The sequence below is a fragment of the ANME-2 cluster archaeon genome (assembly GCA_014237145.1).
GTDB lineage: Archaea > Halobacteriota > Methanosarcinia > Methanosarcinales > Methanocomedenaceae > Methanocomedens_A.
This window is the reverse complement of the sequence record JAAXOC010000052.1, coordinates 1-57,671: the sequence shown is the minus strand read 5'-3', so window position 1 is coordinate 57,671 and position 57,671 is coordinate 1. Positions and strand designations below refer to the sequence as shown.

The 57,671-nt window shown below is 44.5% G+C and carries 59 protein-coding genes, 2 tRNA genes and 1 pseudogene; 28 read left to right on the top strand and 34 right to left on the bottom strand.

Annotated elements, in window-relative coordinates:
* Window positions 1-443 precede the first annotated feature (443 nt).
* The 6 genes from HF974_07250 to purD all read right to left on the bottom strand — a co-directional run bounded on the left by HF974_07250 (window position 444) and on the right by purD (window position 5,695).
* Entirely contained in the window at window positions 444-569 is a 126-nt protein-coding gene (locus HF974_07250; protein MBC2698123.1) for a DUF1056 family protein, read from the bottom strand.
* Between the two features lie 359 nt (window positions 570-928).
* Window positions 929-1,462 (bottom strand): molybdenum-dependent transcriptional regulator, encoded by a 534-nt coding sequence (locus tag HF974_07245; GenBank protein MBC2698122.1) that lies wholly within the window; start codon window positions 1,460-1,462, stop codon window positions 929-931.
* 352 nt (window positions 1,463-1,814) lie between these two features.
* Window positions 1,815-2,687, bottom strand: a complete 873-nt coding sequence (locus HF974_07240) for a hypothetical protein (protein ID MBC2698121.1) — start codon at window positions 2,685-2,687, stop codon at window positions 1,815-1,817.
* Window positions 2,688-3,145: 458 nt separating this feature from the next.
* Window positions 3,146-3,230: transfer RNA gene (locus tag HF974_07235), tRNA-Leu, on the bottom strand.
* Between the two features lie 183 nt (window positions 3,231-3,413).
* Window positions 3,414-4,325, bottom strand: a complete 912-nt coding sequence (gene argF, locus HF974_07230; GenBank protein ID MBC2698120.1) for an ornithine carbamoyltransferase — start codon at window positions 4,323-4,325, stop codon at window positions 3,414-3,416.
* 50 nt (window positions 4,326-4,375) lie between these two features.
* On the bottom strand, window positions 4,376-5,695 hold the full coding sequence (purD, locus tag HF974_07225) for a phosphoribosylamine--glycine ligase (GenBank protein ID MBC2698119.1): 1,320 nt from the start codon (window positions 5,693-5,695) through the stop codon (window positions 4,376-4,378).
* A gap of 383 nt (window positions 5,696-6,078) precedes the next feature.
* On the opposite strand from purD, the gene HF974_07220 reads away from it, so the two are divergent.
* A complete protein-coding gene (locus HF974_07220; GenBank protein MBC2698118.1) occupies window positions 6,079-6,408 on the top strand; it encodes a hypothetical protein in 330 nt (109 codons plus the stop codon).
* A 2-nt stretch (window positions 6,409-6,410) separates the two neighbouring features.
* Here HF974_07220 and HF974_07215 read toward each other — a convergent pair whose 3' ends face one another.
* Window positions 6,411-6,716, bottom strand: coding sequence for a hypothetical protein (locus HF974_07215; GenBank protein ID MBC2698117.1), 306 nt, complete (start codon window positions 6,714-6,716; stop codon window positions 6,411-6,413).
* 260 nt (window positions 6,717-6,976) lie between these two features.
* On the opposite strand from HF974_07215, the gene HF974_07210 reads away from it, so the two are divergent.
* Window positions 6,977-8,593 carry a DUF87 domain-containing protein gene (locus tag HF974_07210; protein ID MBC2698116.1) on the top strand — a complete coding sequence of 539 codons (1,617 nt, stop codon included), beginning with the start codon at window positions 6,977-6,979 and terminating at the stop codon, window positions 8,591-8,593.
* Between the two features lie 326 nt (window positions 8,594-8,919).
* Window positions 8,920-9,051: pseudogene (locus HF974_07205) on the top strand (esterase).
* Window positions 9,052-10,031: 980 nt separating this feature from the next.
* Here HF974_07205 and tnpB read toward each other — a convergent pair.
* The 4 genes from tnpB to HF974_07185 all read right to left on the bottom strand — a co-directional run bounded on the left by tnpB (window position 10,032) and on the right by HF974_07185 (window position 13,045).
* Window positions 10,032-10,805, bottom strand: coding sequence for an IS200/IS605 family element transposase accessory protein TnpB (tnpB, locus tag HF974_07200; GenBank protein ID MBC2698115.1), 774 nt, complete (start codon window positions 10,803-10,805; stop codon window positions 10,032-10,034).
* Between the two features lie 283 nt (window positions 10,806-11,088).
* Window positions 11,089-11,613 carry a mechanosensitive ion channel gene (locus HF974_07195; protein ID MBC2698114.1) on the bottom strand — a complete coding sequence of 175 codons (525 nt, stop codon included), beginning with the start codon at window positions 11,611-11,613 and terminating at the stop codon, window positions 11,089-11,091.
* Between the two features lie 215 nt (window positions 11,614-11,828).
* Entirely contained in the window at window positions 11,829-12,524 is a 696-nt protein-coding gene (locus HF974_07190) for a cytochrome c biogenesis protein CcdA (GenBank protein MBC2698113.1), read from the bottom strand.
* A gap of 50 nt (window positions 12,525-12,574) precedes the next feature.
* On the bottom strand, window positions 12,575-13,045 hold the full coding sequence (locus HF974_07185) for a thioredoxin family protein (protein MBC2698112.1): 471 nt from the start codon (window positions 13,043-13,045) through the stop codon (window positions 12,575-12,577).
* A 206-nt stretch (window positions 13,046-13,251) separates the two neighbouring features.
* Here HF974_07185 and HF974_07180 point away from each other — a divergent pair, with 206 nt between their 5' ends.
* From HF974_07180 to tgtA, 5 genes are all read left to right on the top strand, one after another.
* Window positions 13,252-13,404, top strand: coding sequence for a zinc ribbon domain-containing protein (locus HF974_07180; GenBank protein ID MBC2698111.1), 153 nt, complete (start codon window positions 13,252-13,254; stop codon window positions 13,402-13,404).
* A gap of 36 nt (window positions 13,405-13,440) precedes the next feature.
* Window positions 13,441-13,902: a hypothetical protein gene (locus HF974_07175; protein ID MBC2698110.1), complete on the top strand. Its 462-nt coding sequence runs from the start codon at window positions 13,441-13,443 to the stop codon at window positions 13,900-13,902.
* A gap of 46 nt (window positions 13,903-13,948) precedes the next feature.
* A complete protein-coding gene (locus HF974_07170; GenBank protein ID MBC2698109.1) occupies window positions 13,949-14,530 on the top strand; it encodes a CDP-2,3-bis-(O-geranylgeranyl)-sn-glycerol synthase in 582 nt (193 codons plus the stop codon).
* A gap of 8 nt (window positions 14,531-14,538) precedes the next feature.
* Window positions 14,539-15,066: an orotate phosphoribosyltransferase gene (locus HF974_07165; protein ID MBC2698108.1), complete on the top strand. Its 528-nt coding sequence runs from the start codon at window positions 14,539-14,541 to the stop codon at window positions 15,064-15,066.
* Between the two features lie 229 nt (window positions 15,067-15,295).
* On the top strand, window positions 15,296-16,759 hold the full coding sequence (tgtA, locus tag HF974_07160) for a tRNA guanosine(15) transglycosylase TgtA (protein ID MBC2698107.1): 1,464 nt from the start codon (window positions 15,296-15,298) through the stop codon (window positions 16,757-16,759).
* A 2-nt stretch (window positions 16,760-16,761) separates the two neighbouring features.
* On the opposite strand, the gene HF974_07155 is transcribed toward tgtA, so the two are convergent.
* Window positions 16,762-17,478 carry a glycosyltransferase gene (locus HF974_07155; protein MBC2698106.1) on the bottom strand — a complete coding sequence of 239 codons (717 nt, stop codon included), beginning with the start codon at window positions 17,476-17,478 and terminating at the stop codon, window positions 16,762-16,764.
* 23 nt (window positions 17,479-17,501) lie between these two features.
* Window positions 17,502-17,577 (bottom strand) — tRNA-Gln (locus tag HF974_07150).
* A gap of 600 nt (window positions 17,578-18,177) precedes the next feature.
* On the opposite strand from HF974_07150, the gene moeB reads away from it, so the two are divergent.
* From moeB to HF974_07125, 5 genes are all read left to right on the top strand, one after another.
* Window positions 18,178-18,984, top strand: a complete 807-nt coding sequence (moeB, locus tag HF974_07145; protein MBC2698105.1) for a molybdopterin-synthase adenylyltransferase MoeB — start codon at window positions 18,178-18,180, stop codon at window positions 18,982-18,984.
* Between the two features lie 139 nt (window positions 18,985-19,123).
* Entirely contained in the window at window positions 19,124-21,061 is a 1,938-nt protein-coding gene (locus HF974_07140) for a hypothetical protein (GenBank protein MBC2698104.1), read from the top strand.
* Window positions 21,062-21,154: 93 nt separating this feature from the next.
* Window positions 21,155-21,424, top strand: a complete 270-nt coding sequence (locus HF974_07135) for a hypothetical protein (GenBank protein MBC2698103.1) — start codon at window positions 21,155-21,157, stop codon at window positions 21,422-21,424.
* A gap of 41 nt (window positions 21,425-21,465) precedes the next feature.
* Window positions 21,466-21,633, top strand: a complete 168-nt coding sequence (locus HF974_07130; protein MBC2698102.1) for a hypothetical protein — start codon at window positions 21,466-21,468, stop codon at window positions 21,631-21,633.
* 23 nt (window positions 21,634-21,656) lie between these two features.
* Entirely contained in the window at window positions 21,657-21,836 is a 180-nt protein-coding gene (locus tag HF974_07125) for a type II toxin-antitoxin system RelE/ParE family toxin (GenBank protein ID MBC2698101.1), read from the top strand.
* A 99-nt stretch (window positions 21,837-21,935) separates the two neighbouring features.
* On the opposite strand, the gene HF974_07120 is transcribed toward HF974_07125, so the two are convergent.
* From HF974_07120 to HF974_07105, 4 genes are all read right to left on the bottom strand, one after another.
* Window positions 21,936-26,126, bottom strand: a complete 4,191-nt coding sequence (locus HF974_07120) for an alpha-2-macroglobulin (GenBank protein MBC2698100.1) — start codon at window positions 26,124-26,126, stop codon at window positions 21,936-21,938.
* 208 nt (window positions 26,127-26,334) lie between these two features.
* Window positions 26,335-26,712: a type II toxin-antitoxin system VapC family toxin gene (locus HF974_07115; GenBank protein MBC2698099.1), complete on the bottom strand. Its 378-nt coding sequence runs from the start codon at window positions 26,710-26,712 to the stop codon at window positions 26,335-26,337.
* Window positions 26,709-26,924: a hypothetical protein gene (locus HF974_07110; GenBank protein ID MBC2698098.1), complete on the bottom strand. Its 216-nt coding sequence runs from the start codon at window positions 26,922-26,924 to the stop codon at window positions 26,709-26,711. Before HF974_07110 ends, HF974_07115 begins: the two co-directional genes overlap by 4 nt.
* Window positions 26,925-27,038: 114 nt before the next feature.
* Entirely contained in the window at window positions 27,039-28,301 is a 1,263-nt protein-coding gene (locus HF974_07105) for a hypothetical protein (protein ID MBC2698097.1), read from the bottom strand.
* Window positions 28,302-28,376: 75 nt separating this feature from the next.
* Between HF974_07105 and HF974_07100 the strand changes: the two genes are divergently transcribed.
* Entirely contained in the window at window positions 28,377-29,072 is a 696-nt protein-coding gene (locus HF974_07100) for a hypothetical protein (GenBank protein MBC2698096.1), read from the top strand.
* Window positions 29,073-29,080: 8 nt separating this feature from the next.
* Here HF974_07100 and HF974_07095 read toward each other — a convergent pair whose 3' ends face one another.
* On the bottom strand, window positions 29,081-29,515 hold the full coding sequence (locus HF974_07095; GenBank protein ID MBC2698095.1) for a hypothetical protein: 435 nt from the start codon (window positions 29,513-29,515) through the stop codon (window positions 29,081-29,083).
* Window positions 29,516-29,517: 2 nt separating this feature from the next.
* A complete protein-coding gene (locus HF974_07090; protein ID MBC2698094.1) occupies window positions 29,518-29,964 on the bottom strand; it encodes a carboxypeptidase regulatory-like domain-containing protein in 447 nt (148 codons plus the stop codon).
* 295 nt (window positions 29,965-30,259) lie between these two features.
* Here HF974_07090 and HF974_07085 point away from each other — a divergent pair, with 295 nt between their 5' ends.
* Together HF974_07085 and HF974_07080 are read left to right on the top strand one after the other, a co-directional pair.
* Window positions 30,260-32,134, top strand: a complete 1,875-nt coding sequence (locus tag HF974_07085) for a hypothetical protein (GenBank protein MBC2698093.1) — start codon at window positions 30,260-30,262, stop codon at window positions 32,132-32,134.
* A gap of 100 nt (window positions 32,135-32,234) precedes the next feature.
* Window positions 32,235-33,560, top strand: coding sequence for an ATP-binding protein (locus HF974_07080; GenBank protein MBC2698092.1), 1,326 nt, complete (start codon window positions 32,235-32,237; stop codon window positions 33,558-33,560).
* A 70-nt stretch (window positions 33,561-33,630) separates the two neighbouring features.
* Here the strand turns inward: HF974_07080 and HF974_07075 are convergent, their stop codons facing one another.
* The 6 genes from HF974_07075 to HF974_07050 all read right to left on the bottom strand — a co-directional run bounded on the left by HF974_07075 (window position 33,631) and on the right by HF974_07050 (window position 39,777).
* Window positions 33,631-35,061 carry an ATP-binding protein gene (locus HF974_07075; protein MBC2698091.1) on the bottom strand — a complete coding sequence of 477 codons (1,431 nt, stop codon included), beginning with the start codon at window positions 35,059-35,061 and terminating at the stop codon, window positions 33,631-33,633.
* Between the two features lie 225 nt (window positions 35,062-35,286).
* The gene (locus HF974_07070; GenBank protein MBC2698090.1) at window positions 35,287-36,300 is read right to left on the bottom strand and encodes a DUF1016 domain-containing protein; all 1,014 of its coding nucleotides are present in this window, start codon (window positions 36,298-36,300) and stop codon (window positions 35,287-35,289) included.
* A 54-nt stretch (window positions 36,301-36,354) separates the two neighbouring features.
* Entirely contained in the window at window positions 36,355-36,489 is a 135-nt protein-coding gene (locus tag HF974_07065; protein MBC2698089.1) for a type II toxin-antitoxin system RelE/ParE family toxin, read from the bottom strand.
* 190 nt (window positions 36,490-36,679) lie between these two features.
* Window positions 36,680-36,919, bottom strand: coding sequence for a hypothetical protein (locus tag HF974_07060; protein ID MBC2698088.1), 240 nt, complete (start codon window positions 36,917-36,919; stop codon window positions 36,680-36,682).
* 452 nt (window positions 36,920-37,371) lie between these two features.
* Window positions 37,372-38,814, bottom strand: a complete 1,443-nt coding sequence (locus HF974_07055; protein ID MBC2698087.1) for a hypothetical protein — start codon at window positions 38,812-38,814, stop codon at window positions 37,372-37,374.
* A 252-nt stretch (window positions 38,815-39,066) separates the two neighbouring features.
* Window positions 39,067-39,777: a nucleotidyltransferase gene (locus HF974_07050; GenBank protein MBC2698086.1), complete on the bottom strand. Its 711-nt coding sequence runs from the start codon at window positions 39,775-39,777 to the stop codon at window positions 39,067-39,069.
* 71 nt (window positions 39,778-39,848) lie between these two features.
* On the opposite strand from HF974_07050, the gene HF974_07045 reads away from it, so the two are divergent.
* The 6 genes from HF974_07045 (at window position 39,849) to HF974_07020 (ending at window position 44,865) form a co-directional block, all read left to right on the top strand.
* The gene (locus HF974_07045; GenBank protein ID MBC2698085.1) at window positions 39,849-40,676 is read left to right on the top strand and encodes a molybdopterin synthase; all 828 of its coding nucleotides are present in this window, start codon (window positions 39,849-39,851) and stop codon (window positions 40,674-40,676) included.
* A 44-nt stretch (window positions 40,677-40,720) separates the two neighbouring features.
* Window positions 40,721-42,112, top strand: a complete 1,392-nt coding sequence (gene glmM / locus HF974_07040; protein MBC2698084.1) for a phosphoglucosamine mutase — start codon at window positions 40,721-40,723, stop codon at window positions 42,110-42,112.
* 166 nt (window positions 42,113-42,278) lie between these two features.
* On the top strand, window positions 42,279-43,454 hold the full coding sequence (locus HF974_07035) for a ribulose 1,5-bisphosphate carboxylase (protein ID MBC2698083.1): 1,176 nt from the start codon (window positions 42,279-42,281) through the stop codon (window positions 43,452-43,454).
* An 85-nt stretch (window positions 43,455-43,539) separates the two neighbouring features.
* Window positions 43,540-43,701, top strand: a complete 162-nt coding sequence (locus HF974_07030) for a hypothetical protein (protein MBC2698082.1) — start codon at window positions 43,540-43,542, stop codon at window positions 43,699-43,701.
* A gap of 16 nt (window positions 43,702-43,717) precedes the next feature.
* A complete protein-coding gene (locus HF974_07025; GenBank protein MBC2698081.1) occupies window positions 43,718-44,569 on the top strand; it encodes a shikimate kinase in 852 nt (283 codons plus the stop codon).
* Window positions 44,570-44,577: 8 nt separating this feature from the next.
* Window positions 44,578-44,865 carry a chorismate mutase gene (locus tag HF974_07020; protein ID MBC2698080.1) on the top strand — a complete coding sequence of 96 codons (288 nt, stop codon included), beginning with the start codon at window positions 44,578-44,580 and terminating at the stop codon, window positions 44,863-44,865.
* 26 nt (window positions 44,866-44,891) lie between these two features.
* Here the strand turns inward: HF974_07020 and HF974_07015 are convergent, their stop codons facing one another.
* From HF974_07015 to HF974_07005, 3 genes are all read right to left on the bottom strand, one after another.
* Complete coding sequence (locus HF974_07015) at window positions 44,892-45,284, bottom strand: DUF1699 family protein (GenBank protein ID MBC2698079.1); 393 nt, start codon at window positions 45,282-45,284, stop codon at window positions 44,892-44,894.
* Window positions 45,285-45,400: 116 nt separating this feature from the next.
* The gene (locus HF974_07010) at window positions 45,401-46,051 is read right to left on the bottom strand and encodes a YkgJ family cysteine cluster protein (protein MBC2698078.1); all 651 of its coding nucleotides are present in this window, start codon (window positions 46,049-46,051) and stop codon (window positions 45,401-45,403) included.
* A gap of 88 nt (window positions 46,052-46,139) precedes the next feature.
* Entirely contained in the window at window positions 46,140-46,661 is a 522-nt protein-coding gene (locus tag HF974_07005) for a transcriptional regulator (protein ID MBC2698077.1), read from the bottom strand.
* 175 nt (window positions 46,662-46,836) lie between these two features.
* Between HF974_07005 and HF974_07000 the strand changes: the two genes are divergently transcribed.
* The 4 genes from HF974_07000 (at window position 46,837) to HF974_06985 (ending at window position 51,034) form a co-directional block, all read left to right on the top strand.
* Entirely contained in the window at window positions 46,837-47,856 is a 1,020-nt protein-coding gene (locus HF974_07000; GenBank protein MBC2698076.1) for an ABC transporter substrate-binding protein, read from the top strand.
* Window positions 47,857-47,889: 33 nt separating this feature from the next.
* Window positions 47,890-48,669 carry an ABC transporter permease gene (locus HF974_06995; GenBank protein ID MBC2698075.1) on the top strand — a complete coding sequence of 260 codons (780 nt, stop codon included), beginning with the start codon at window positions 47,890-47,892 and terminating at the stop codon, window positions 48,667-48,669.
* 12 nt (window positions 48,670-48,681) lie between these two features.
* Complete coding sequence (locus tag HF974_06990) at window positions 48,682-49,443, top strand: ABC transporter ATP-binding protein (protein MBC2698074.1); 762 nt, start codon at window positions 48,682-48,684, stop codon at window positions 49,441-49,443.
* 76 nt (window positions 49,444-49,519) lie between these two features.
* On the top strand, window positions 49,520-51,034 hold the full coding sequence (locus HF974_06985) for an AMP phosphorylase (protein MBC2698073.1): 1,515 nt from the start codon (window positions 49,520-49,522) through the stop codon (window positions 51,032-51,034).
* A 44-nt stretch (window positions 51,035-51,078) separates the two neighbouring features.
* On the opposite strand, the gene HF974_06980 is transcribed toward HF974_06985, so the two are convergent.
* Complete coding sequence (locus HF974_06980) at window positions 51,079-51,438, bottom strand: hypothetical protein (GenBank protein MBC2698072.1); 360 nt, start codon at window positions 51,436-51,438, stop codon at window positions 51,079-51,081.
* Window positions 51,439-51,856: 418 nt separating this feature from the next.
* On the opposite strand from HF974_06980, the gene HF974_06975 reads away from it, so the two are divergent.
* Window positions 51,857-52,063, top strand: a complete 207-nt coding sequence (locus tag HF974_06975) for a hypothetical protein (GenBank protein MBC2698071.1) — start codon at window positions 51,857-51,859, stop codon at window positions 52,061-52,063.
* 633 nt (window positions 52,064-52,696) lie between these two features.
* A complete protein-coding gene (locus tag HF974_06970) occupies window positions 52,697-52,903 on the top strand; it encodes a hypothetical protein (protein ID MBC2698070.1) in 207 nt (68 codons plus the stop codon).
* A 327-nt stretch (window positions 52,904-53,230) separates the two neighbouring features.
* Here the strand turns inward: HF974_06970 and HF974_06965 are convergent, their stop codons facing one another.
* The 5 genes from HF974_06965 to HF974_06945 form a co-directional block, all read right to left on the bottom strand.
* Window positions 53,231-53,413, bottom strand: coding sequence for a hypothetical protein (locus HF974_06965; GenBank protein MBC2698069.1), 183 nt, complete (start codon window positions 53,411-53,413; stop codon window positions 53,231-53,233).
* Between the two features lie 107 nt (window positions 53,414-53,520).
* Window positions 53,521-54,114 carry a sarcinarray family MAST domain-containing protein gene (locus HF974_06960; GenBank protein ID MBC2698068.1) on the bottom strand — a complete coding sequence of 198 codons (594 nt, stop codon included), beginning with the start codon at window positions 54,112-54,114 and terminating at the stop codon, window positions 53,521-53,523.
* Between the two features lie 12 nt (window positions 54,115-54,126).
* Window positions 54,127-55,029, bottom strand: coding sequence for a hypothetical protein (locus HF974_06955; protein MBC2698067.1), 903 nt, complete (start codon window positions 55,027-55,029; stop codon window positions 54,127-54,129).
* Between the two features lie 89 nt (window positions 55,030-55,118).
* Complete coding sequence (locus HF974_06950) at window positions 55,119-55,727, bottom strand: sarcinarray family MAST domain-containing protein (GenBank protein MBC2698066.1); 609 nt, start codon at window positions 55,725-55,727, stop codon at window positions 55,119-55,121.
* The coding region (locus tag HF974_06945) for a hypothetical protein (protein ID MBC2698065.1) at window positions 55,724-57,671 on the bottom strand (1,948 nt) is incomplete at its 5' end. The genes HF974_06945 and HF974_06950, both read right to left, overlap by 4 nt.

Sequence of the window (57,671 nt, the reverse complement as noted above, 5' to 3'; positions counted from 1 at the left end):
AAGAAATTGAAATTACACGTACTACCAGAAACATACATGACACCGAAAATACACATAACACCGAATATACACCAGAACCACAATATTCACCGGAAATGCAACAACTAATTGATTTCTTAAAAGTGGATAAAGTAAATGACGGGATTTTTAACAATGACGATCACAGGAGTCTTGATTACTATACAAGCAGCGGCTTTTCAAGAGATCTGGCTAAAAACGCAAAAGAATACGACATCGATATGGGGGCAATATCAATTAGAGATACGATGGCAGTAGGAATAGGAACGCGATACAATTACGCCATGAACTATTGTATCAAAGATGAAAAATTTATCCTGGTAGAACCCCAGACAGATGAAATATTCACATTAGAAGATATAAAACAATCCCCTGATTTTGAAGATTACAAATATATTTCAATATATCAAGATGCTCAAATGCTGTCAAACTTTGGCAAAGGAAGAGAAACAGTTGACATAGACATATACGGCGGTTACAATGAAAGTGACATAATCAAAAAGTTTCCACCCATATCCGATTAACTTTTTAAAAATTGTAGTTATTATAATTCGTTAGAATTATTCTCTACACTCCCTTCAACCCACCATTTCCCAATGAATAAACACATGCATCCACTCATACACCACCCCACCAAACACATCCACCCTGCCGCCCGACTCAACCAACCACCTGCCCGGTAGCACTCACCCCCTGCCAGCCGCCACACTTGGTTTAAGAGAAATAATACTACAACTCAATCACAGGAAATCCCAGCCCGGATTCTAATTCATCCTACCATCATTCCTGTTTACAAATAGTTTAAACACAATTAGCATAATCATGTTTAAAATATTTAATTTTTATGTATTTTTTGGTGCCTGGCTATGAATAACAATATCGTTGTGTTCCGACAACGTCATGAACACATTCACTTTTTCCCGATCATCACTTCCGTAGATTTGATGACCGCATATACCTCATCACCCTTTTTAATATCCAGCTTGTCCACAGCTTCCTTTGTTACCAGTGAAGTTACCACGACAGGCTCGATCAATATCCTTACCTTGGAGATCACATCCCCCTGCTCAACATCAATAACCTCCCCTGGCATCTGGTTACGAGCCGTGATCTTCAGTCCCACCCCTTCCCAGAACGTCTCATCGTCTAAAGTTTCACTGATGATGTTCTTCTGCGATTCGTACTCCTTAAGCATCTCCCTTGCATAATCAGTCAAAAATGTACCCTGGTCCTTTCCGCCGCGAACACTTGTAACAATCTCCTTCCCGGAATTTTTCTCAATATTCTTCAACATAAGCCATGCATGTTTATACGAGATATTGACCTTTTTGCATGCTTTGTTCAACGAACCTTCTTCATCGATGGCGTATAAAAGTGCAGCCTTTCCTTCTCCCATCAATGTTTTTCCATCTTCGGTCAGCCACAGCTTTGTTTTAGGTATCATTGTTTATCACATTATAGTCAAGAACCTAATATTTGATAGATAACTTCAACAGAAGTTATCGATAGATGACTTCAACAGAAGTTATCGATAGATGACTTCAACAGAAGTTATCGATAGATGACTTCAATAAAAATCATCGATACTAATGTCCTGACACTTTGATCTTCAGATAATTATAATTTAACCACCGAGAACACAGAGCTTGTATCTGATTTCACTCTCTGTGCCCTCTGTGGTTTATTAGTTATCACTTGTTGGAATTCGCATTTTATTAGTTAATATTGTTTGGTTTTTAACTATACCTGTGAATAATGATTTTTAAAAGGAGTTCTATATGTGAAATATCCTTCTATTACAGCGGAATAATGGACACACCGACTGCCAGGCATCCGGCGACATACCCAAAAATGGCCCCGGTGTTTAAAAACGGCAGCCCTGCCTGTGGATTTCCTCTTGCCACTACCGCCATCAGTACTGCAAAGCCAACAATGGTGCCCAAAGCCGCACCCAGCGCGGGCATGTTCAATAGACCTATCAGCGGCACGTTCATATATCCTTCAGAGATGAAGACATTGGCGGATACCACCAGTATGGTTGGCATAACCGCATCTCCCAGTCCCATAAAGAAAGCTTCACGTTTAGCATCCTTTTCATATTTGTAATCACGGAATGAGAAGTTCAGATGATTCGGTATGACGAACAGTATGGGCACCTTCATATCCATCACACCTTCGGCCAGTGCGAGCATATGTTTGGTCTGGTATACTGATATTGCGTCATAGACTGCCAGCAGTATCAACAGTATCAGTGTAGGCATTACGCCAAAAGATATTCCGATAATGGCGGTCACCCCTGCACCTATCAGGATGCCGATGATGTCGATGACATACCATTCAGGGAACAGATAGAGTAGTACGGTAAGTGCCAGTGATAATGCCAGCGTAAGTATTATGCTGGTAGTTTCATTCATGAATATGGCAAAGATTGCAAGGAATACATAATAGAGGGTAGCGCCTACTGAGAAGAGGATGAACCCATGGATCATCCATTTGATATTTTTCTTGAAAGCATAGAGTATGACCCCTGTGAATCCCAGTATAAGTCCGATGTAATAGATTGTATTCCATATGCTATCAGGGTCTTCAGTGAACTGCATGCCCGCGTCTATCATGGGCTGGGCCAGCATGACCGATATAACCTGTACAAGTAGCAGGAACACTCCCATGGCCACAAATGGGAGGAGGTCGGCCAGTGTGTTTTTCTTATTCTCGTTTTCGGTCAAAGCAGGGTCTCCAGTAAATAATGTTTGTTGATTGTAAAATTTGTTATAGTATTTAACCTATTTGACTGTAAGAGACCGTTACAATTTGTGTTGGTTAATCTAATTAAACCACAGATGAACACAGATGAACACAGATTTTCAGGTAGCGTATCCGCGTTTATCCGCGTTCATTTGCGGTTAGTTTGATAATACCAACATTTAATGTAACGGTCTCGTTGAATCCATCGTATTCTCAAATTTGTTACAGTTTGAACTTAAAAAGTTTATTAAAATAGGTGTAAAAATCTTTTTATCATATCAATCTCCGAGCATAAATCCCCCCTATCCCGTATAAATTGTAACGGGCCTGTATAGCCTTTTCAGAATAAGTTCCTATTATTTTCACAAAAATGATAAGATTATGCGGGGAAAGGGATTCGAACCCTTGTACTCCTACGAGACTAGGCCCTGAACCTAGCGCCTTTGACCTGGCTGGGCAACCCCCGCAATAGGGTTTGTTTTCTTATTATCGTGCGCTTGAGCGTAGCGAAACGCACGCTTCTTCGCAAGGTTCGGCTGCGGCAACAACCGCATTTGGGTTTTCATCGAAAATCCAATAACCACATGACAAACGATGCCATGCAGTCTATGAACATGGATTCCTGAATTGTACTAATCAGATTTAAGCCTTTACTTTGACCCCAGCAACTTGATCAGCAGAGCCTTTTGCGCATGCAACCTGTTCTCTGCCTGGTCAAGCACTGCAGAATGAGTACCAGTAAGCACTTCACTCGTGATCTCCTCGCCCCTGTGTGCAGGAAGACAATGCATAACCATACAGTCATCCCTGGCAACATTCATCAGGGCATCATTGATCTGGTACGGCCCCAGGTCATGCAACCTCTGCTCCTTCTCATCCTCATCGCCCATAGACACCCATACATCAGTATATAGGACATCTGCATCCATTGCAGCCTCCTTTGCTGCAGTAACAACCTCAACCGAACCCCCCATACCCCTGGCCTTTGCAACCATGTCCGGGTCAGGCTCGTACCCCTCGGGGCAGGCCACACTCATCTTCATTCCTGTAATGGCAGCAGCCAGTATCGCAGAGTTGCACACATTATTCCCATCACCTATCCATGCGAACTTCAGGCCCTCGAACCGACCCTTATATTCCCTTATAGTCTGCAGATCAGCCAGCAGCTGGCAGGGATGTTCCAGATCAGACAAAGCATTGATAACAGGCACTGTTGCATATTCTGCCAGTTCTTCCAGAGTACTGTGACTTACGACCCTTGCCATAATACAACTGAGATACCTGGATATAACCTGTGCAGTATCGCCAACAGTCTCCCCCCTTCCAAGCTGGAGGTCCCGATAGCTTAAGAACAATGCATGGCCGCCAAGTTCAGCCATGGCAACCTCAAATGATATACGTGTCCTGGTAGATGATTTTTCAAATATCATGCCCAGGCTCTTATGCTTGAGCATTTCAACAATCTTACCCTTTGACCTTTTCACCTTCAGATCATCTGCCACATCAAGCAGTTCATTGATCTCATCAAGGGAGAGGTCGCTTATAGATAACAGATTCGACAAAAATACCGCCTCCTGTCAAACAGAACTCATAGTTAATACATTTGGCCTATTTAACTGTTATCCCCGCGCAGGACTTTCATGTGGTCGATACGCTTCTGTATCAATTCTTTTTTGCCAATATCATGCCTGCACTCCAGTGGCCCTTTTACATTGGACAGTGCCTGCTCTGCAATCACTTCCGCCTCTGCTATGGTATCAGCGATTCCAACGACAGCAGCTGCCCTCGACCCTGTGGTGTACACCACACCATCGGCTTCATACACACTGGAAAAGAACAGCAATGCTTTGCCCATATCTCCAACCTCGATAGGAGCATCCTTTGCAGGATCTTTTGGATATCCGGCAGGCACTGCATATTTACACACACTGGCCTTATCCGAGAACCTCACATCCAGGGTGTCAAGCGTCCCGGCTGACACAGCCTCGGCAATATCAATAAAATCAGTCTCCAGCAACGGCAGTACGTTCATCGCCTCCGGGTCCCCGAACCTGGCATTGAACTCAATCACCCTGATACCGGCAGCTGTTAAAATGAACTGGCCGTACAGGATGCCCTTATACTCTTCACCAGTCTCTTCCTTTACCTTGCAAATCACATCCTCCATGATCTCTTTTGCCTCTATATAGTCGCCCTCGACCATGAAAGGTAACAGGGTCCCGGCATCGTTATACGATCCCATGCCGCCCGTATTTGGTCCCAGGTCACCTTCGTATGCCCGCTTATGGTCCTGCACCGAAGGTGCATAGGCCAGGTGGGTCCCATCCACAAATGCCTGGACCGTTACTTCCTCGCCTTTCAGGTTCTCCTCGATGACCACCATATCACCTTTTAACAGTTCACTTGCATAAGCTTTGGCAGCATCCAGGTCTGGTAACTGGTCACCCATGACCTTGACACCCTTACCCCCGGTCAACCCAGCTGGTTTTAAGGCCACGTCTCCCAGTTCATCTATATAATCATGGGCCTGTGCTTCCTGTCCAGTGCCAAAAACCCTGAATACAGGAAGACCTGCGATGTGGTGTTTTTCCATGAACATACGTGTCCACGCCTTATCGAACTCCAGTTTTGCAGCCGCCCGTTTCGGGCCTACTGACGGGATGCCCAGAACTTCAAGGGCATCTGCCAGCCCGGCGGCCAGCGGCGCTTCGGGGCCTATCACCGCAATATCCGCACCGATATTCTTTGCATACTCAGTGACCTTATCTACATCGGTTTCACTGTTTAGAAGGAAATCCTCACACAGGACTGCAATTCCGGGATTTTTCCTGGACATTACAGCATAGAGCTCATGCTCACGTTTACTTCGGGAAATGGCATGGGCAATGGCGTGTTCGCGCCCTCCTCCACCTACCAATAAGATTTTTTTCATATCAAATCCTCAAAACGATTTTATTTAAAACTATAATAACTCAAAACAATAATATCCATTAATAATGTTATGGTTTTTTTTACGTAGTGCTCCTTAAATACTTATTCTATATTAAATAAGCTGCCAGACCTCCATTACAAGGCAATTTTTAACATGGTGATAATGGGGGCGCAGAGGATGCATGGTGATGCATGGTGATGCATGGTGATGCATGGGGATGTATAAGGATGTATAAGGATGCCGATCAATTGTATATTGCTGTTCGTAACTAAAAAGCTGTGTTGATAATTTAATAATACCATTAACTACGCGGTTCCTTTTGTAAAGGTTTAATATATGTTACGATACATATGATTGTTATACCTTGCGGAGGTGACGAGAGGATGGAAGCACGGGATATTATTTTCTCAATAGTAATGATTATGTCCTCATTTGTATTAACATACAAGTGGATGACAAGATTCGCCTCAACGAATCATTCAGCTGATGCTGTAATTGTACTTGCTGCAATGGTGCTGATTGGTGCCCTGGCTGCAATGATACTATCTGTGGATATCAGGTTAAGACGGATCGAATCTATAATAGAATCAAATGAACGGGCACTCAGGATAAACATCCAGAGCGTAGAAGAAAACCTGGATCGAAAACTCAATGTAGTTCTCAATAAAACCAACAATACAGTGGAAGAGATGTCAAAAAGGATGTACCGGTAAACCTAACCGGTAAATCCATCTTTCAGCATAATCCCGACCATCTCAATTGCCTTGGCGGCATCATCTACATCTTTTATTCTTCGTATATCGATATGGCCGTTTCTGTAAATCATGACATTCCAGTCATTGAGCCTGAACCTTGCCACCCCTAATTTGGCAGAGCAGCGCATCTCAGGTATTTCCAACTCTTTAAGGATACTGCACACGATATCCATATCAAGGCCACTGCCAAAACTGGATTCTGCGATAAATAAAGATGCGTCTACTATACAAGGTCTGGTCAGGAATATCTTCCTTACAGTACTCATCTGGAACACTATAGAGCATGGTAGATATATTATGATTCGGGATAAGAACCAAATAATAGTTCCATAAGATTTGATTGCATATCAAATGTCATAGTTAAAATCACATAACTGTTCTTAACTTAAGGCAAACGTGGGTTAAACGAAATATCCAACTGTATATATTCTTTAATAAACTTCAAATATAAGTCTACCGATAGAATTAATAGCATTTCAGGATGTATGAATAAATATTCGCAATATCTATAAGGGGATGAACAAAAATGGCAAGGGATTCTGTAGGAGTTATCTTCGGCAAGACCGGAACTCACGATTTCATGTTCGCTGTACCAGATAGCACTCTGGTTAAGCGTACCGATTATGTAAAGGTCTGGCATGAAAGTGACGGCTGGACACTGGCACAGGTCATGTCAATGACCCGCAGCAGTGATGATTTTAAGCTGGACCAGGCCGCCGATGCTGCAGGAGGCGCAAAGATGGAGATCCCGGACATTAAACTGGTGGCCGAAGCCATGGTGATCGGAGGGCGTGACAAAGACGGATTGTTAAGGTCACCCAGGACCCCGTTCTCACCCGGGGATAAGGTGTTTATAGCGGACCATGACCTGATACGTTCCACCCTGGGTCTGTCCCACGGTGAGGTGAATATGGGGCTGCTGGAAGGCCATGACATCAAAGTATACCTTGGAATGAACAGCCTCATCCAGAAACACTGTAGTATCCTAGCCAAAACCGGTAGCGGTAAATCATATACGGCAGGTGTCATCCTGGAGGAGATACTGGAACGGGATATTCCACTGCTTATTATTGACCCTCACGGGGAATACAGTTCATTGAAAGAACCAGGCACTGATGATGCCAGGGACCTGTATAGTAAATTCGGCATATCTCCCAGGGGGTACGCGTCACAGGTCACAGTGTATACGCCTGCAAATAAAGTGCTGAACAAAGATGCTGATAATGTGTTTCGGCTGGATGGCATGAACCTGAGTGCAAAGGATCTGATGCAGATACTTCCGGATGAGAAATCCAATAACCATCAAGGACTGTTGTATGAGGCTATTTCCAAGATCAAGGCAGAAAAGGAGTTCTATGCCCTGGATGATATCATATTCGAGGTTGGGGACAACAAGAGTAAACTTAAATGGAACGTTATTTCATCCCTGGAATCCCTGCGCGAGGCTGATATCCTTTCTGACCACCCTACTACTATCGAAGAGTTGTTCACCCCGGGACGGGCATCTATCATTGATATGAAGGGGGTATCCCCCCAGCTTCAGGGTATGATAGTGGCAAAGCTGTGCAGCGATCTGTTCGAGGCCAGGAAGATGGGGAAGGTCCCGCCTGGCATGCTGGTGATAGAGGAGGCGCATAACTTCTGTCCTGAAAGGGGTTTTGATAAGACTGTAAGCACTGAGATTTTGCGTACGATCGCTTCGGAAGGCCGCAAGTTCGGGCTGGGCATGATGGTTATCAGCCAGCGGCCTGCACGTATCGATAAGAATGTACTGAGCCAGTGCAATACCCAGATCATCATGAAGGTGACGAATCCAAATGACCTGAAGGCCATTAGCAAGGGGCTGGAAGGTATCAGTAGCGAGGTGGAGGAGGAACTCAAGAGGCTGCCGCCAGGGGTGGCCATGTTGGTATCTAATGATATCGAGCGCCCGGTGCTGGTGGATATCAGGGTGCGCAAGAGCAAACATGGCGGGGAGTCTGTGACTATATCAAAATCGGCTGCCGCCCATCATAGAGCACCGGCAAAGCCATCCAGGATTATGCCAGAACAAACCCAAAGGCCAGCTCAACGTAAGGAGACCCCTACCCAGAAACGGGAAGGTGGCGGATTGTTCAAAAAGGTGTTCGGGTCAGGGAAATGAAAATAGCTAAATCGAAATGAATTAAAATAAGGTTAAGCCAAAGTATGAATATAAAACGAAAATGAAAGATTGAAAAAACCGTCTGTATCTGGTACAGACGATATAATATTCAATCCTCGTTTTCAAGCATATCTATCCGGACCATAATACTCTTTGCTTTTTCCTTGTAATTGTCCCTGATGTCGTTATACTTGTCCTCAGATATGATACCACTGACATGGTCTTCATCCACTTGAAGAAGCACATTGATTATAGCCTGTTTGGTAGTTTGAAGTTCATCGAGACTGAGATTATCAATATCATTAGTTTCAAGAGATGGTTGTCTGGATGTTTCTTTTTCGACTTCATCCTCTTCTGCTTCCAGTTCCTCTTCTATTTCTTCATCTCCCTCATATTCATCATCATCTGATTCCAAATCATCTTCTACGTCTTCATCGTCCTCGAATTCTTCCTCTTCCAGATATATATCTTCATCCTGTTTTTTTGGCAGGACACTTCCCAGTTTATCTTCCAGTCCTTTGATTGCCGGACTCTTACCTCTCAGTACCGCATAACTGATCACTGCAATAATTACAAGCAGAATAATCATGTACAGGGTAATATCAGACCCGGCCGGATTTGATTTACTTAACTCAAATGAAATTTCAACAAACAGAGGCTGGAACCAATTGTAAGTTTCTGAATTTCCACTTTCCTCAAAAAGATCAGCATTTATTATATACCCATCATAATCCAGTACAGTAGTCTTCATTCCATCAGATTTTTCCAGTTTGACGACCAGGGCTGGCATGCCAGTGATGGGCATATAAACATAATTAACGTCTGTCGGATATTTCAATTTCTTTGTAAAGGTAACCGATTCAGTCGTTTTCCCTGTTGGTTCTGCCGGAACCATATATTCAATCTGGTACATGGGAGCCATACCGGTTCCAGACAAAATGATGTCATTCCATCCTACAACATTTTCACTGACCAGGGAGGCCTCGATGGTGGTTCTGCCTCCATCCGCTGCCATCTCCGTCTTTGTCACAGCAATATTGAAAGCACCATCCTGTACGTAAGTATAGACAGGGCCTGAATAGTTTTCTGTCCCGAGATTCTTGTAGATCATGGTTTCGACTACTCTGAAATACCCGGGATAGGTTACCTGGTCAACCTCAATAAGATGCTGGATAATTACAACATTTGCCCCGTATGAAGATGTTGTGACTTCCAGAGTTGAAGTATTATTGCTTCCATTAATTGCGTAATCCGGAAAGGCTGATGCTGTGGAAAATGAGAATAATAGTGCCAGAATGACAAATGCACTGATGAATAAAACTGATTTTTTCTTTAACATTGAGTTGTACGTCCTTTTTTCATTAAGATGAATATACCTTGCAATATTATTTTATGTCACATCTATTATGCGCCTATTATAAAATATTAACTTGGTGAACTACCCCACCCTTACGGATGGGGCTTCTTGTTTCGTAGGCTCTCTATTGAGGTGGCCTCCACAATCTTGAACTGTAGTCCCTACAGCTCGATTTAGTATGTTGATTGCTGCATTATGATCACGGTCCATTAAATTGCCACAAAGACATTTATATGTCCGTTCTGATAACGACATGGATTGAATATGACCACAAATGGAGCAGGTCTTTGAGGTATTTCTTGGATTAACCAAATCCACGATCCTACCAGCATATTCTGCTTTGTAAGTTGTGAATTGAATTAGTTGGCTCCATCCTGCATCTGATATACTCTTCGCAAGATTATGGTTCTTCACCATATTTTTGATTTGTAAATCCTCAAATACAATTGTATCGTAATTATTAACTAGTTCTCGACTAAGTTTATGATTGAAATCTTCTCTCTGGTTACGTATTTTTCTATGAATTTTAGCTACTTCAACTCTCTGCTTATCCCTATTATTCGATCTCTTTTTCTTCTTACTGAGTTCTCTCTGAGCTTTAACCAACTTCTTTTCAGATTGTCGCAGCCTATGCTGAACTATTTTAATCTCACCGATCTTTGAGAGTTTAAGCTTTCCTTCATCGGTAATCTTGAAACCACTCTGAGGAAATGTGAAATTATCGTACCTATTTCTACCTTGAAACCTGGGATATCCTGCTCCAGTAAAGAATTTGTCAAATGATTTTTCAACACGTCTTAGAACGTTCTGCAATACCTGAGAATGTACTTGTTTTTGATACTCATTCTTATTCAATTTCAATGACTTTTGTTGATCCTTGTAATTAATCCATTCAGGTGTACCCCACGGACACAATTGCCAGTCTGCAATCAATTTGTTGAATTTGCCTTGATCCCTTCGCTCTCCCAATGCATAATTATAGAGGTGTCGTCCCAAAAATCCGGGATGCATGGGGATTTGCCTATCTGGTAAGGTGGATGAACACGACCATATAATTTATACTGTTTGAAAAAATGTGTGTGATTGATTGCTTCTATACAAGGGAGAATAACCTTTTTATTCTGATTTCTTTCTTATTCTAATTTCCTTCTGTTTCGGTCATTTTCTTATGTAACATCCATCCCGAAGAGTCTATTTTTCCGTTAGGCAATACGACAATCGTTCCATCGTCTATTTTAACGCGCGTTTTTCTGAGCGTAACATCAATGATCTCTCCTTTATATTTCATTGTCTCGATTTGGTCACCAATATTAAAGTGTCTATCTAATAGGAGGAATATACCTGCTAATGCATCAGCTAAGATATTCTTAACAGCTAAAGCAACAGCAGCTCCTATAAAAACAGACGCCCCTATGATAGGCATGAGTATCTTTTCTAAATTCAGTTCTGCCATGATCGACATGATGGCAATGAACCATAAAATGTATACAACAGTCCTTCTCAAGAGGTTCTGTGTGTCTAAAGGTAAAATTGTAGTACTTAAGTATCCTCTAATGAACCTGCGAATAAAACCAATTACAATAATAGCAACTATCAGGATCAATATTGCTTTTAAATATCCTATATATGGTTGAGCTAAATCTAACATATCTGCAATTTCCATCATTAATCACCTATTTTTTTAACTTGTCTCCAACCCTTTAATGGCAAAAGTTCTGTAACAATTTTAGTGTTTTTTTATATAAGAATGTTATGCTTATCAGTAATCTTTTTAAAATTATTTAAATGCATGGGAACTTATAAACGCATTTCGATATCGATACAGGTAATTTTCTAGTTTCAATCAAATATTTTGCTATAACGTAATTTCGATATTTTTTAGATAAGTTCTAAGTACGGCCCGATATGATTATAATATACCAGCCAGAGGCCTACTAATATCAACAGGGCTCCCGCACCTCTTTTGATCATCACGTCATATCGCGATACTGTGCTCAGCTTCTTACCTGAAACATTGATGAAATAGGCTATCAGCAACATCGGGATTCCCAATCCCATTGAATACATAAAAAGCAGGAACCCGCCATACATTATACCCCCTTTCATAAGCACGCCCATCATTATTGCTGCCAGTATAGGACCAGTACATGGTATCCATACAATACCAAGCGACATTCCCAGGAGTAAACCGCCTGCAATACCTTCCTTTTGTGGATCTACATTTATCATACCCGGAATTGAATTTAAAATGGCAGGTGTATATTCGGTCAGCATTGCAATGCCGAGGAGTATAATGATAACCTCGGCCCCGAACCTGATATACTGCTGGTATGAAAAAAATAACTGGTTGAAAGCTGCCATGGTCATCCCAAGCAGTGAAAATGTCAGTGCCAACCCTGCCACAATGGCAACCGGCCTGAACTTTCCCTTTCCAGTGGAATAAGCCAGTACAGCAGGTAGCAGCGGCAGTATACATGGTGAGAGGATACTGATTATACCTGCCAGGAATGCAAGGAAGGGAAGTGGTAGGTCTATTGATGCTAATGTGTTCTCGATCTGGAATAATAGACTCATTGATAATTGTGCTTACTGTGTTGTGTTCTCAATCATTTTTATTATCAATTCTACCTTAACCTGAGCGCATCCAGTATAGCTATTTCCAGTGGACCTTTGGGTGTGAAACCTATCATCTTGGCCTGTTCAGAATTCGTGGTCAAAGTACCATGTTGTACATATTTGTATGTGCCATTATCCGATCTGGCTATTACAAACATGTCAGGGATAAAGTATACATTGAACTTTGCAGCCAGTTGGTGCTGCTTGTCAATGTCGATATAGACAAAATGCACTTTTCCATCATATTCTGCTGCAAGTTCTTCCAGAATAGGTTTTTGTTCTACACATGAAGGACACAGTCCTCTTCCCCGTCCCAGCTCAACAAATACCGGTGCACTTTCAAGCATTGCATCAATTTCTTCTATCGAGTTCACTGTTGCTAATTCTGATTTTTGTGTAGTGCTGTTGCCAGTACACCCACTAAACAAGATCATTACAGCCAGTAACAGAAACGGTAGAATGGTAATCCTGTTTCTCATTATGTCACTTAGTAGAATTCATTTGTATTAATGTTTAACCTATATGATCGTGTATGGTTTTGCATATAGCGTGCAAACTAACATATGAATTTATAAACCAGGTTACGGACCAACAGATACCGGTTATTCGGAAAAGTTAATATATCATCTACCCAATTGAACATACATAATCATGACATAATCCAGTCCGGAGGTGAGATCAAACTATGTGCAGCGTAGGAGATGCATTTGGAGTAGATGTGGCAGATGAATTAAATGCAAAGAACTATAAATGCAAGGATTGCGGAAATGAATTTCAGGGTATTGGTAAAAATGTCACTTGCCCTGCATGCCGGTCCAGTAATGTGGAACTTGCATGATCGTACAATCCAATATTAAGCTAACATCATCAATTTATGATACCCCTGAATTACAATGAAATACTGATGCTCCACGGTAACAGTGGAGTTATCGGTATTGTAAAAGCCGGAACAAGAAACCTATTTTTCCTTGATACTGAAGATGAGGAGATTGTACTGGGCCTCGAACCTGACGACCTGCTGGTCTCATCCGGTTTTGATACACAGAATACCACCATCAATGGCATAAAATGTGTGCTTTACATGTTAAGGGAAGTAGGCACACCGCTCATTGTACTGCCCAAGAACCACCCCGCCTCAAAGCGGCTCAAGATCGTTGTTTCTATTGGCAGCCGTACCCGCATCAGTTGTGATATCACACCCGGCACCCATCCCGAACAGGATATACTGTGCGGAGTGGACGAGTTTGGCGGAGTCGAGATACTGGGCGTGCCCGGAGGTGTGGAGTTCAGGAACCTGGACTCTGGCAGGATCGAGTGTATACCGTTCACAGTCTGACATTTGATTCAATACTTTTAACACCAAAAATGAGCATTAAGGTAGCATGACCTTGATCGATATCCTGGCTGCATCCATCTGGCTTATGCTGCCTGCATATCTCGCAAATCCCATGGCTGCAGTGTTCGGTGGAGGTACCCCGATTGACCTGGGAAAGTATTTCTCTGACGGCAGGCGGATACTTGGGAACGGCAAGACAATAAGGGGACTGGTAGCCGGGACCGCCTGCGGAATTATGATAGGGCTTATCCAAATCGGACTTGCACCCCGTCTAATGGCATCAGGAGTATTGGATAACTGGCCATTGTTCCATGGTGCCCTGGGTGCATATTCATTCAGCACTTTATCCATAGTGTTCCTTATGGCTTTTGGTGCGCTGCTTGGGGACAGTGCAGAGAGTTTTATCAAGCGGCGTCTGGACCTTGAACGGGGTGCAATGTTCCCTGTGGCGGACCAGCTTGATTTTGTGCTGGGTGCATGGGTGCTGACATACATATTCGCAGCATACTGGTTCAATACTTATTTCAGCTTCTGGATAATTATAACAGTACTGGTAGCCACGCCCTTGCTGCACCTGTCTACGAACATATTGGGATACCTCATTAAGGTCAAGAAAGAACCCTGGTAGTGAAAAGAATGGATAAAGAACTGATTCAGGCATTAAAGAACTGCGGGGCAGTGAAGTTCGGTGACTTTACACTGGCATCCGGCAGGAAGAGTACGTATTATGTTGACATCAAGAAGGCCATCACCGACCCTGCCACACTTAAACTGATTGCAAACCGTATCGCTGGCATCATGAAGGAGCGACATATCTGTGCAGAGGCCATCGGTGGTGTTGCAGTGGGAGGTATTCCCCTTGCAACCGCAGTTTCACTGAGATCCCGCCTGCCTCTGGTGATTGTCAGGAAGTCATTGAAAGAATACGGCACTGGCGGGCGGTTTGTCGGGGATGTGGCAGGCAGGGAGTTGCTTATGCTTGAGGATGTGACCACCACCGGTGGTTCGGTGATTGAGGCCATTAAGGACCTGAGGGATGCGGGGTCGGTTGTGAATATGGTGATCACAGTAGTGGACAGGGAAGAAGGCGCATCAGTAGGACTGAAAGGCATGGACGTGGAATTGCTGCCACTTGTAATAGCAGCAGACCTACTAAATGGGTAAATAGGACTGGACAGGGTAAGACAGGATAAACAGGAGACTTTTTAATTTATTCTGGATGAAATAAATCATGGCAAAGAAGATTAACCACAGAGAACACCGAGGCACACAGAGCGTTATTGTTTCTCTGTGCACTCTGTGGTAATAAACCGTTCCAGGAAATAATAAAAAGTCTCATAAACAGGATAAAATAGTATAGAACGTGACGGAACAAGACGGGACAGGATAGAACATGCCAGATATATTCGAGATCATACACAAGGATTCTGCGGGCAGGATAGGACGCCTGGCCACACCTCACGGCACGGTTGAGACACCCACTATCATGCCTGTCATCAATCCCAATATCCGGACCATCCCGGCAAAAGAGATGCCGGGTTTTGGTGCACAGATGCTAATCACAAACTCATATATCATCTACCGCAACCGGGAACTAAAAGAGCAGGCACTATCGGCCGGGCTGCACAGCCTGCTGGAATTTGACGGCCCCATCATGACTGACAGTGGTTCATTCCAGTTGAGTGTGTATGGCGATATCGAAGTGGATAATGCACAGATAATCAAGTTCCAGCAGGATATCGGTACAGACATCGGCGTTCCACTGGATATTCCAACGCCGCCTTCTGCCGATCGGGATGTGGCAAAGAGTGAACTTACCATAACAAACCAGAGGCTCATGGAAGCCCTGGAACAAAACAATAACAGCTCCATGCTGCTTGCAGCTCCTGTACAGGGCGGCATTTTCAAGGACCTGCGCGAGCAGGCAGGCAGGGAACTGGGGAGGGCTGGTTTTGATATCTATCCCATAGGTGCGGTAGTACCGCTGATGGAATCATACCGCTATGCTGACCTGGTGGACGTGATAGTGAGTGCAAAGAAAGGGCTGCCCTCCTCGGTTCCCGTGCATCTTTTCGGTGCCGGGCATCCGATGGTGTTCGCACTGGCAGTAGCACTCGGCTGTGACCTGTTTGATTCCGCAGCCTATGCCCTGTATGCAAAGGACGGCAGGTACCTGACCGCAGAGGGCACTTACCATATCAAGGACATGGCATATCTTCCCTGTTCGTGTCCGGTATGCATCGGCCATACTGCTGGTGAGATCGCGGCCAGCCCTGACAGGCAGGAACTGCTGGCCCGCCATAATTTGTACGCTACATTTGCTGAGATAAGGCTGGTTAAGCAGGCACTACGTGAGGGCAACCTCTGGGAACTTGTAGAGAGGCGGGCCCGCATCCATCCAAGGATGCTTGACGGGCTGAAGCGGGCAGTAACATATGCTGACTGGATAGAGCAGTTCGACCCATCCTCAAAATCCACATACTTTTACTGTGGCCCGGAATCCACAAAAAGACCAGAGGTCACCCGTTGGAATACCAGGCTTGAGCGGCTGGAACTGGTGGGGACGGTATTAATACGACCCGGTGGGCGGGTCAGACATGAAACAGAATACGACAATGTATTGCACTTCAAGCCTCCGTTCGGCGCATACCCCCTGGAATTGAAAGAGACATATCCTTTTAATGCCGAGGTTGCAAATGTGCCAGACCACGAATCCCTGACCTGTGCCCTTGAGAACACTAAAAAGCTCATTGAGCATAACCCTGGTGCAGAGTTCACTTTCGTGTACCGGCAGTCCTGGGACCATCCCCTGATACAGGAGATATGCCGGATGGTAAGTCACAGCTGGTCGGTCTGACCTTACTTTTTCAACCTCAACCTGACCACGGCTGCAAACATCTGGGGTATTACTTTTTTCAGGTCAAGCTTTGAGCCTTCAATGTGGCGCCATTCCACAGGTACTTCTACTGTTGTATAGCCCATATCCCTGATGCGCCAGAGCAGTTCCACGTCAAAAGCATAATTGTGGGTCCGGATATCACCGGCCACCCGACGGGCTGCCTGTGCATTTAGTACCTTGCAACCGCACTGGGTATCCTTGTAGGGCAATCCGAACAACAGCCTGACCATTGCATTAAAACACCGGCTGGCAAGTACCCTGTGCGGGGGCTGGTGAGTGTGTATTACTGACCCAGGCAGGTACCGTGAGGAGATCACGCAGTCAATGCCATCCGGGACCATATCCACCATCTTACCCACATCATGGGGCGGGACGGCACAGTCGGCATCCACTACTGCAATAATACTTCCCCTGGCCCCGGAAATGCCGAGCAGTATGCCTCCACCTTTTCCAAGCCTGGCGGGATGGGATACTGACCTGACAGCAGGATGGTTTATGCTAAATCCTGCAACAAGTTCAGGGGTGCTGTCCGTGCAGCCGTCCATGACCACCAGTATCTCATGCGGGTTTTTTGAAAAGAAGCGGGATAGTTCTTGTAGTGTACCTAAAATGCGTTTTTCTTCGTTATAGGCAGGTATGACGATTGAGACCATGTCCTGCCCTTTTGTCACCGTCATCTGATAGGCACCAAAGAATTGTATGGTAGCCCGGCACGGATTCGAACCGAGGTCCGGGGATCCAGGGCCCCCAATGATTGACCGCTACACTACCGGGCTGCGACTATCTGAATATAACTTGTTACCTATAAGTCTAACGGATAAGCCAGTATCTCCGAATAACTTAATAACTTTCTTTAGTTTCATTTATTTCTCACCCGAACTCAATTTTCCATCAATCTAGGCCACATTCTTAATTTTATCATAACCTTTAAACATATCGGATATCCTGTGAGGAAAGTAGAAATACAACCACAAAATCATCTAGAAATAGAAGGTATCGAAGGATTTTTTGTTCGCAAAGTAACAAAATTCTGAAATAGTGCCAAAGTTGATTATCCAAAGATGAGGTAAGTTTCAAAGTGTTCATGTTAGATATGTACGAAGAGTGTGTAGCACGATCAAAGAATATATGATTAGATGTCCATTTCCATGACTCAACAACACGGAGGTGTAGGTTGATGGATCATCAGGGAGCCATCGATAGTATGTCCACATCTTTTCAAATATTTGTGAGTTGGGATAGAGGGGGCTATCTCATGTGGACATATTGTTCGGAGATACTGGAATAACCATAATATATTTATGTCAGTAATACTTTAAATGTGAAAATAATACTCAGAGTAATAATTATCAGAATAATACAGGAGAATCACTCAAATGCCCGGCAGATTCACTGAAGAACAAATACAGCGATATTTACGCAACATCATGCTCCCGGAAATAGGCAAAAAAGGCCAGCAAAAACTACTTGACTCAAAAGTGCTCTGCATCGGTGCCGGAGGTCTGGGTTCCCCGGTCATTCAGTACCTTGCCGCTGCCGGAGTAGGCACACTTGGCATCGTTGACGATGATGTGGTTGACTTAAGCAACCTGCAGCGCCAGGTCATACATGGCGGGAATGTGGATAAACCCAAAGTGGCTTCAGCAGCCGGATTCGTTGAGAAACTGAACCCAGACGTTAAGGTCGTACCCTATGAGACCCGGCTGGATGCCGGCAACATAATGGACATCATCAAGGATTATGATATAGTGGTCGACTGTTCTGATAATTTCGCCACAAGATATATGGTGAATGATGCCTGCGTGCTGACCAACACCCCCCTGTCACACGGCAGTATCTTCAGTTTCGAGGGGCAGGCCATAACAATTATCCCTGGGAAAGGACCATGCTACCGCTGCCTTTTCGAACATGCGCCACCCCCTGGTGTGGCCCCCTTAAGCCATGAAGTGGGAGTGATGGGTGTGCTGCCCGGTATCATTGGTGTCATCCAGGCCACCGAGGTAATAAAATACTTGCTTGGAATTGGTGAACTACTACTGGGCAGGATGATATATTACGATGCCCTGTACATGACCTTTGATGAGATCAAGATACGCAAAAACCCACAGTGTCCCGTGTGCGGTGAGGAGCCAAAGATCGACAGCATACAGGAAGAGATCTATTGTGGGTCATGCCGGATATAGAAAATACCCGAATGCACTACCCAATTGATTCTAAGAGATACAATAATATCAGATCAAGAAGAAAATGCTCCAACATTCACACTTCAACATTCACTATAGTTATATATATCCTATTCCACCTAAGCCCAGGTGAGATTAAATGCCTGGCAACTGGTACTCAACTGCATGTAAGCACTCAGTCAACTACTGTGGCTGGCTTGTAGGCGACCTTGAACGCTTTAAAAAGAAAAGCGAAGCCTCTGTCAGTCAGGAATTCATGGATAGCCTGAATTTTTGCGGATTTGATGTTGAACCCTACGAAACCCAAATACTGGCTATATCGGGTGCTTTAATCTCATTTATACTGCTCACTGTCGTGGACCTTGTATTTTTCAAGTTCATGGTATTCGACTCCACGACCATAATCTTCATGGTATTGACCACTGTGCTCATACCTTTAGCCCTGCTGCTTTATCTCAGCGAATATCCAAAGATCCATGCCAGGTTCGAAAAAATACACTCCTTGGGAGATATCCCTGAGATACTATCTTACGTTGTCATGAGCATGAAACTGGTATCGAACATGGAGCGGGCCATCTCCTTTGCAGCTGCCAATTCAGATAGGCCCCTGGCCCGGGACCTGCGTAAACTGATATGGGATATGCATGTGAGAGTATACACAGACATCGATGATGCCCTCATAGCCTTTGCCAATCAGTGGGGTAAGAACAGTGAGTACTTCAAGCGTGCACTGTATCTGGTTAAGAGCAGTACAAATGAGCCTGATGAAGCACAGCGAGTTATGACATTGAACAAGAGCCTGGATATTGTGCTGGAGGGTACCAGGCATATGATGGAAGGGTTTGCGGCCAGGCTTAAGACACCCACCTATGTATTGTACAGCATCTTTATTCTGATCCCGCTGGCACTGGTGGCGCTACTTCCTGCTGTGAGCATTGTGGGAGTGCGTATCAATGCTATTACCCTTATACTGCTCTATGACCTGATCCTGCCGCTGGCCACTTTTGCATATGCCGAGTATATATTGCTTCAGCGTCCTGCTGCCTTCTCGCCGCCAAATATACCGGATGAACACCCGCGCCTTGTAAACATCAGGAGTACCAGACGGAGTACAATGATATTATCAGTAACAGTAGCGGTATTGATTGGTGCATCCGGGTATATTTGGGTGCAACTGGGCAATCCGGGTGGCATTGTAAGTACAGGTGTGATGACCGGACTCGTACCTGTTTCGTTCCCTGTGATCTGGGGTGTCACAGCCCTGATATCCATATATGCATTCATGGTCTATGCACCATATAAAAGCATCAGAGATGAGATTAAAGAGATAGAGCGCCAGTTTGCAGATGCCCTGTTCGTGCTGGGACGCCGGATCAGCGAGGGGCGTTCCCCGGAATGGGCCTTCATGCAAACCGCCCAGACCATGAAGGGTACCGGCATTGGAGAAGCATTCCAGAACGTGGCGCATAACATCTCTTTTCTCAGGACAACGCTGGCAGGTGCAATCTTTGACCAGGAGTACGGTGCGTTTAAGAATATCTATTCAGAGCGGGTGCAAACCACTATGCGGCTGTTTACCGAGAGTGTATATAAAAGCCATGAGGCAGCAGGTGTTGCCATTGTAAAACTGGCAGACCACTTGAAAGAGCTGCAAGAGGTTGAGGATAACATTAAAAGCTCACTGTATGATGTGACCTCCACAATGAAAACAACGGCTATAATATTTGCCCCCCTGATCGCAGGTGTAACCCTGGCCCTTTCAGAGGTTATCCAGAAGATACTGCAAGATATTTCACACGAGTTTAGCAGGCTGCCTGATGATATCAGTATTTCATCTATCATGTCAGATGTGGGAGGTGGGATGGAACAGAGCATCCCACCTGATGTGTTCATGCTGGCAGTAGGATTTTATATTATCATACTGGTTGTTATCCTGATCAGGTTTGCAGGAGGTATCGAATACGGCGGGGATAAAGCACAATTCATGTATGAACTTGGAAAGGGGTTGCCTTTGTCGATTTTGGTCTTTACAATTTCCATGGTTGTGAGCAGGGTACTTTTCGCTTCAATTGTGTGAAAAAAATTGGGACAAGTTTTTACCCGGGTACAGTATCCATTTTAAATCAATTCGTAACACTTTTCAATAAAAACATGGATAACTTAGTTGCATATGGCTAAACGAAAATTGATTGTTGAAATTGATATAAACGACGATCGAATAAACGGCATCGAAGATCTTGAGCAGGAGATACTTGCCCAAGATATCTATGGACAAGTTGCCAGAAAGTATCTCGACAGTTTGCAGGGTTATATGGCACAATACGTGAATGCAAGAAAGGGAAGCAAAAATGTGCACATCAAAACACACCATTTTGAATTAAACTTTCAGGCAAGGAGAACACTCAATGAAATGGGGAAAAAGCAAATGTGGAATTTCTGATGATGTGTATTGTGCATAATATTGGGAAGATTGAGGGGTTTGTGAAAAGGGAAGATAAAAACTTGAAAGAAATACTGAAAAACGGGGTTCAGGGGGTAAATCAGTTCGTAGTGGGCACGAAAAATGTTGTAATTGGTGTTTTAAAACACGTTTTTGGTGAACTTTCGGTAAAATATGTGGATTTCCATGTAGGTATGCACAAAATTTAGGGATATTAAGATGTTAATTTCGTGTGTTGAAAATTCTCAGAAATTCAAGGTGTCGTAAAAAGTTGTTTTTGGGACAGCCTGTAAAGGGGCAATTTAAAGGATTGTTAAAATATCGAGTTGGTAATTACCTTGCGATTTACACGAAGACAAAATCTGAAGTATTGATCTTGCGAATCGGACACAGAAAGAACGTATATAAGTAAACAAACCCGCTTATTTTGCGGGTTTGTTACAGTACACATGGCACAACTCCATATACTCATATTCCTGCGCACGCCAGCGATCAGTACCTTCTAAATTTTCTATACTACCACGATCTCCCGGCCTCTGGACTCTGCCTTTATCTCTGGATTATAGTAGGAGTAGGCACTGCTGTCAGGTATTATAGCCTTTACAGGGAACTGTGCCTGCACCTGAAGATCGAACAAAAGTTCCTCACCTCCTGGCAGGTCATCCACATACAGGATGATCTTGCGGCCCGCTATCTCGTACCTGCTGATAAGACCATCCGTTTTTAATTCATTCAGTGTAGATACCACTGGAGCAAAGCCTGTAGGTACTGCCACATCCAGGATAAGCATGCCTGTTGAATTGGCTCTTCCAGTGTAGTTAACCCTTGCATGAACATCAACAATGTCGTTCACTGCCACATCCGTAGCATCGTACTCCACTTCGAATTCCAGGTCAGTGAATACGGGTTCAACAGGCAGTATCACATTGAACCGCTTGACAAGCTGGTAATTAATGTCGCCCTTGCCTGATATACTCAGTGTAATTAATTCTGCGGATCCAGGGATTTCCACAATCTGCAGCACATCATAGTTACCGGCATCCACGCTGACCTGTGTGATCTTCTTACCATCTGCCGTGACAGTTATCGTTGCATCCGTGTCCTTTGCCTGGGTGGCGGCTGCCGTCATCAGTGCCTTGAATGCCAATACCGTATCCTGGGTGCTGCCATATCCGCCCAGGCTGTTGCGCTGAGCAGATAGCCATTTCAGGACTTCATTGGCCCTGGCATCCCTGTGCTCGATAAGTACAAGTGCGCCGTATGCAGTCACTTCAACATTCTTGCTGGAAGGAGGCTGCCAGTACATTCCCCTGGGTTCCACACTTGGTTCCAGTTCCCAGTACATGCCGTTCTCATCCTGCTGTGCCAGATCCATAAGCATGTCAAGCGCATCATCTGCCCGGTCGCTGCCCATGCGTTCCAGTACCAGTGCAGCCAGTGCCAGTGCATAGGGGTCGTCCTGCTGGTCGTCAAGGTTATCCTCCAGGTATTCCTGTGCATTGTCAAGCGGGCCACTAGCTCTGCCGTATTCCAGCAGTGATAGTGCCGTGTAAGCACTTAGCGAGTACTTGCCGCTCATTCCACCTAAGATCTCCTGGTGGTGCACGAACCCTATCTGGTCCCAGGAACCATCCTGGTTCTGGTTAGACATGATCCAGTCAGCAGCCCCGTCCAGTACCGAATCATCTATGGTGGTCACATCCCTGGCACTACTGAAGGACTGGAGCACAAAAGCGGTAAGCCATAGGCTGCCTATAGGGTCGCTGTCCCCGAATGCCGAGAACGAACCGTCCCTGTGCTGGTAGGTCAGTTGACGCTGGTACCCGGTAATGATAAACATCTCGGCTTTGGCCTGTATCTCGGGATTGGTCTGGCCGGATGTTTTCAGGTATCGCAGTATCTCCACGTCCGGGGCGAAGAACATCATGTTCTGCTCACCGCAGCCGTAAGGCATACCCAGCAGGTCGTCCACGCCGCTGATGGATTGCGCCACCAGGGATGGGGTGAAGCTAAGCAGTATTTTCCCCGAATCGGCGACAATACCATGTGGCAGGACCGCATCCAGTATCACATCCTGGTCCTGAAGGATGCCGTTTATCACTATCTCACGTTGGGTCCCCTCAGGCTCAACGATGATCTCTTTCTTTACAGCATCAGCGCGGGACGTGGTCTGGCCTGTGATCTCTACCAGTTGTGTACCTACCTGTGTGGGCCTGATGGTGAAGCTGACAGGCTGCACACTGTTGGCAGGGACGCTTATCTGGCTGTTACTGCTGCCGATAATATCAAACCAGTTGGTGCCGGACAGTGTAACAGTCACCTGTTGTTCCTTATCCAGGTAATTATACACCTGTACAGTGACAGGGAACTCCTCTCCCCTTGTCACTGCATAGGGCAGGTCAGGGTCTACAAAGAAGTCCTGGAACACCTTCAGGCCGGTCTCTGCAATGCCAAAACCATCAGGGGATGAGGAAACTGCATGGAGTCTCCATGTTGTAATGGAATCAGGGGCGCTCAGGTCAACTTCTGCCATGCCGCTGTCATCGGTGATCAGTTCAGGCTCCCATACCCAGGTCTCTGGGAAGAATTGCCTGACCCGCTCCACTTCGGCCAGACCGCTATCGGATTCGGCCTGTGGCACCCCGGTAGCAGATTCTACTGGTCCCTCCATGGGAGCAGCGGCGTCCATGGCCTCTTCCACCATCATCACATCTCCAAAGAAACCACCTTTTCCCATCCCACCTTCTACTTCCGGTTCGTGTACCTGTTCAGGTACCTCAAGGTTAGGGGATTTAAGCACCTGCAGGCCAGCATCTTCGATAATATCCTGTGCACCCATTGGAACCGGGGTCCAGTACTGGGGATGTGCTTCGGCCTGGGGTTCCATGAACCGCTGCTCCAGTTCGTTAAATACTTGCTGGAGGTTCAACCTGCCCTCGCTTAGGGCGAACACTGATTCGTCCACTATGGAATATCCTATCATTGACCTGGAGCCTGCATCGAAATTCACACTCACATCGCCGCTGGGTTCAACTTCATCCTGGTCGAACGAAACCTGCAGGTCAACAGGTGCTTCCATTATCACGTCAAATGGCAGGGTGTCTGCCGATACTTCGCTGTTGGGATTGATGATGTATGCCACAACTTTTGCTTTTGGGCTCATCTGGGGTGTGACTGTAAGGCTGATGTTGCGCTCACTGCTTGTGGCAGAGAATACTGTCCTGCCGCCAGCTACGATATCATAATAGACAGTACCCGGGTTGGTACTGTAAACAATGAAACTGATGGTATCTCCAACTTTAGGGGTGCCGCCGCCATCCTGTACCAGGTGCAGGAAACTGCCGCTTGGCGAATAAACGGCACCAAGGTTCATGCTCTGGGATGCATCGCCGGAACTGGCTTGGATATTTGCGCTCCGGACATCTTCAGGTGCCTGGAATTCGGCAAGTGCTACACCGTTACTGGTGGTCACGGTGGAGGACTGGGTCTGGTAATTGTAGTTCGTATCTACAAATTCAAGCTCTATCTCTACTTCCTGTTCCAGGGGTTCTCCGTCAGGGGTTTCGGTAACAATCAATATATTAAAGGGCATGCCTGGCTTGACCAGCCTGGATTCGGGTATGATCTGGAGTACTACAGGTGATTCTGTGATCTTTAACAGTTTGGTAGTGGTTTCGGTGTGGTTCCCGGTATCTGTCACCGAGATGTTCAGGGTCAGGCTGCCCATTCCCCCGGCACCGTAGGTGCCGGCTACCCATCCGGCTTCCGGCAGTTCGAATTCTGCGGACCCGTCTTCCAGGTCCACTTCATATGTGGCATATTCCTCCCACACTCCAACGTATCTGGAGGCAACTACACTGACCCTGCCTTCCACTTGCTTGCCAAAGAAGTAGTTTGCATCTACTGTGCCGGTGATGGGGTCATCCACCAGGAACCAGTTCCTGGGTGTGGTCACATCGACCTGGAACTTGGGAAGTACGTATTTCTCGACCCTCAGGTCAAGCTGGGTCTTGGCCTGGCCCATTTCGGCTTTGACCTTCCAGGTACCGAGGTTCACTTCGCTTGCAAGGGGCATGTCAAAGGATGCTACGCCGTATTCGTTGGTGTCCAGGGTCTCCTTGAATATCTTGATGCCTTTGGCATCCGATATTTCAATTATGCACTGGCATGATACTGGTATTAGGTTGTTGTTCAGGGACAGGATGCGCCCGTGGATGGTCTGGCCGGGTTTGTAGATGGGCTTGTCAGTCTCAAGGAACAGGGCGCTGCTGTTTGCGATCCTGACACTGCCGTTGAAGGTGGCATTGGAACCTGCGGGCTGTGCCACCAGAGTGTAGGTACCCTGCTCAAGTTCTGGCACGTCAAAGGTTGCCACAGCATGACCTGTGGGACCGGTTGAGCCCTTTGTGAGTGTGGTCGCCACTCCGGCAGCGTCCACGAGCATGAAGCTGATACTCTGCTCTACAGGTGCGCCTTTGTCTGTGGCTGCTATGGTGACGGCTGATTCGCCGCCTGTGAACATTACGCGAGGGGCCAGGATGAGCAGGTCGCTGCCTGTGTAGGTGGCTGTTGGGTCGTATGGATGGGCGGGCTGGTTGATGAGGTTTGAAATGGGTTGGGTGATGGTGGGGAAGACCAGCAGCAGTATGAGGGAGATGGCTAACAGGGATATTATTATTGGGGCGAGCTTGTTTGAGTTCATGGTAATTACTCCGGATGGGGAAAGGGTTGTTAAATGGAATATTGGTGGGGGACTTTATAAATATTGTTTAGACTTCAAATTGGTTCGTAGTTATAAATGATAAATCCTAATCACAAAACCCCCACCGCTCTCCTGAAGCTTCGTTCGGTAGCTTCATTATCCAGGCCGCCGCATGTCTGGCACTGTTAAGCAAATAAAAATAATCCAATCAAACCAGCGTCAAATCCCCAAATCCCTCAAAGTGCTTCCTGTTAAAAGTAAACAACTTAAATCCCCTATTAATGGCAACCGCCGCAATCATGGTATCAAACCTGGGAACCTTTTTCCCCTTCTTCTCTGTTTCGACTTCGAGTTTTGAGGAAAGAACTGCATCATCCTTTGTGAACTCAACAACATCAAGCACCAGTATCCTTTCGAGTTTTGCACGGTCGGTATATTTATACAGACCGTACAGGATCTCATGCAGATTCAAAGAGGTAGTGGTGATATCTTCTCCAGTCTTCTCTATCTTCTTCAGTGCCTTATCACCTTTTTCCGAATTCCTGTCAAATATCTCGATAAGGACATCGGTATCCACAAGGATCAATATCGTATCTCCTCTCTTTTTTCAGACAGCTCTTTCAACAGGGCATCTTTGTCTTTGACCTCAACAAAACCACGAAGTTCTTTTAATTTATCCAGATTCCGCCTGGATATTACCATCCTCTCAAAAAAATTACTAAAACTCTCCCTGGTTCCCTTAATGGACAGGAGCATCCTGTAAACATCTTCCCGGATAGTGATTGTTTTGGTTGTCATAGTTAAACATATGTTTGAACATATATTTATGGATTCCTGATAAATAGATCATATCCATATACGCCCGAAATTAAAAATATGTGGAATTATAGTTAAATCTATTTCCAACACATTTCAAGAAAACTCCACCTGTTCCACATACAGGTTCCTGTCCTCTCCCCAGAGGATATTTAAATCATTTGTCATAGTAACCCTTAGGGTATGTTTACCTTCACTAAGCAGTACATCCCCGAAAGGCACATCTATTCTTGACCCACCGGCCACTTCTATTTCATCCAGAACCACACCATCGATCTCGATCTTGCCGATTGCCCATTCCTCTGGCCTTGTGAGCCAGTGGGCTTCCGTGGCCCATCCGGTCAGGGTTACACTATAAGAAGTGTTGTGTTCAATCCAAAACCGGGCTGCCAGTTCCGAGTCAGGATCAGTTTTTTTTGATGAATTTATCCATTCATTAAATTCTATTACCAGAGGCGGCGGTGTGAATGCAACTTCGCTTGTTCCGTTATGGAGTCCAGGGGACTGTGCTGTGACCACACCCAGACCCAGTTCTCCTGAAGTCAGCATCACGCTGCCGCTGCCGTGTGCATTAGTAACCACCTGCGCGGCACTGAGGTTGCCCCTGCTGCTGGTCAGGTTTACAGTCCTTCCCATTTCCTGTACCCACCGACCCTGGCTGTCGACCAACTGTACCGTGACACTGCCTTCAGTAACATCATCAGCAGGGAAAGAATCCGGATTTACCGATACAAACAAGCCATGGGGCAGCCCGCCATCATTATCAGGATTTATGTATACATCAAGATTATCACTCAGGTGTGAAAGTGTGTATGTAGTGCCCCTGTCATAGACCAGTTCAAAAGTCACAGACTGGCTGCCGCCTGTGAGCACAAACGCCTGCCCCAGTCCGTCCACTACACTGGGAGACCAGCGGCCGTCTACCAGTTCGCCTTCGCGAATGTGGATAGAATCCTTGAGTTTAACCAACCTCTTGCCGTCGCCCCTCAACTTATAGTAGATCACGTCACCGTTATCTGTCACCAGACCCGGCGGTGTATCGGTCAGAATGCCATTGTTGTCAGGGTCAGGGTCTGCCCCGAATGACAGGTATTCCAGGCGCTCAGGCAGCACTAGGTCAAAGCTCCTGGTATTGCCGGTGGCAGTGTACGGGTCTGACAGGTCCCTGGCATATCCTGACTGCATAAGTTCAATACCGGATTTAACCTCCCCCAGCTGACGCTCCATTAAAGCGCCATCCATTGGCGGTCCTGCATTCTTCAGGCCAATTGCCGCAAGTGCAATGATAATTCCAACCAGGGCCAGGTAGACTACCAGTTTTAGTGGAATAGTATCAATACCATTTTCATCTTTCCACAAATTAACACCAGAGTTCGAAAGAAGAGGACAAAGCATTTATCTTTTGATGTTTTAGATTGCCCACAGGTTGAGTCCATGGAAAAAACAGATGTTTACGGAAGGATAGAGTCATTTGACCAGAGCGTACGAAGTATCGATAGGCGATTGCGTGCAGTTGAGCGGAGATTGTCAACCAGTAAGGATGATTACATCAAGACTGCTCAGGAATTATCTGGAAATATCCCGTGGACAGACCCTGATATAGATGATCTGTGGGCTGAATTCAAGGATCTACAAGCTGAATTCAAAGAGCTGCATGATGTCATTGAAAAACTGACAAGCGACCTTGTCGCAATAAAGTCGGACGAACTTACAGAGCTTAACAGTTCCGTGGATGCTCTGCGGCAGGAATTACAGGCTGCCAGTAGCAGGATCGAAGAACTGGGTGGACATCAGACGAGCCTGAAGAAAGACACATCTGCCTCAGTGGAATCGATAAACAATGCGCACAACTCCCAGATCGAAACGCTCAGGAAAGAACTGAAAGACACGAGAAAGAGATTACAGCGCCAGGAAAATATGGACAAGATAACCATAGGCAATATCAATGTACCTGTAGAACTTTCAGGTATAGTTGCATCCATTGCACTTATTATAACAGGCTATCTTGTCTGGGCCGACAGGTGGGACATCATACGGTCCACGTATTATCCTACCGGGCTGGCAATACTGTTCGCTTCTGCTGTGATCGCAAAGTTCATAATGACCAACAGGCAGTCCGACACTTCATAGATGAAGCGTTAACTATCTACCACTTTTAGTGCAAAATCGTTCTTGTAATCAACAAAACCACTAGCTTTAGCTGACAGTTTCAGGTATCCTTCACCTGAAACACTGAAAGAAGATGTATCAATATTGACCAGGGCATTTCCGTTACTATCAGTAATACCTGAAGCAGAAGTATGTAAACCATAGAAAACGACAGTTGCGCCCACCACAGGCCCGCCATCTACATCAATTACACGGATAGTGACGTTCTTAGTACCGTTGTTGACATGTAACACACTACTTGTTGTGATGTTATCAATACCGGTGATATCGGCATGCATGGTCTTTGGCACCAGGCTCATGTCACCAATGAAAATTATCATGGCAGCAAGCCCGGCCATTCCGACGATAGTAAGCACTACCATCCTCATGGGCAGACCCACGGTAGCTGTCTCGTCGCTGAACATACCTAAGTGATCAATATTGCAGATTCATCTGTGTAATCATAAAAACCATTGGCTTTTGCTACCAGTTTAAGGTCTATGGAGTCCTGGTTCAGACGTATGAAAACATTAGATACAGTAACAGTAGCCTGTCCTGTTGCATCTGTCTTGTCAGAACCAAAACCGCCTCCGCCTGATATTATTACACTAGCCCCATTTATCAGGTTATTGTCACTGTCATACACTTTTACAACAACTGTCACATTAGTGCTTTTACCATTGTCGATATCACCGGTGATACCATCCATAGCATTGACCGATACCACTTCTACTATCAGATTTTTTTTTGACTCAGGAATAATAGCCAGGAGGGCGGCCAGGGCAACCATTCCTACTACCAACATAACCACGATATTGATAGGTAGTTCCATACCATGTTCGTTTTGAATTAAAGGCCTATTAGCTTTACTCATCATATTCACCATGCCTGCACAATTGCACAACATATATAAATATCAATATATATAAATATTATTATATGAGCTAATGCTAATTTTTTTAGTTCCTTTAATGCTGGGATTGTGATCCTGAATGGACCTGTTTTTAGACTTTAATGTCTTTGCTATATTATTGTAACCTCTTATTAGTTTACTATAAGTTTTATTAAGGACAAATAATAAATTTGGTTATCTAAAAATGATCAAATTATGGGACTATAAGAAGAGTTTTCAGCATAATCGATATACTCTACCTAATAGTATGAGGTTAATGCTCGCAATAACATTATTCCTCCTCCTTACAGCCCCGGCAAGTGCAATCAACTTAGAGGAAGGCGTGACAATCCCCATCATAGCAGCATATTCCACTATGGAAGGGGAGAGCGGTGTACTGATAAATGCCACAGTCATCGTCACTGAGGGCAATGGTCATGTGTTCGTGGATACCCAGCCGTACACACAGGTAGACCTGCAGGGTTCGGCCAGGATGGCTACACTCGTAGCATCGGACATTACAGGAATAGACCCGACCAGACACGACTTTTATTTCATAATCGAAGTGACCTCACCCATCATCAGCGGCCCCTCTGCCGGTGCCGCCCTCACCGTGGCTGCCATAGCCGACATAGAGAACTGGCAGCTGAATGATGGCGTGGTAATAACAGGAATGATCAATCCTGACGGAAGTATCGGGCCGGTAGGCGGCCTCCCGTATAAACTTGATGCTGCTGCACAGCACGGCACGTCCCTGTTCATCGTACCAGAGGGCCAGGTCAATGTAGTAATTACAGAAAACACTATTGTGCGCAAAGGGGATATCGTAGCCGTAGAAGAAAAGACCATTGAAGTAGACCTGGTAGAACGTGGCCAGGAACACAACGTGGAAGTAGTAGAAGCAATAACCATCAAGGACGCAGTGGAACATTTCACCGGCCATGAGATACACAGGTCTGAACCGCCTATAGGCGTATGGTCAGCAGAATACCTGGACGTGCTGCGCCCGCTGGGCAGGAATGTACTGGATGAGGCAAACCAATTATACCTTGTGGCAGTGAATGAGACCACACAGTTCTCCAGCACTCTTGAGATGCAAAAAGTACTGCTGGACAGGGGTCAGGAGCAATATGATGAGCAGCAATACTATGCGGCCACCAATACTGGCCTACTGGTCCTGAATAACCTGAAGTTCATACTTTGGTGGGAGGAATATTCCAATACCAAAGACCAAGACGAATATCTTGATCATCTTTACCAGACCGTAAGCCTGGAAGTCAACCAAAGCCGCCAGGAGGTGGAGCGGTTCAAAGAGGAAGGGGTGAAGGACGTGGATGGAGTGGGTGCTGCCGAGATAAGGGTCGTAATGGCAGAACAGTTGCTTGAGGATGCACGCTCAACCGAAACTGAGACTGATTATGTTAAGACCCTGGCACTGGCATCCATGAGGGCCGAAACCGTACAGTGGTGGCTTTCACTAGTGAATACGGACCACACAACCGACGAAGGCATGTTGAAAGACAGGGCCGGATGGTACGTGGGAACAGCATCATCGGTAGTTACATACGCACGGACCATTATCAGTGAGTCCGATAGCCTGCACGGGTTCTCCAGACTGCTGGATGAGGCAGATGTATCCCTTGACAGAGCAGTAATAGAATATGAAAGGGGTTATTACAGTGGTGCCATATATGATTCGCTACGGGCTTATGTGCAGGCCAGTACTGCCATCAGCTTGATGGGATATTCTGATGTGGGTACAAAGATACAGCGCAGTGCTGATGCCGCAAGGGTATCTATTGAAGAGTCAAGGAATGCGGGTATCGAGCCGGTCCTTGCAGTAAGTGCATACGAGTATGCGGATTCGCTGGAGACGCCCAGCCAGCAGATTGTGGAATATAACTATGCCAGGGTGCTGGCCAAGACTACATTGCAATTGACCACAGCTTCTAACGTTAGCCATAGCGTAGTATCTGCAACGCCCATTCCACTGAAGACCGTTTGCCCGACACAAATCCCCACCCCTACCCCCGCCCCTGCCCCCACCCCTACTCCTCAAGTACCTGCAGAGGATGGCCTGGATGTGCCTGGTTTTCCAATACTTTCCGGGATATTGGCAGTTTTTGCGATAGCGGTACTACTTAGAAGGTAGCGGGTGCAGGGTTAAGTGCATGAATGAATGTTTTATTTTATGTAGTTTTGTGTAATGAAAAACACAAAATTATATATATTCATGTAACCAACTACAAACTATGAATGAATCGCAGATAATACAGACACTGTCGGGCTGGAATTTCTGGGACAGACAACTACCCACAGGAAAGCCAAGAGTCTATTGCAAAACAGCCCGGAGGTACATAAAATCAAAATCAAACAAAATAGTTGTAATCTCGGGCATAAGGCGTTCAGGAAAGACCACACTTGCAAGACAAACAGTTAAAACCATGCTTGACAAAGGTCTTGATGTAAAAAACACCCTGATAATCAACTTTGAAGAACCCGCATTTGCCGAAACCCTGAACCTTAATCTCTTGACAAAAGTATACGAATCTTACAGGAATATTCTTGAACCAGACAGGACACCGATAATTGTTTTCGATGAAATTCAGGAAATACCCAAGTGGGAGAAGTTTGTAAGAAGCCTGCAGGAAAAAAACGAAGCAAAGCTCATTGTCACAGGTTCTTCATCAGCCCTGCTGAGCGGGGAATTTGCAACAGTGCTGACCGGAAGGACTGTTGAGATAAATATGCACCCCCTTTCTTTTAGTGAATATCTCGCATTTTTTGACATGGAATTCAAGACAAAGGCAGACCTCATACTGAAAAAAAACCAGGTCTTGAAAATGCTCAGGCAGTACATGGAATTCGGCGGCTTTCCCGAAATTGCCCTTGAGACAGATGATGTCCTGAAATCCGAGATTACACGAAAAATCTACGATGACATACTGTTCAAGGACATAGTAAAACGGTGGTCAATAAAAAACATAGGCAAACTTGAAACTGTGAGCAGGTATTACACATCAAACATATCATCACCCATAACGTTCAATAGGATATCTAAATTCCTGAATATTCCAGTAAAAACAGTAGAGATATATTCAAAGTATATTGAAAAATCAGATCTGATATTCTTTGTAAAACGTTTTTCATTTTCAGTTAAGGAACAGGAAAATTCCCCGCGGAAAGTATATTCCATAGACACAGGTATCGTAAACTCAACAGGTTTCAGGTTCCGGGAAAATCATGGTCATTTAATGGAAAATATTGTTGCAGTTCACCTGAAGATAAAGAAATTCCTTGAAAACCCGTTAATGGATTTTTATTATTACAAGGATTACAGCCAGAACGAGGTTGATTTTGTTGTTAAGGACGGCCTCAAAGTCAGCCAGCTTATACAGGTATGCTATGATATTGAAAATCCTGACACTAAAGAGCGCGAACTAAAGGCTCTGATAAAAGCATCCAGGGAATTAAAGTGTGATGATCTTGTCGTAATAACATGGGATTATGAAGCAAATGAAGTATTCAAAAGTAAGAATATTTCATACACCCCTCTCTGGAAGTGGCTGCTGAGTTGAGAATGGAACTGGCAGCCCCACCCTATATGCACAGACCATGCAACCCCGTATCAGTGTAGATCTGTGTGAATCAGTGTCCGGGCATATCCTGACCTGCATAAAAATCATCCAGATCGAAAACCATAAACCCTTTCTTCCTAAGTGCATCCTTTCCCTCGATCCTTTTTGCAACAAGGCAGAAGTACTCCCTTTGCATCTCATTGTTCAACAGGACAAAACCAGATTTACCCTTCAGGTCGTTAAGGATATCAAGCGCATTTTTCTCACTGAGACTCTTCCATTTGCATTCTATAAAAGCGATATCCCCTGTATCATCATTTAAGGCAACTATATCTATCTCATACGTGTTCTGCCCCTTTGGAGCACCTTTTATCTTTCCCCATTGCCTGCCAATCCTGTTGAACGAGAACGGTAATTTAACACCTGTATACTGGCTTTTTAACAGGTCTTTCACGATATTTTCAAATTCACCACCTACAAATATATTAAGATCATTTTCAATAATTTTGAGTAATTTTTTGGTATTTCCTGATTCAATCTCAGTCTTGTTAGGGTAGATATACCTAAAATAGAACCTGAAAAAGTTATCTTTGATATAATACCGTGTTTTCTTACTGCCAATCTTTTCAGTCACAGGGTATTCTTTGTCAATAAGTTCAAGTTTCATCAGGGTTCCCACATATTTAGGAAGGTCTTTTTGTTGGATCTTTGAATGATCAGATATTTCAACAAGCCGTGTCCTGCCCTTTGCAATGGCTTCGAATATGGAGATATACAGGTAGTATTCTTTCAATTCTTCTTTCAATAATGTCTCCACTTCTTCGTGCAGGAATTCGCCTTTTGCCAGTATATGTTCATCTATATTCTCAATTGCTGATCTTTCAGGGTCAAACTTAAGTATATATAGCGGCACCCCGCCAAGGATGCTGTAAAATTCAATACCCTTTGTTATATCAATTTGTTCATGGAACTGGGACACATGGTATGCTTTTAAGGGTTCAAGCATCCACTGGCCTGTCCGCCTTCCGTATAATGGCGATTTTTGTGCGAGTGTACTTTCTACCATCATCGAAACAGATGAACCACAAAGAATAAGCATTATGTCTTTACCCTTCAGGTATTCGTCCCATATGACCTGGAAGACGGATGGTATTGTATCATCCCGTTCTATGAAATATGAAAATTCGTCTATGACAATTATATATTTTTCATCACCCACCTGACGCACAAGGTATTTTGAAAGGTCATAGAAGTTCTCAACTCGTGGTGTTATGTCGTTAAAATGGTCTGCTGCTTTCTCTGCGAACGTTTCAAGGTTCAGTAATGTACCCCTTTTGTCAGCAAGGAAATAAATGGAGTTTTTGTCCTTGCAGAACTGCTTTATCAATTCGGTTTTTCCGACACGTCTTCTGCCGTAGAGGATTATGAATTGCGACCCTTGTGAATTGTATTTTTTTTTAAGGAAATCAATTTCTACGTTCCTGTTAATAAACCGGTTCATAAAGATTATCTTGTATGTCCGGTTATTTATGTGTTGTGCTTTAATACAAAGTTTTTCTGGTATATTTCCCTCGGTCCAGGCATTAAAGTAATTCTCCTGAATTTATTGTAATTTGCGGCAGGAGAAGGGTTAGAAAAACTGAACCCATGTTAAAATTCCTGGAAAAGAACAAAAAGTCATGATTACTTTTCTTAAGATTATCTCTAATCAGCCATCATAAACTCATCAATTCTCATCTGTCCGCACCTCTTCATCACCCCTATCCAAATCAAAAGTCTGCAATTTTTGGGCGATAGTTTTCCCATCAGGCAAGATGTTCTTATAACTCTCAGGCAGGGCGGGGCTGATGCTATACGTAGATACACCGATGGGATGAACTGATGTCTTCAGGGCGTATTCCACAATTGTGCGCTTTTTATTTTTGCAGATAATAATGCCAATAGCGTCGTTTTCCGTAGGTAATTTCACAGTGTCATTCAGCAGATTAAGATAAAACTCCATTTTACCCTTGTATTCGGGTTTGAAATCACCTATCTTAAGCTCTATGGCCACAAGGCATTGCAGCTCGCGGTGGAAAAGCAACAGGTCAATAAAAAAATCTTCATCATCAACAGTCAACCTGAACTGATTGCCCAGAAACGCAAAACTGTACCCCATCTCACAAAGGAAGTTCTGGATGTTTTTTATAAGGGCATGCTCAAGCTGGCGTTCGGAGTGTTCATCAGCCAGTTCCATAAAATCAAATGTATAATGGTCTTTCACTGCCAGTTTCGCCTGGTTCTTAATGGTGTACGGCACAGTCTGGTCGAAATTGGTTTGATTGAGCAGATACTTTTCAAATGATTTGTTTTCAATTTGATGAATAAGCACTTTCTTGGTCCAGCCGAATTTTTTTGTAGCTATGATATAAAATCGGCGCTCCTGTATGTCTTTACATTTGCTTATTATTAGAATATGTTTTGTCCAGCTTATTTCTCCAACCAGTGGTTGGAGAATTTCATTGCCCTGATATTCCATGTAGAATTGGGACATATACCATAGATTTGTAGCTGAAAATCCACTAACGTTGGGAAACTCTGCCTGAAGGTCTTTTGCAAGATTTTCTACCACAGATTTCCCCCACCCGGTTTGCTGTTGCTTTTCTAGAATTGACTTTCCTATATCCCAGTACAGTTGAATTAACTCTACATTGACTGCCTTTAGTGCTTCATATTGCGACTGGCAGATTCTGTTTTTAATGTCTTTTAAGAACGCCTAATATCCAGATGTTGTAATCATAATTTCAACTCGGTCTTATCTAAATTGCCCATAAACCCTACTTCTTTTATCCAGTTTGAAAAACAGGATTATGTCATCTTCTGGAATTATCCTATAAAGCACCCTGAAATCTCCAATTCTAATCCTGTAAACATCCTTTTCCCCTTTCAATTTCTTAACATCTGAAGGAAATGGATCATTCCCAAGTTCCTTTATTTAGCATGAAAGTACCCTTGGGTTCTTTCATCTTTTTGTGCATGTTATTCGAAGAATTTCATGTAGGTTTTCTTAAAAATTCTTTATTTGTTGCCTTTCTCTTATTTTTATAGGAACTTCAGGGCCTTTGTTCCAAATTCTATCTTCATAACTCAAGAATCCTTTCAGCATCCTTTAGAGATGTTGTTTTGCCTGTAGCATACTCTTCCATAGCTTCGTTTAAATCTGCTCTCTCATCGTCGTTTAATAGGAGCACATATCCAGGTAACATCTCTTTCATATTCTCCACTCTTCCATTTAATTTATCCATATGATGTTTCAAGAAAAGTAATTCTTCTAACTTTTTATCGATGGTTCTCAATATTTGAGGAATTTCGCCACTCATGATTTCTTCCACCTCAAAAGATATGTTACTACCAAAAGCCTTGTGATTGCGAATACAGCTTCCAATCCGGGAGTCATTTTTTCTGGAACTGTAGGGTTAGGATCTTCCTGATATTTCAAGCCATCCGCATCCAGATCAACGCTGATGGGATTCGTACTTATCGTTCTTTACTTCTCATCGCTCCATCCGTCTCCGTCAGAATCTATATCAACTGGAACTTCTTCAGTTGGTTTATTTAGCATGAAAGTACCCTTGGGTTCTTTCATTTTTTGAGCATGTCATTCGAAGAATTTCATGTACGTTTTCTGTTTGCATTCCTTCGTAATGCTCTTTGATTTCATCTTCTTCATCTTTTTATTTTCTTGCTATTTAAGTCAACGACCCCAGACGTCGCTTTGCTCTATCTGGGGAATCTGGAGGATGCTCAATAATTTTATTAAAATCTGAATAATTTATATTAAAAGTTCTTGAAAAGGAATACATTCTGGAATATTTAGATTTGAAGTAACTGATGCAATTGTAGACGGTAAAGCTTGACCATTAGGATTTTTAAATTCTTGTGCGATTGTTCTTAGGCGTATAAAATCACCGTCTTGAATAGTAAGTTCTTGTACAAAAACAACTGAACTTACTTTTTCTTTGTCTCTTAAATGAAAATCAACATCATTTTGGAGTGATTTTATATCAATTTGGTGATCTTGCGATAATTCTATAAATATAATTCCTAATTCACCATATTCTTCGATTTGACTCGAAGCTTTATACAAATTATCTCTCACGTCTGAGCTTCCTTTACCTTTTTTCTTACATTCAACTACTGCAGATTCACCATTTGAAATTATTTTAAACTCGGGAGTTTTAGCATCTTTTCTTTTTATAAATTCAACTTGGCAGTCTTTTCTTTCATAATAGCTAGCACATTTAAGTTCAAAATTGGTCTTTTCGAACCCAAATTGACGTAATTCCTTTATTTTTTCAAATATATTGTTTGAATCATCCGGCCTCCATAATTTTTCAAGATAATGAGCTATACTTATCACTCTAATATAATTCTCTGGTAATCCACTCCATAATGCTTCAGAAAGCGGATGAACATCCTCACTTTTAACTAGACGTTTATATTCACTATTTTTTATTTTTGTACCTGGAGCAAATTGCTTTAGAACCTTTTCATACCAATCTTTTCCCATCACTCTATGAATTATCCGAAGAGATATATCCAATTCAATTAAGTTAAATCTCTTTCCATAATCCTTAATTTGTTCATTTCTTCTGATTACCTCTTCAACTTCATATTTTTCAATTAATTTTATTTCACGGGCATTTAATAAAGTCGCATATCGTGAACTATCTATGCAAAATGCTAAAGCACAGATTATTACAGATTTTGATTTATCGATTTTCACAAAAATACTCTGGATAAATGAATGATTCTTAGGATTTTCTATTGATACGATGTTTGTTTGATCAAAATTGACTTTCAAAGGTATCAACTCTTTAAATATAAATTTGCTATTTTGATTACTTATTCTCATCATTAATCCGAATTTGTCAGCTAGTTTTTTCAATATCTCAATCGGTTGCAATTCATCAATTCGATCTATAAAATCAGGATATATTTTCAAAGCAAAATCCACAAAAGTAGTGCCTTCTTTAAGTTCACGAGTTGCAATTAATAAATAAGGCTTACTTTCCATTTTCACCATATGTTTCAGATAAAAAAGAACCTTAAAATCATCGCTTGAGGAAACACCAACTAGAGAACGTTCAATCTGAGACAGATTTAGTAGTTCTTTCTTATCAGGTTTTTTTAAGGCTTCATAAACATCATGGTTTGAAATATTGAATTTTCTTTTTGATTCATTATTAAATAAATCAGTGAATTGTATTTTCATTTACACCATTCTGAGTTCTAAAACATATAATTTAAACTTTATTGGTAGCAATTCAACCTACCAATTAAGCTACACTTATTACCAGGCGACCGCGTCGATATCATTTTGATAAACCTTCAGGTACTTTTCAATACTTCTGTACCCAATTGAAATAAAACCATCGAATTTATTTTTTTATCTAATCTATGCCTTAGTATTCGCCATCCCCTCTGTAGAAAAAACCACAAAACACCCCCTAGCCCAACCCCTTCCTCATCTCCTCCTCACCCTTCGCCTAACCAGCGAATCCCTTGCCGCGATCTCCTCAAGCACAGCCTCAAACCCCTCATCCGGCCCCAGCAGCCTGTCAAGATACACCCCAGTAACACCTACCTTCGCCCGCCTGTTCAATACCCTGATCCTCTCCTCAACAATATCCTGTCCCACCCCCATCTTCCTGGCTACCGAACCAGGCGGCAGGTCTGACAGGGGCGTTTCAACATGCCCCTCCGGCATCGGTTCAATCAACATCAGTTGTTTATCCACACCAGGAACACGATTATTGACCACATCTTCCAGCCCATCCGGCCCCAGTTGTCCACCAAAAGCATAAAAATCCAGTTCCCTAACAGTGGGCTCAACCAGCGGGAACGTGACCATAGTATTTCCTGGCAGGTAGATATGGGCCTTGGCAAGCCCACCCGGCGTGGCCTGTACCAGCTTCCTGCCAGTGATGCCATGTTCATCCAGCGCCAGTTCCACCATGAACGACCTGACAACCCCCGGAATAATGATATCGATATCGCTGCCTTGTGACACATCACCCCTGGCAAGACTGCCGTATACAAAGCTTTCAAATCCCGCATTCTGCAGGGAATACATCACACCGGCCGCCATTTGCCTGAGATCTTCCAGCAGTTCCCACTGCCCTTCCTCATAAGTGACAGTTCTTAGATGTCCCATGGTTGCGGTCTTACGGCGCATTCAATACCCAGGATTGCTTCCAATCCTTATAAAACACAAAGTCTAAAATGTAAAGCCCCAATAATACAGGCATGAAAATCATCTCAGTGACAGGTTACAAAAAATCCGGCAAGACCACCCTGGTTGAACAACTTGTACGGGAACTGGCCAAACGTGGCAGTGTTGGGACGGTAAAACATATGCCTGGTCATGACCTGAACCCCAGTGGCACAGATACACGACGGCACATGGATGCCGGTGCCAGGGCAGTACTGGGTGTAACCCAGTCAGGCACAGCAAAATTCATCCCTGGAACCGACCTTGGGAATGCCCTTGATGAACTGGCCAACAGCGGCATGGACTATGCAGTGGTCGAGGGGTTCAAGGACAGCCGCCTGCCAAAGATCGTACTGGGAGACCTGGAATTGCCGGATGAGGTGGCAAGGCTGTATAGTGCCTTTGACCTGGCAGATGAAGTACTTACAAACCTGCTAGACATTATAGATCAGCAGCTTGAATACCATACCCTGGACTCCCTCATAACAAAAGTGCGGCAGAACTCCAGGATCGCAGAAGCAGGAGCAATCGGAAGTTTTACAGGAATTGTAAGGGAAAAGACAGGGGACGTGGAAACAAAAAGCCTGGAATTCGAATCCTACGAAGAGGCAACTGGCAATAAGATCAGCCTCATCGAAAACGACCTGAAAGCATGTGAAGGCATCCTGGATGTCAGGATACATCACCGCGTGGGCAGGATAGAAGCAGGGCAGGATATCGTATATATCGTAGTTGCAGCCTCGCACAGGCAGCAGCTCTTCCAGGCCCTGTCAGATGCCATAGAGCGGGTGAAGGCAGAGGTTCCCATCTGGAAAAAGGAATACACAACCACAGGCGAGTTCTGGGTGCAGGACCACTCATAAAAAGATTTTTAATCTTAAATACCTTTATGGAGATGTGAAAAAATATGACATTATTTGGTACCAATGGAGTAAGAGGGATAGCAAATTCTGAAATGACACCCGATATGGCCCTGGACCTGGGACAGAGCCTGGGTACATATATGCACAGGCACAGCCTTGGCAGCAGGGTGGCAGTGGGCAGGGATACCCGCATCTCAGGGAACATGCTTAAGTCAGCTGCAATAGCGGGACTGCTGTCCACGGGCTTGGAAGTGGTGGATATAGATATACTGCCCACACCTGCGCTGCAGTATTATGTACGTGATAACGCAGATGCGGGTATAATGATAACTGCATCCCACAATCCAAGGGAATACAACGGCCTGAAGATAGTGGCAGGTGACGGTACCGAGTTTTCAAGAAAAGGCGAAGCAGAAGTGGAGCAGATATACTATGCCGGTGAGTTCCATGCTGCACAGTGGAATGAGACTGGCGGGTTTTCCATTGACCAGACAATCCCCAGGACATACATGAACGCGATCATTTCAAAGGTGGATGCCGGTGCCATTAGCACAGCAGGTTTGACAGTGGTAGTGGACCCTGGCTGCGGGGCAGGATGCGGAGTGACGCCCATTCTGTTAAGGGAACTGGGGTGTAAGGTTATAACCCTGAATGCCCAGCCAGACGGCACATTTCCCGGCAGGGCACCCGAACCCACAAGAGAGGAACTGGGTGACCTTATGAGTACTGTAAAAGCCGCCGGAGCCGACCTTGGCGTGGCCCATGACGGTGATGCAGACAGGGTGGCATTCGTGGATGAAAAGGGTGAGTTCCTTGACGAGGAAGACCTGCTGGCAATAATGGCCGGGTATATGCTCGAAGAGAAAAAAGGCAGCGTGGTCACCCCTGTAAGTTCTTCGCTGAAGGTGCGGGACGTGACTGAATCAATGGGTTGCGAACTCCTGTGGACAGCGGTCGGCAGCATAGACGTGGCCCGTAAGATGATAGAGACGGGTGCGGTATTCGGTGGTGAGGGCAACGGCGGCCTTATCTTCCCGGAATTCCAGTACTGCCGGGACGGTGCAATGACCGCAGCCAGGATGCTTGAGATACTTGCATCAGGCAGGAAGCTTTCAGAACTTAAACAGGGAATCCCCGAATACCACAATACAAAGAAAAAGATACATGTAAAGGACCCGAAACAGGTAGTTGAAATGCTATTGACCCGGGACCTGCATAAGGGTATTGGAAGTGCCGGAGATGTAGAGGGTGTCGGAGATGTCAAAGTGGACCGCACGGACGGACTCAAATTATGGTATCAGGATGGCTGGATACTGATCAGGCCCAGCGGAACTGAACCGCTGGTCAGGGTATATGCAGAATCCAGCACAGCCGGACGCACAGCCGAACTGGTAGAATATGGTATAAAACTCGTGGAATATAGTACAGAACTGTAGAAAAGGGTATGGAACTCATAGAATATGGTACAGGACTGTAGAAAAGGGTATGGAACTCATAGAATATGGTACAGGACTGTAGAAAAGGGTATGGAACTCATAGAATATGGTACCGACCTTGTGGAAGAGGCCGCCCGGAAAGTACGGTAAGAGGAGGAGTAACAATATGGATGTAGTAACAAAATATTATGTTGAAACAGACCTGCCCATTAAAGAAGCAGCAGGTGCCATTGCAGCCGAGCAGTCGACTGGCACGTGGACAGAGGTCAGCACCTTAAAGGAAGGTGACCCTGCACACCGGCTGGATGGAAGGGTACTGAAAGCTGAAGGTACCACAGTGGAGATCGGATTCCCTGTGGAACTGTTCGAACCCGGCAATATACCACAGTACCTCTCTGTCATTGCAGGTAACTTGTTCGGCCTGGGTGCATTAAAGAATATCAGGCTTGTTGATGTGGAATTTCCAGACGAACTGCTAAAGGCACATTCAGGGCCGCGTTATGGTATCAAGGAAGCCCGCAACATCCTGGGCGTGCATGACCGTCCCCTGGTAGGTACGATCATAAAACCAAAGGTTGGCCTGGACCCAAAGCAAACGGCACAGGTGGCATATAACGCTGCAATGGGCGGTCTTGACCTGATAAAGGATGATGAGACCCTGACAAACCAGCAGTTCTGTCCACTGGAGGAAAGGCTGGCAAAGGTCATGGATATGCTCGACAAAGCAGAAAACCAGACTGGGCAGAAAGTGTTCTATGCAGTCAACGTGACCACAGGGGCAGCGCAGATAGTGGACCGGGCACAAAAGGCAGTGGAACTGGGTGCCAATATGGTCATGGTGGACGTGCTGACATCAGGATTTGATGCATTGCAGGAACTGTCTGCCAATATTGATGTACCGATCCATGTGCACAGGACCATGCACGGTGCCATTACCCGTAACAAGAAGCACGGAATTTCCATGCTGGTAATATCAAAGCTGGTCAGGATGGCAGGCGGTACCAATCTTCATACCGGAAGCTACCATGGTAAGATGGATATTGATACTACAGAGAACGACCGCTGCCGGGATGCCCTCAGGGGTGAGTGGTCAGGTCTTAAAGGTGTATTTCCGGTTGCCTCGGGCGGCTTGAGCCCTTTGAACGTGGCACCAAACCTGGACGGCTACGGTACGGACTGTATTGTACAGGCAGGCGGCGGCGTACACGGACACCCGGAAGGTACTACCTCCGGTGCCAGAGCCATGCGCCAGGCAGTGGATGCATGGGTGGAAGGAACGTCTATTAGCGAATATGCCAAAAACCACCCTGAACTTGAAAAGGCGATTAAAAAATGGGGCTGATATTTATATATTATATCACATCATTTTATAACCATGTCATTTCATAACAAGAATATAATTACCAATTCATGTTGAGGTGAACTATTTGACATGCCCCTATATATCAGGTGTCTGGTGTAAACTGGACCCAAAATTCCATAAACCAAAGGCTGATGAACTGGAAATGTATTGCTCCAGCGATGATAACTACATCAATTGTCCTGTCTATGAAAAATACACGAGCATAGAAGGCAACGGCTGCATTTAAGAATGTCTTAATATTAATGACCATGACAGGATATGCCAGTGCCCCAGGCGCAGGTACGATAATTAATGCCATAGCTACCTGGAAAGGTTCAGCCTTCGGAATAGACTTAAAGACAAATGCAAAAGTCCGGCTAAATGATGATGATAAGATCACCGGGATCATTAAAGAAGGAGGTAACCCCGGACTTATCGAAAGATGCGTCGAACTGGTGTTTGAGCGTTTTGGTTACCAGGGCGGTGCCACAGTAACAACTTCAAGCGAGATACCTATTGCGTCGGGCCTCAAAAGCAGCAGTGCAGCTGCCAATGCTGCGGTACTATCAGCCCTGGATGCCATCGATGAAAGTATGGAACCCATAGATGCCGCCCTTATCGGTGTACAGGCTGCAAAGGATGCAGGGGTCACCATTACCGGTGCTTTTGATGATGCAGCAGCATCGATGCTGGGCGGTGTTGTGGTCACAGACAACAGGTCGTCAACCTTGATATTAACGGAAGAACTGGATTCTGAAGTAATGATCTATGTACCCCGGACACAGGCATACAGCTCACAGACAGATGTAGGGCGCTCAAGGCTGATCGCTCCCTGGGTGGATATGGCATACGAACTCTGCATCAAGGGCGAATATAGAAAGGCTATGACCTTAAACGGTTTCTTGTACTGCAGTGCACTGGGATTTGACCCTGAACCCATGATGATGGCACTGGAAACAGGCATTGAAGGTGTGAGTCTGTCAGGCACCGGTCCTGCATATACTGCATTGGCGAACGGGGAACAGGCTGGCGAACTGGCAGATGCCTGGTCGGCACTGGATGGAAAGGTTATAAGGACAAAGATAAATAATAGTGGTGCAAAGATACAAAGGTAGTGGTCCCTATGAAAAAACTTTCCGAAATTAGAATAGAGATTGAAAACATCGACATAGAGATTATCAGGTTAATAGGGAACAGGACTAACCTGGCAAAGGATGTACTTGAAGCAAAGAAACATGAAGATCTTCCTATCAATGATGAGAACCAGAATCAGGCAGTCATGGAAAGGGTTGCAAATATCGCCACCGAATGTGGCCTTGATTCAGGTGAGGTTAAAAAAATCTTTGGAATACTTATTAAGATGAGTATTGAGCGCCAGCATGAGCTTAGTGGAGAAGGCAACCTACCATAAAAAACCGCAACAATTATTGGTCGCAGCTATTTTATCAGGAATTTTATCAAGTCCCTGTCCAGCCGACTTTCACGTTCGAACTTATCAATGATCTGTTCGTCAGATAATCCTTCAGATCTTGCCGCTTTTACTTTCTCAAAAAATGCAGGGTTTATCTCATAATACTCGTTGATATCTTTTCTATGTCCCCATACATCCCCTTCCAGTAAAGCAACATTTTGCATTTTCAAGAACATCCTGGTAGAGTCTGAAATGGTTTTCATGAATGAACTGGCAACATGTATCGCCTTTAGTTTTGGGCACATGTTTGCCAGGATCATTATATCCTTATTTGACGGCCTGAATGTGAGATGTATCATCTCTTCATTTTTGTTCAGCGTATCAATTTCATCCTTAGAACTTACTACTCTAATTTTCATTTAATTCACAAATTACTAAACATCTTTATAATATTTAAGCCTTTACACTTCAGAACAAATATAATATTTTATTAAATTATTAAATGTTGATTATTAAATTTGTTTCCGTGATGTTATTAATCAGTAATATAAGTAATACCACGGCTGTCATGCACGGCAATAGAATATCCCTGCCTGGAATAATCCCTGATGGGTTCCCAATCCTCAAATCCTTTAAGGTTTTCTAATAACCTGGTCTCTTCAGTGATCTCCGCCAGAAGCCTACCCTTAAGCAGTTCGGCAAGCCTAATGGCATCCTCTTTTTTAATAGGATGTCCTACACCCCGGCATTCTGATACCTTTATATCGGGTTTTATAGCCTCATTGGTAAATGCCAGGAAGAACGGGTATGTGCTGCATATCCATGGTCTTTGCTGATATAACATGCAGGTATTGTCAGCCTGAATAAATATACAATCTCCACTGCTGTGCCTGTTAAGCACCCATTCAAAACAATGGAGGGTGCCTCTGTCGTCAGTGAACTGAGGTATTGATGGTTCACAAACCTCGTCCGGGGTCATTCCATGGGTGTCCACTATCATCTGTATCTCATCTGGGAACAGGATAACTGTGTTATCACCAGACCTGGCACGGCAGCATTCACCACACCTCATACATTCAAAACCTATTGAAACAACCTGCTTGGCCATTTCATTAATACTTAGCTTGTCTGCCATGGATTTTTTGACTTTCAGGTCACTGACAGCATCCAATATATTGAATCGCATGATCTTATCCCAATACAGAGGGTTTACCAATAAAGCGCAGGACTATCAGGATATCCTGGTATCAATTCAAAACGTGGAATAAAACTGTTTACCTGATCTTTTTAGCGGCCAGCTCGATGGCAGCGATCAAGCTATCTCTTGGCATTATTGTAGCAACCGGTATGGTGAGCACTTTTTCAACTGTTGGACTTACGATGGGGGCACATACCAGTGCCGTGGCCCCGTCCTGTTCTGCCCTTATGGCTGCCACGATCGCCTCTTCCATAGTCGTGGCCGAATATTCGCGGATGGTTATCAGCCGGCTGTCTATCTGCATCTTTTTCTCAATGATGCCATCAAGTACCGGCCTGGCCGCAATAACGGCAATAAATTCACTATGTTCAGCACCTTCCAGTTTCTTTATGGTTTTCACGATCTCCCTTACAGTCTTCATGTTGGAATCCCTGTGGCCCGATAGTATCTTATAGAGCGTACTGGCAGGTATTCCCGAAACTTTACTGAATTCTGCAGCAGTCATTCTCAGGTCATCCTTTATTACCCTGGATAAAGTTTCCTGGAACATCTCGTCTGATTCAAATGCTGCTTTAATAACTTTTTCTGCTGCGATCATTGCTTCACCTATTTATTTCCAGTTACGTTCAAGCGTTTATTAACACAATAGTATAAATTACCAATTTATTTAATACTTCTGTGCACAAAACAGCCGATAATTGGAAATGGTTATATATATACCATTCATGATTTTACATTAAAGAATAATAGAATCAAGTTACAGAGGTTTGGAAATGATAATACAACCATTGAAAATATTAGCCGCAATTCTAATAACCGGAATAATCCTTGTATCAGGATGTACGGCCCCCCAGGAAGATGAAGATGAACCGACCGGATTGACCGAACTTAGGTTCGGGTACCAGCCCAGTACTCACCAGATCGCATACATGGCCGCAGATGCCAATGGCTGGTGGCTGGAAGACCTGGCACCCTATGGCATTACATCCACCGAGGATAAACTGTTCGCGACCGGTGCCCCTGAAATGCTGGCCATGCTTGCAGGTGAGATCGATGTGGCTTATGTGGGGTCCACTCCGCCGCTGTCCGCAATAGACCAGGGACTTGAAGCAAAGATCGTAGCCGGGGCACAGACACAGGGTTCAGACCTGGTGCTGGCAAACGACCTGCCTTATGAGTCTCCACAGGACCTTATAGGTCTCAAGATAGCTACCTTCCCGCCCGGTACCCTGCAGGATACAGTGCTCAGGAAATGGCTTTTGGATAATGATATCGACCCGAAGGAGGATGTGACCATTCTAGGTATGGGCGGTGCACCTGCCATAACTGCACTGGCTTCAGGTAATGTGGATGCCGTATTCCTGCCCCACCCCAATCCCACTGTTATTGAGTCAGAAGGGTATGCCAGAGTAGTAGTACAATCCGGTGAGATGTGGCCCGATCATGCATGCTGTGTGGTACTTGTCACCCAGGAACTGATCGATGAGCACCCTGTCATTGTTGAGCAGATCATAAGGACTCATATCAAAGCCACCCGATATATTATAGATAATCCTGATGAAGCTGCCCAAATATTCTCAGATGATATCGGAGTGCCTTATAATATCTCAAGCAAATCCATACAGGACTGGGACGGAGAGTGGGTTAGTGATCCTAACATTGAACTGGCTACCGCACTGGAATATGCCAAAGTGCAGTATGACCTGGGATATACGGACAAACTGCTGACACAGGATGACCTGTTCGACCTGAGTTTCTACAATAAGATAATAGCTGAGATGGATGAAGAGTAAAGCTCTTCATCCATTAACCCCTTTTTTAGGTGCATGGTACAATCCATGGATATAAGGAGACGGATACTTGAAATTACATCCGTAGCATCTGCTATCATTATATGGGAGATCACTGCAAGGATCATCAATAAAAAATATATCCTGCCCAGTTTTTCAGAAGTAGGTGCTGCTTTTTTAGAACTTGTCAGTGAGGGCGAACTATACAGGGATACAATTACCAGCCTAAACTATTTTGCCATCGGGATGGGAGCAGCCATTGCAGTCGGTATCCCCTTAGGTATCATGATGGGATGGTTCAAGACCTTTGATAAGGCAGTTGACCCGATCATCGAGATAATACGCCCCATCCCGCCACTGGCATGGATAACTTTCGCCATCATGTGGTTCGGGCTTACAAAATATGCCGCAGGATTTGTTATCTTTGTGGGAGCGGTGTTCCCCATACTTGTGAACACCTACACAGGATTCAGGAACACACCAAGGGTCCTGGTGGAATCGGGAAAGGTACTGGGTTGTATTAAAAACAGGGACCTGATCTTCAGGATCGCCCTGCCTGCGGCCCTGCCTGCGATTGCAACTGGTGTTCGTGTGGGCATGGGAGTGGGCTGGATGTGTGTAGTGGCAGCAGAACTGTTTGCCGTAAGTAAATACGGCCTTGGCTGGAAGATATGGTTCTGGAACGATCTGCACCATATGGACATAGTGCTGACATATATGCTTGTGCTTGGCCTGATCGCATTGGTGATTGACAGGCTTTTCAGGTATATCGTACAGGAATGGTGGCTGAAATGGCAGACAGGGGTTGTTGTATAGAAGGATTATGCTATGCTTTCAATAAAAAACCTCAATAAAACATACCATACCGAGGAAGGCGACGAGGTCGTTGCACTATCAGATATAAACCTTGATGTGGCTGATAAGGAATTCGTCTGCTTCATTGGTCCGTCCGGATGCGGGAAGACCACACTATTAAGGATTACGGCAGGACTTGAGAAACCTGACAGCGGGACATTGACCGTGAACAATGAGCCCATAACAGGACCCGGGCCCGACAGGGGTATGGTATTCCAGGAATATTCATTGTTCCCGTGGAGGACGGTACTTAAGAATGTTACCTTCAGTCTCGAATTGAAAAAAGTCCCGAAAAGTGAAAGGGAAAAGATCGCAAGAAACTGTCTGGAACATGTTGGGTTGTCAAAGTTTGTTGACAGTTATCCCCATGAACTGAGCGGCGGCATGAAACAGCGTGTGGCCATTGCCCGTGCAATAGTGAACGACCCTAAAGTACTGTTAATGGACGAACCTTTCGGAGCAGTTGATGCCCAGACCAGGAACAGATTGCAGCATGAATTGTTAAATATATGGGAGAAGAAGAAAAAAACCGTGCTGTTCATTACCCACAGTGTGGATGAGGCCGTATTCCTTGCAGACAAGGTGGTTGTGTTCACGGCCAGGCCCGGCAGGATAAAGGAAGTGATCAGTATCGACCTGCCCAGACCAAGAGAAAGGACCAGTTTTGAGGCAAATGCGGTCCGGGAACATTTATTAGCTACACTGGGCGCAGAAATACAGGCTGCAATAGACTAATATATCCCAGGATAGTAATGTTTTCATTATTAATTTATTAAATTTTAAATTACTAAATTATTAAAATGGTGACTTCATGGAATTATCAGTCCAATCAATTGACATTAATGTAGGCAAACACAAGGTGGTATTAAACAACCAGGACGCAAGGGAACTGGGAGTAATGGCAGGGGACAGGGTCAGGCTCAAGGACCACGGGTACCTCACTGCCATTGTCGATACTACGGATGATATGATCAGCCAGGGTACTATGGGGGCATATCATGAGGTTATGGAACACATCGGCGGGACTGGTACCATTGATATCACACCTGCCACAAAACCTGCATCAGTCAGAACTATTAAGAAAATAATGAATGCCCAAAAGATCAGCCGTGAAGAAATCTACGAGCTGGTTGACGACATCGTAAAAGAGAATCTTAGCGATGTTGAGCTGGCTGCATTCATAACAGCAACCCACATGAACTGCCTGCCTGCCCAGGAGACCGAATGGCTGACCAGGGCAATGATTACTACTGGTGAGAAGATCGAGTTTGATACCCATCCGATCATGGACAAGCACAGTATCGGGGGTGTACCAGGGAACAAGATATCACTGCTTATTGTACCCATAGTAGCAGCTGCCGGTCTACTGATACCCAAGACCAGTAGCCGGGCTATTACAGGTGCAGGAGGTACTGCTGACCTGATGGAAATACTTGCCCCTGTAGAATTCCCGGCAGATGAGATCAAATCCATGACAGAGAAAGTAGGTGGTGTTATTGTCTGGGGCGGTGCCACAAATATAGCGCCTGCTGATGATAAACTGATCAGGGTGGAATACCCGCTGTCGCTGGACCCGAGCTGCCAGTTGCTGGCTAGTATCATGGCCAAAAAAGGTGCTGTTGGTGCCGATTGTGTTGTCATAGATATTCCTACCGGGACCGGAACCAAGATATTGAATGTGGAAGAGGGCAGGGCCATGGCCAGGGGTCTTATCGACCTTGGAGCCAGGCTGGGAATGCAGGTTGAATGTGCAATGACCTATGGTGCATCGCCTGTAGGCAGGACAGTCGGCCCCGGACTGGAGGTAGTGGAGGCCCTTAAAGTGCTGGAAACTATGCAGGGTCCAAACAGCCTTATCCAGAAAAGCGTGGGTCTTGCAGGTCTGTTGCTTGAGATGGGCGGTGCCACCGGTAAGGGGGAGGGTCGGAACATGGCCTATGAGATCCTGAGGTCAGGTAAAGCACTTGCAAAATTGCGCGAGATCATAGAGATACAGGGCGGGAACCCTGATGTTACTGTAAGTGATATTCCTATCGGGGACAAAACGGCACAGATAGTAGCCCCGACCAACGGATATGTAGTAGAGTTCCATAATAAACGCATTGTTGAGATCGCCAGGCTGGCCGGTGCGCCCAATGATAAAGGGGCAGGGGTCCTGATCCATAAAAAGAAGGGTGAGACTGTTGAGAAAGACGAGCCCATACTAACGATCCATGCCGAAAAGGAATGGAAGCTTACCAATGCTGTCAACAGTGCAAAAAAAAACCTGCCTATTATAGTGGAAGGGATGTTGCTGGAAACCGTACTGGGTCACAGTGAAATATAATCCGGCTTCCATGGATATGATCAAATTTCCATATAGAGATGGGATCAGGCTTCCATATATTCTGTCATTCTCTTTGAATGCTGGTCAACCAGGGTTGTCTCCAGTTTGAATGAATAAAAAAATATGACCGAACCTTCCGGGACATCATCCCATAGGTGGGTGTCCACACATTCCTTCCCGAACTCTTCCACAAGGCCCTGGTAAGTGGCCGCCTCTATCTTATCCACGTTTATAGCAAAATCTTCCAGTTGTTTTTTCTGGCTGTTTCTTACTCTGTAAACGCCTTTGTTGTAGAACAAAGGTGAGACTAATGTGCTGTTACCGTTCTGGAGCGTTTCGTCAATCTTATAAGAATCCAGCTCAATTATGTTACCTATCCTGGATATGTCAAGCTTTTCTTCCACGCTGGTACCTCCATAGAAATATTTGTCTATGTATATTATACAAATTCAATAGTTTTACACAATATATAAAATCATGCATTTTTATCCAGTATCTCCGAACAATATGTCCATATGAGATAGCCCCCTCTATCCTACATACAAATTAAGCTCCCCACAGCAGAGCAGAATGTCTGATAATTCAAAATTTCAAGAAAAAGAAACAAAATTAGACATTTAAATCAAAAAAGAAGGAATAAAATTATTACTGCCAGTAATTGTCGGACAGCCTGCAGAACTGTGGGGTATAACGAATAAGATAAATGAACCTAAAGAAAGTTGGTAAGTTATTCGATGATACTGTTTATCATGGTAACTTTTATTGTCTATTACGTTGTCTATAATTATTGAATATCCAAATTATATGGAGTGAAATAATACTATGTCTGAAAGAAAATATCTAATAGAATCTAGGCGTTATATCGGCGGTGATGGAAATACGACCTTTGACAGCTGGACTGCATCAGCCACGGTCATTGAAGTAAAACATGAAGAACAATACTTGGTATTCTTCCCGCTTGAAGGGGACTGTGCAGGTAAAAAACATAATATCCCATTCAGTAATATCCATATTGTACGTGAACTCTAATCTTTGATAAAGTCAAACGTTGCGACGGCACACCCAACTATAACAGAACTGTAGGTCACGATATGCCGTCGCATTGTAGTTTTTTTATCTCAATCGTTATACCCCGCAGCTCTGCTGCGGTTGGGACAAACCTAGTAACAACTTCTAACCTGAAGTACTTATTAACATATATGACCGAGTTAAAACATGCATGCCACTGTGTTTATAAAATTCGGTAACATGTGGTTTTTTGCATGAAAACGAAACTACAAAGCGATGGCACGTCATGCCCCGCAGCTCTGCTGCGGTTGGGTGTGCCATCGCAACGTTTGACTTGAAATCCAAAAGTTTCATTTGCTTGCAACCTTCATTTTCTCCTTAATCTTTTCTTTCCCTGATAACAGATCCAAATTCCCTTGATACTGATTTCCCAAGTTCGGCAGAAGAAAAACATACATCTTTTCGAACCATTTGTCCAAAAATTTAGAAAACCACAATCAATCGATACCATTCAATATCTAATGAACAAATTTGTTTTCAAAATCTACATGCGGAAAGTGAGAGTCATATTCATTACCAACTAGCAACTTTAATTATACAATGCGTTGTATCTAATTATTGTAAATCCAAATTAAATGGAGTGAAAAAATTACCATGTCTGAAAGGAAATATATAATTGAAACCAAGCGTTATATCGATGATAAAGGGAACACGATATTTGACAGCTGGACCACATCAGCCAAGATCGTTGAAGTAAAACATGAAGATCTATACCTGGTATTCTTCCCGCTTGAAGGGGATAATGCAGGTAAAAAACATTATATCCCTTTTGCTAATATCCATATTGTGCGTGAACTCTGATCTTAATAGGAATTACTTCCATATTGGATATTAGCTTTCTATTTTTTTCATATTACCGGATATTAGCTTAAGCTTTCTAATTAAGCCTCTGGCAAAACCCACATAACGTCTTTAAAACCATAAATTCTTCTTATCCCTAAAATTTACTTCTAAGCCCTTAGATTTACAAATTACTGAAAGCACTTGGTGCCCGATTAAGTCGTGTCTTCACACTTAAAAAGCTGTCAATGCCGTAATTAAAGCCGCAATGTTTGAAACCGAAACAAAATTCAGTTAAAGTGGAATGAAAGTTTCACTTGATGGGTTCTGGGCCGGATCGGCTATATACTAATCACCTATTTTCACTGCATCTATCCAGATGTCCTGTTTCGGGTCATAGAATTTATCATCCTGTAGATAATCCGGCACCATATCCACACCCAGCGTCAAATTTTCATCCCAGTAGGCAAGATCATCCTTCCCGAAATGCGACCCGTCCGGCCTTACATGTTCAGCCCAACAGGAAAACACATTGCAGACTTTAACAGACTGGCACTGTTCTTATTAGCTTTCCCCACATCATCTGCCGAATGTTCCCTGCCGCAGCCACCGGCAGGGTACCCGGAACCACCATTGATTCAGTTCCGCCTTGCCATCACAACAAGCGCAATCCCAAGCAGCGCACCCACCACCCCGAATCCGGGCGACCCCTGGGATGGGGGGTGGTCAGTGGACGAGGGGTCAGAAGTAGTACGGGTGGGGGCGGGGCCTAAGTATTGCTCGTCGAGGATGTAGGGATTGGCGATGGTGAAATCTATTGATTCGTAATCATCAACTGCTTTAGTAAATTGTACATAAACATTAATGGGAGCATTTCCATTAGTCCATTCACCTGTAGGAGCAATTATCCATGTATAAGTTTCTGTCCAACCTGGTTCTACATTCAAAGCATCTATGCGTTTATCAATTTCACTTGGACCAGATAACACTTGATATGACTTAGAAACAAGAGGATTATCTAAATATGTAGCAACATGACATTTTACCTTAGATGTTACTTCTACTTTTATTTCAATAGGTTCAGATGTTTTCAATTGAACATTTTCAACTGTAGCCTCTTTTCCATTAAACCATGCATTAACTGTTCCATATTCATTTTCAATCGGTTCAGCAATAACTAAATTTAAATTCGCAAATATAAACAACGTAAATATCAAAATCTTAATTTTCATCATTTCACATCCTTAAGTAAAAATATTTCCATAGTCTTCAGAATCTTCTGTGATACCACCCTCACGATCTCCAATTAATTTGTTTGGTGGAACAATCATGAACGTTCCAGTAGTGAAACTAAATTCTATTGGCAAATTATCTCCCACTGGTAACAAATTTGAAGGGTCATATACTGGTTGCCTTTTTCTAGTATAAATCTGCGCCTCATGCCCGAACATCGGGTTCGGATGTACCTCATTATCTGCATCCACAACTGTAAACCCATCGATCCGCCCCTCCACATTGATCATCCAGCTATTGAACTGCACCACATAATTGGGCGGCGGCAACACAGGCACACCAGTAGACCCAAAAAAGCACACATTCCGCACACCCAGATTAATCAACTGCTTACCGTCGTCAGAATCCTCGAAAAGATAATCCGGCTCCACATCCACACCCAGCGTCACATTCTCCTCCCAGTACGCAATATCATCCACATCATACTTCGTCCCATTGTCTCGCACATGTTCTGCCCTCATGGTCAGCCCAATAGGAAAACACAGCGCAGACTTTAACAGACTGGCACCGTTATTATTAGCTTCACGCACATCCTCTGCCGATTCATTGAATTTCTCATCTATCTGCCCGTCGATGTTCCCTGCCGCAGCCATATACTGCTCATCCACCTGGTGCAGCACCTCATCCACATACCACTCCCGCACATGGCTGATGGTTTTAGCACTGCAACTGGAATACTTACTACCATCATGATACCTTGCCTTATCCACATACCTGCTCTGGTTCGCCTCGATCTTGTTCGTAAGGTCAATAGCAGTTGCCCGCATGGCATCAGCAGGATTGGGATACTCCATATAATTAATGTCCGGGCTCAGGTGCACATCACTTCGTATCTGCCCGGTGATCTTATCCACCGCACACCACGCCTTAACCCACGTTTAGAGCATGTGCACCCGGACCCGGGCCGCATAGCATCGGCAGGGCACCCAAAATCACTATTGGTTCAGCTCCGTCTTGCCATCACCACAAGCGCAATTCCAAGCAGCGCACCCGCCGCCCCAAACCCTGGCGATCCCTGTGATGGGGGCTGGTCAGTGGATGAGGGGTCGGCGGCAGTGCGGGTGGGGGTGGGGCCAGAGTAGTGTTCATTATGGACCACGATATTGGCTGCTGTGAATTTAAATGGATAGCCTTCTTTCTCATCTCGATCATAGAAGGTAAAAGCAATATTTAACGGAATAGTCCATCCTGCGGCTTCATCTGTTGGCCGCACAATCCATTCGAAAGTAACTGTTTCACCTGCGTTATGATCAAATTCCCTGGCAGTATCAGTAAATTCACTTGAACCTTTAATCACTTCAAATGGTTGATCTACATTTTTATAACCAAAACCTGAAGCTGAAAGGGCTGTGGAAACATCAACGTTTTTTTTAAGGTATACTACTGCTTTAATAGTGGCTGGCTCGCCCACTTTTAATTCAGCATCATAAACTGTACATTTTTTGTCATTAAAATATACTGAGCCATTGGCCAACTCATTTTCAAAAGCACTAACATTACAAGTTAAGTAAATCAACACAAATAACAACATTATTTTATTAACTAATTTCATATTATCCATCCTTCGTTTATTGCTCCTATCGAGTTTTCAATAGTTCCACCTTCACGTCTATCACCCACCCCTTTTGGACCTGGAGGGACAAAAATAAAAGTTCCGGTAGTAAATTCAAATTCAATTGGATCATTGTTGCCTACAACTGATCCAGTAGCTGAATCACGAATATCTCTATAATCTTCTCTTGAAAATATCTGTGCTTCATGCCCAAATATTGGGTGTGGATGACATTCATTATCAAAATCATATAATTGAAATTGATAGAATTCCCCTTTTACCCGGATCTTCCACATATTAGTAGTTACTACCCAGGCTGTACTGGGCGATGGCGGCAAGACCTGCTGTCCGCCATTTTTTAGAGGAATTGTATTTAAGGCAACATCAGCAAAAGCATTGATATTTTGCAGCGAAAGGGGAATGAATGTCTCACTTGATGGATTCTGGGCTGGATCGGCTATATATTTATTATTTATTTCCACTGCATCTATCCAGGTGTCCTGTTCAGGGTCATAGAATTTGTCATGCCGGAGGTAATCCGGCACCATATCCACACCCAGCGTCACATTCTCATCCCAGTAGGGAAGTTCATCCATCCCATACTTCGTCCCATCATCCATCACATGCTCTGCCCTCATGGTCAGCCCTATTGGAAAACACAGTGCAGACTTTAACAGACTGGCACCGTTATTATTAGCTTCCCGCACATCATTTGCCGATTCGTTGAACTTGTCATCAATCTGCTCGTTGATGTTCCCTGCCGCACCATTATACTGCTCATTCACCTGGTGCAGCACCTCATCCACATACCACTCCCGCACCTGGCTGATGGTTTTAGCACTGCAACTGGAATACTTCCCGCCGCTATAATATCTGGCCTTATCCACATACCTGCTCTGGTTCGCCTCGATCTTAGCAGTCAGGTCCAGGGCCGTTGCCCGCATGGCATCAGCAGGATTGGGATACTCCATATAATTAATGTCCGTGCTCAGGTGCACATCACTTCGTATCTGCCCGGTAATCTCATCCACTGCATCCTGTGCCTCTCCTGCCAGCCAGCCCGGTGCTATCACATTAAAAGTCCTGGCATCATAATTATCGCCATCCAAACCCATGTTCTTAACATTTGACTCAATGTTGAGGTCAAAGGTATCGCTCTTATAGCTGTCATATGCTTCTTTTAGACTGGTGTCAGTATGTGTGGCTGCATATTCCACATCCTTCGAAGTATATGCGTCCTCAATATCATTGCCTGTGGAAATGGTTGTTCCGGCATAATTCAACGGAATAGAGGTCACTGAATTCTCCTTTGCCTTCAGTGTAACAGTTACTCTATCCTCCCTGGTATCAATAGTCGTAATCTCATTATGTTCGGTACGGTAGCACGTATCCATATATGTTTCAGTACAGGTATCAGGATTACCCTCAGAATCAGTACACGAAACTTTCCTGGTCTTCTCGCATGCATATTCCACTTTATAATAATGCCGCCATACATGCTCCCTGGTCCATGAAGCCTCCCAGATCTCACCGTAAAGATTTCCAGGAACATATGCATCCCTCGGAACAGTCCCCACCTGGCTCATATTATCAGGTTCACCCCAGCTATCTGTCGAGTGATCACTCTCATACCCGTCATGGTTCCCGAGTACAGTTGTCACTTGCCTGTCAATTCCAGTGGCAAGAGTTGTTGAATATACCTGGGGAATGATGTCCTGTATCTGGCTCCTCACCGCAGATCCGTCAGGCATTGAATCATTGTTGAGAAAATCAGTGATCGGCGTGGCATTATAATCAATGTGCAGCGCCGCATCCAATGCTTTTGTGGCATTGTCGATGTCCCCTGTGGACATGGCAGCATCGGCGTTGGGATCGACCTGGTAACTGCCATTGACCAGTTCGGCACTGCTTAAGAATTCGGCCATGTCAAGTTCTTTTTTGCCT

Coding starts and splice junctions, on each gene's coding strand:
- HF974_07090 (MBC2698094.1), bottom strand. CDS start 29,964: ATGAGTAAAGCTAATAGGCCTTTAATTCAAAACGAACATGGTATGGAA.
- HF974_07195 (MBC2698114.1), bottom strand. CDS start 11,613: ATGGAAATTGCAGATATGTTAGATTTAGCTCAACCATATATAGGATAT.
- HF974_07140 (MBC2698104.1), top strand. CDS start 19,124: ATGCCTGGCAACTGGTACTCAACTGCATGTAAGCACTCAGTCAACTAC.
- purD (MBC2698119.1), bottom strand. CDS start 5,695: ATGAAAAAAATCTTATTGGTAGGTGGAGGAGGGCGCGAACACGCCATT.
- HF974_07035 (MBC2698083.1), top strand. CDS start 42,279: ATGGATGTAGTAACAAAATATTATGTTGAAACAGACCTGCCCATTAAA.
- tgtA (MBC2698107.1), top strand. CDS start 15,296: ATGCCAGATATATTCGAGATCATACACAAGGATTCTGCGGGCAGGATA.
- HF974_07240 (MBC2698121.1), bottom strand. CDS start 2,687: ATGGGAGTGTTCCTGCTACTTGTACAGGTTATATCGGTCATGCTGGCC.
- HF974_07025 (MBC2698081.1), top strand. CDS start 43,718: ATGACCATGACAGGATATGCCAGTGCCCCAGGCGCAGGTACGATAATT.
- HF974_07120 (MBC2698100.1), bottom strand. CDS start 26,126: ATGAACTCAAACAAGCTCGCCCCAATAATAATATCCCTGTTAGCCATC.
- HF974_07135 (MBC2698103.1), top strand. CDS start 21,155: ATGGCTAAACGAAAATTGATTGTTGAAATTGATATAAACGACGATCGA.
- HF974_07110 (MBC2698098.1), bottom strand. CDS start 26,924: ATGACAACCAAAACAATCACTATCCGGGAAGATGTTTACAGGATGCTC.
- HF974_07005 (MBC2698077.1), bottom strand. CDS start 46,661: ATGATCGCAGCAGAAAAAGTTATTAAAGCAGCATTTGAATCAGACGAG.
- HF974_06970 (MBC2698070.1), top strand. CDS start 52,697: ATGTCTGAAAGGAAATATATAATTGAAACCAAGCGTTATATCGATGAT.
- HF974_07180 (MBC2698111.1), top strand. CDS start 13,252: ATGTGCAGCGTAGGAGATGCATTTGGAGTAGATGTGGCAGATGAATTA.
- HF974_07015 (MBC2698079.1), bottom strand. CDS start 45,284: ATGAAAATTAGAGTAGTAAGTTCTAAGGATGAAATTGATACGCTGAAC.
- HF974_07220 (MBC2698118.1), top strand. CDS start 6,079: ATGGAAGCACGGGATATTATTTTCTCAATAGTAATGATTATGTCCTCA.
- HF974_07010 (MBC2698078.1), bottom strand. CDS start 46,051: ATGCGATTCAATATATTGGATGCTGTCAGTGACCTGAAAGTCAAAAAA.
- HF974_07245 (MBC2698122.1), bottom strand. CDS start 1,462: ATGATACCTAAAACAAAGCTGTGGCTGACCGAAGATGGAAAAACATTG.
- HF974_06985 (MBC2698073.1), top strand. CDS start 49,520: ATGGAATTATCAGTCCAATCAATTGACATTAATGTAGGCAAACACAAG.
- HF974_07170 (MBC2698109.1), top strand. CDS start 13,949: ATGACCTTGATCGATATCCTGGCTGCATCCATCTGGCTTATGCTGCCT.
- HF974_07055 (MBC2698087.1), bottom strand. CDS start 38,814: ATGAAAATACAATTCACTGATTTATTTAATAATGAATCAAAAAGAAAA.
- HF974_07215 (MBC2698117.1), bottom strand. CDS start 6,716: ATGAGTACTGTAAGGAAGATATTCCTGACCAGACCTTGTATAGTAGAC.
- HF974_07210 (MBC2698116.1), top strand. CDS start 6,977: ATGGCAAGGGATTCTGTAGGAGTTATCTTCGGCAAGACCGGAACTCAC.
- HF974_07155 (MBC2698106.1), bottom strand. CDS start 17,478: ATGACGGTGACAAAAGGGCAGGACATGGTCTCAATCGTCATACCTGCC.
- HF974_07080 (MBC2698092.1), top strand. CDS start 32,235: ATGAATGAATCGCAGATAATACAGACACTGTCGGGCTGGAATTTCTGG.
- HF974_06950 (MBC2698066.1), bottom strand. CDS start 55,727: ATGAAATTAGTTAATAAAATAATGTTGTTATTTGTGTTGATTTACTTA.
- HF974_07095 (MBC2698095.1), bottom strand. CDS start 29,515: ATGTTCAGCGACGAGACAGCTACCGTGGGTCTGCCCATGAGGATGGTA.
- HF974_06960 (MBC2698068.1), bottom strand. CDS start 54,114: ATGAAAATTAAGATTTTGATATTTACGTTGTTTATATTTGCGAATTTA.
- glmM (MBC2698084.1), top strand. CDS start 40,721: ATGACATTATTTGGTACCAATGGAGTAAGAGGGATAGCAAATTCTGAA.
- moeB (MBC2698105.1), top strand. CDS start 18,178: ATGCCCGGCAGATTCACTGAAGAACAAATACAGCGATATTTACGCAAC.
- HF974_07060 (MBC2698088.1), bottom strand. CDS start 36,919: ATGAGTGGCGAAATTCCTCAAATATTGAGAACCATCGATAAAAAGTTA.
- HF974_07165 (MBC2698108.1), top strand. CDS start 14,539: ATGGATAAAGAACTGATTCAGGCATTAAAGAACTGCGGGGCAGTGAAG.
- HF974_07000 (MBC2698076.1), top strand. CDS start 46,837: ATGATAATACAACCATTGAAAATATTAGCCGCAATTCTAATAACCGGA.
- HF974_06975 (MBC2698071.1), top strand. CDS start 51,857: ATGTCTGAAAGAAAATATCTAATAGAATCTAGGCGTTATATCGGCGGT.
- HF974_07100 (MBC2698096.1), top strand. CDS start 28,377: ATGGAAAAAACAGATGTTTACGGAAGGATAGAGTCATTTGACCAGAGC.
- HF974_07050 (MBC2698086.1), bottom strand. CDS start 39,777: ATGCGCCGTAAGACCGCAACCATGGGACATCTAAGAACTGTCACTTAT.
- HF974_07185 (MBC2698112.1), bottom strand. CDS start 13,045: ATGAGAAACAGGATTACCATTCTACCGTTTCTGTTACTGGCTGTAATG.
- HF974_07020 (MBC2698080.1), top strand. CDS start 44,578: ATGAAAAAACTTTCCGAAATTAGAATAGAGATTGAAAACATCGACATA.
- HF974_07190 (MBC2698113.1), bottom strand. CDS start 12,524: ATGAGTCTATTATTCCAGATCGAGAACACATTAGCATCAATAGACCTA.
- HF974_07175 (MBC2698110.1), top strand. CDS start 13,441: ATGATACCCCTGAATTACAATGAAATACTGATGCTCCACGGTAACAGT.
- HF974_07075 (MBC2698091.1), bottom strand. CDS start 35,061: ATGAACCGGTTTATTAACAGGAACGTAGAAATTGATTTCCTTAAAAAA.
- HF974_07045 (MBC2698085.1), top strand. CDS start 39,849: ATGAAAATCATCTCAGTGACAGGTTACAAAAAATCCGGCAAGACCACC.
- HF974_06990 (MBC2698074.1), top strand. CDS start 48,682: ATGCTTTCAATAAAAAACCTCAATAAAACATACCATACCGAGGAAGGC.
- HF974_06995 (MBC2698075.1), top strand. CDS start 47,890: ATGGTACAATCCATGGATATAAGGAGACGGATACTTGAAATTACATCC.
- HF974_07085 (MBC2698093.1), top strand. CDS start 30,260: ATGCTCGCAATAACATTATTCCTCCTCCTTACAGCCCCGGCAAGTGCA.